47 protein-coding genes and 1 riboswitch (1 of these 48 running past the window's edge) are annotated in these 51,629 nt (G+C 64.1%); of the genes, 32 read left to right on the top strand and 15 right to left on the bottom strand.

Going from position 1 to position 51,629, the window contains the following annotated elements; translation table 11 throughout:
* A partial coding sequence (locus tag AC2FL1_RS08650; protein WP_496876644.1) for a YeeE/YedE thiosulfate transporter family protein occupies nucleotides 1–327 on the top strand: 327 nt, incomplete at its 5' end.
* Here AC2FL1_RS08650 and AC2FL1_RS08645 read toward each other — a convergent pair.
* From AC2FL1_RS08645 to AC2FL1_RS08625, 5 genes are all read right to left on the bottom strand, one after another.
* Nucleotides 263–1,543 (bottom strand): DUF3422 family protein, encoded by a 1,281-nt coding sequence (locus AC2FL1_RS08645; RefSeq protein ID WP_496876643.1) that lies wholly within the window; start codon nucleotides 1,541–1,543, stop codon nucleotides 263–265. The two genes, AC2FL1_RS08650 and AC2FL1_RS08645, sit on opposite strands and share 65 nt — an antisense overlap.
* A 189-nt stretch (nucleotides 1,544–1,732) precedes the next feature.
* Nucleotides 1,733–3,166: an NAD(P)(+) transhydrogenase (Re/Si-specific) subunit beta gene (locus AC2FL1_RS08640; RefSeq protein WP_234138934.1), complete on the bottom strand. Its 1,434-nt coding sequence runs from the start codon at nucleotides 3,164–3,166 to the stop codon at nucleotides 1,733–1,735.
* 281 nt (nucleotides 3,167–3,447) lie between these two features.
* The gene (locus AC2FL1_RS08635; protein WP_496876642.1) at nucleotides 3,448–5,019 is read right to left on the bottom strand and encodes a Re/Si-specific NAD(P)(+) transhydrogenase subunit alpha; all 1,572 of its coding nucleotides are present in this window, start codon (nucleotides 5,017–5,019) and stop codon (nucleotides 3,448–3,450) included.
* 130 nt (nucleotides 5,020–5,149) lie between these two features.
* Nucleotides 5,150–5,599, bottom strand: coding sequence for a methyltransferase family protein (locus AC2FL1_RS08630; protein ID WP_496876641.1), 450 nt, complete (start codon nucleotides 5,597–5,599; stop codon nucleotides 5,150–5,152).
* Between the two features lie 188 nt (nucleotides 5,600–5,787).
* Nucleotides 5,788–6,735, bottom strand: coding sequence for an MBL fold metallo-hydrolase (locus tag AC2FL1_RS08625; RefSeq protein WP_496876640.1), 948 nt, complete (start codon nucleotides 6,733–6,735; stop codon nucleotides 5,788–5,790).
* Nucleotides 6,736–6,855: 120 nt separating this feature from the next.
* On the opposite strand from AC2FL1_RS08625, the gene AC2FL1_RS08620 reads away from it, so the two are divergent.
* On the top strand, nucleotides 6,856–7,608 hold the full coding sequence (locus AC2FL1_RS08620) for an SDR family NAD(P)-dependent oxidoreductase (protein ID WP_496876639.1): 753 nt from the start codon (nucleotides 6,856–6,858) through the stop codon (nucleotides 7,606–7,608).
* Nucleotides 7,609–7,835: 227 nt separating this feature from the next.
* Nucleotides 7,836–9,029, top strand: a complete 1,194-nt coding sequence (kynU, locus tag AC2FL1_RS08615; protein WP_496876638.1) for a kynureninase — start codon at nucleotides 7,836–7,838, stop codon at nucleotides 9,027–9,029.
* Nucleotides 9,030–9,036: 7 nt separating this feature from the next.
* On the opposite strand, the gene AC2FL1_RS08610 is transcribed toward kynU, so the two are convergent.
* Nucleotides 9,037–9,615, bottom strand: a complete 579-nt coding sequence (locus tag AC2FL1_RS08610) for a TetR/AcrR family transcriptional regulator (RefSeq protein WP_496876637.1) — start codon at nucleotides 9,613–9,615, stop codon at nucleotides 9,037–9,039.
* Between the two features lie 112 nt (nucleotides 9,616–9,727).
* Here AC2FL1_RS08610 and AC2FL1_RS08605 point away from each other — a divergent pair, with 112 nt between their 5' ends.
* The 3 genes from AC2FL1_RS08605 to AC2FL1_RS08595 all read left to right on the top strand — a co-directional run bounded on the left by AC2FL1_RS08605 (nucleotide 9,728) and on the right by AC2FL1_RS08595 (nucleotide 14,714).
* Complete coding sequence (locus AC2FL1_RS08605; RefSeq protein ID WP_496876636.1) at nucleotides 9,728–10,192, top strand: (2Fe-2S)-binding protein; 465 nt, start codon at nucleotides 9,728–9,730, stop codon at nucleotides 10,190–10,192.
* Nucleotides 10,193–10,195: 3 nt separating this feature from the next.
* Complete coding sequence (locus tag AC2FL1_RS08600) at nucleotides 10,196–12,436, top strand: xanthine dehydrogenase family protein molybdopterin-binding subunit (protein WP_496876635.1); 2,241 nt, start codon at nucleotides 10,196–10,198, stop codon at nucleotides 12,434–12,436.
* A 199-nt stretch (nucleotides 12,437–12,635) separates the two neighbouring features.
* Nucleotides 12,636–14,714 carry a Hint domain-containing protein gene (locus tag AC2FL1_RS08595; RefSeq protein ID WP_496876634.1) on the top strand — a complete coding sequence of 693 codons (2,079 nt, stop codon included), beginning with the start codon at nucleotides 12,636–12,638 and terminating at the stop codon, nucleotides 14,712–14,714.
* A gap of 305 nt (nucleotides 14,715–15,019) precedes the next feature.
* Here the strand turns inward: AC2FL1_RS08595 and AC2FL1_RS08590 are convergent, their stop codons facing one another.
* Nucleotides 15,020–15,661, bottom strand: a complete 642-nt coding sequence (locus AC2FL1_RS08590; protein ID WP_496824599.1) for a TetR/AcrR family transcriptional regulator — start codon at nucleotides 15,659–15,661, stop codon at nucleotides 15,020–15,022.
* Nucleotides 15,662–15,798: 137 nt separating this feature from the next.
* On the opposite strand from AC2FL1_RS08590, the gene dctP reads away from it, so the two are divergent.
* From dctP to AC2FL1_RS08560, 6 genes are all read left to right on the top strand, one after another.
* A complete protein-coding gene (gene dctP / locus AC2FL1_RS08585) occupies nucleotides 15,799–16,785 on the top strand; it encodes a TRAP transporter substrate-binding protein DctP (RefSeq protein ID WP_496824600.1) in 987 nt (328 codons plus the stop codon).
* A gap of 75 nt (nucleotides 16,786–16,860) precedes the next feature.
* A complete protein-coding gene (locus AC2FL1_RS08580; RefSeq protein WP_496824602.1) occupies nucleotides 16,861–17,379 on the top strand; it encodes a TRAP transporter small permease in 519 nt (172 codons plus the stop codon).
* 3 nt (nucleotides 17,380–17,382) lie between these two features.
* On the top strand, nucleotides 17,383–18,687 hold the full coding sequence (locus AC2FL1_RS08575) for a TRAP transporter large permease (RefSeq protein WP_496876633.1): 1,305 nt from the start codon (nucleotides 17,383–17,385) through the stop codon (nucleotides 18,685–18,687).
* A gap of 15 nt (nucleotides 18,688–18,702) precedes the next feature.
* On the top strand, nucleotides 18,703–19,512 hold the full coding sequence (locus AC2FL1_RS08570) for a nitrilase-related carbon-nitrogen hydrolase (RefSeq protein WP_496876632.1): 810 nt from the start codon (nucleotides 18,703–18,705) through the stop codon (nucleotides 19,510–19,512).
* Nucleotides 19,513–19,763: 251 nt separating this feature from the next.
* The gene (locus AC2FL1_RS08565) at nucleotides 19,764–20,051 is read left to right on the top strand and encodes an FAD-dependent oxidoreductase (protein WP_496824608.1); all 288 of its coding nucleotides are present in this window, start codon (nucleotides 19,764–19,766) and stop codon (nucleotides 20,049–20,051) included.
* A gap of 12 nt (nucleotides 20,052–20,063) precedes the next feature.
* Nucleotides 20,064–20,249, top strand: coding sequence for a hypothetical protein (locus AC2FL1_RS08560; RefSeq protein ID WP_496824610.1), 186 nt, complete (start codon nucleotides 20,064–20,066; stop codon nucleotides 20,247–20,249).
* 201 nt (nucleotides 20,250–20,450) lie between these two features.
* Here AC2FL1_RS08560 and AC2FL1_RS08555 read toward each other — a convergent pair whose 3' ends face one another.
* Together AC2FL1_RS08555 and AC2FL1_RS08550 are read right to left on the bottom strand one after the other, a co-directional pair.
* Nucleotides 20,451–21,230 (bottom strand): gamma-glutamyl-gamma-aminobutyrate hydrolase family protein, encoded by a 780-nt coding sequence (locus tag AC2FL1_RS08555; RefSeq protein WP_496824612.1) that lies wholly within the window; start codon nucleotides 21,228–21,230, stop codon nucleotides 20,451–20,453.
* Nucleotides 21,231–21,364: 134 nt separating this feature from the next.
* Complete coding sequence (locus tag AC2FL1_RS08550) at nucleotides 21,365–23,512, bottom strand: malate synthase G (RefSeq protein ID WP_496876631.1); 2,148 nt, start codon at nucleotides 23,510–23,512, stop codon at nucleotides 21,365–21,367.
* Between the two features lie 220 nt (nucleotides 23,513–23,732).
* On the opposite strand from AC2FL1_RS08550, the gene pepN reads away from it, so the two are divergent.
* The 4 genes from pepN to AC2FL1_RS08530 all read left to right on the top strand — a co-directional run bounded on the left by pepN (nucleotide 23,733) and on the right by AC2FL1_RS08530 (nucleotide 28,877).
* A complete protein-coding gene (gene pepN / locus AC2FL1_RS08545) occupies nucleotides 23,733–26,285 on the top strand; it encodes an aminopeptidase N (RefSeq protein ID WP_496876630.1) in 2,553 nt (850 codons plus the stop codon).
* A 3-nt stretch (nucleotides 26,286–26,288) separates the two neighbouring features.
* Complete coding sequence (locus AC2FL1_RS08540) at nucleotides 26,289–27,029, top strand: SDR family oxidoreductase (RefSeq protein WP_496876629.1); 741 nt, start codon at nucleotides 26,289–26,291, stop codon at nucleotides 27,027–27,029.
* On the top strand, nucleotides 27,029–27,469 hold the full coding sequence (locus AC2FL1_RS08535; protein WP_496824619.1) for a hypothetical protein: 441 nt from the start codon (nucleotides 27,029–27,031) through the stop codon (nucleotides 27,467–27,469). Before AC2FL1_RS08540 ends, AC2FL1_RS08535 begins: the two co-directional genes overlap by 1 nt.
* A 175-nt stretch (nucleotides 27,470–27,644) precedes the next feature.
* Nucleotides 27,645–28,877 carry a hypothetical protein gene (locus AC2FL1_RS08530; RefSeq protein ID WP_496876628.1) on the top strand — a complete coding sequence of 411 codons (1,233 nt, stop codon included), beginning with the start codon at nucleotides 27,645–27,647 and terminating at the stop codon, nucleotides 28,875–28,877.
* Here the strand turns inward: AC2FL1_RS08530 and AC2FL1_RS08525 are convergent.
* Complete coding sequence (locus AC2FL1_RS08525; protein ID WP_496876627.1) at nucleotides 28,859–29,722, bottom strand: NAD-dependent epimerase/dehydratase family protein; 864 nt, start codon at nucleotides 29,720–29,722, stop codon at nucleotides 28,859–28,861. The two genes, AC2FL1_RS08530 and AC2FL1_RS08525, sit on opposite strands and share 19 nt — an antisense overlap.
* A gap of 141 nt (nucleotides 29,723–29,863) precedes the next feature.
* Between AC2FL1_RS08525 and gatB the strand changes: the two genes are divergently transcribed.
* Complete coding sequence (gatB, locus tag AC2FL1_RS08520; RefSeq protein WP_496876626.1) at nucleotides 29,864–31,375, top strand: Asp-tRNA(Asn)/Glu-tRNA(Gln) amidotransferase subunit GatB; 1,512 nt, start codon at nucleotides 29,864–29,866, stop codon at nucleotides 31,373–31,375.
* Nucleotides 31,376–31,596: 221 nt separating this feature from the next.
* Nucleotides 31,597–32,064 (top strand): DUF4177 domain-containing protein, encoded by a 468-nt coding sequence (locus AC2FL1_RS08515; RefSeq protein ID WP_496876625.1) that lies wholly within the window; start codon nucleotides 31,597–31,599, stop codon nucleotides 32,062–32,064.
* Here AC2FL1_RS08515 and AC2FL1_RS08510 read toward each other — a convergent pair.
* Entirely contained in the window at nucleotides 32,061–32,315 is a 255-nt protein-coding gene (locus AC2FL1_RS08510) for a BolA family protein (protein ID WP_496824628.1), read from the bottom strand. The genes AC2FL1_RS08515 and AC2FL1_RS08510 overlap by 4 nt on opposite strands.
* Nucleotides 32,316–32,458: 143 nt before the next feature.
* On the opposite strand from AC2FL1_RS08510, the gene AC2FL1_RS08505 reads away from it, so the two are divergent.
* The 3 genes from AC2FL1_RS08505 (at nucleotide 32,459) to cobT (ending at nucleotide 36,265) form a co-directional block, all read left to right on the top strand.
* Nucleotides 32,459–33,079, top strand: coding sequence for a J domain-containing protein (locus AC2FL1_RS08505; protein ID WP_496824630.1), 621 nt, complete (start codon nucleotides 32,459–32,461; stop codon nucleotides 33,077–33,079).
* A 249-nt stretch (nucleotides 33,080–33,328) separates the two neighbouring features.
* Complete coding sequence (gene cobS, locus AC2FL1_RS08500; RefSeq protein ID WP_496876624.1) at nucleotides 33,329–34,315, top strand: cobaltochelatase subunit CobS; 987 nt, start codon at nucleotides 33,329–33,331, stop codon at nucleotides 34,313–34,315.
* 72 nt (nucleotides 34,316–34,387) lie between these two features.
* Nucleotides 34,388–36,265, top strand: coding sequence for a cobaltochelatase subunit CobT (gene cobT / locus AC2FL1_RS08495; RefSeq protein WP_496876623.1), 1,878 nt, complete (start codon nucleotides 34,388–34,390; stop codon nucleotides 36,263–36,265).
* Between the two features lie 95 nt (nucleotides 36,266–36,360).
* On the opposite strand, the gene AC2FL1_RS08490 is transcribed toward cobT, so the two are convergent.
* Nucleotides 36,361–36,537 carry a hypothetical protein gene (locus AC2FL1_RS08490; RefSeq protein ID WP_496824634.1) on the bottom strand — a complete coding sequence of 59 codons (177 nt, stop codon included), beginning with the start codon at nucleotides 36,535–36,537 and terminating at the stop codon, nucleotides 36,361–36,363.
* A gap of 139 nt (nucleotides 36,538–36,676) precedes the next feature.
* On the opposite strand from AC2FL1_RS08490, the gene AC2FL1_RS08485 reads away from it, so the two are divergent.
* Both AC2FL1_RS08485 and AC2FL1_RS08480 read left to right on the top strand, forming a co-directional pair.
* On the top strand, nucleotides 36,677–37,867 hold the full coding sequence (locus tag AC2FL1_RS08485; RefSeq protein WP_496876622.1) for an alpha/beta hydrolase: 1,191 nt from the start codon (nucleotides 36,677–36,679) through the stop codon (nucleotides 37,865–37,867).
* Nucleotides 37,868–37,873: 6 nt separating this feature from the next.
* Nucleotides 37,874–39,088, top strand: coding sequence for an alpha/beta hydrolase (locus AC2FL1_RS08480; RefSeq protein ID WP_496876621.1), 1,215 nt, complete (start codon nucleotides 37,874–37,876; stop codon nucleotides 39,086–39,088).
* Here the strand turns inward: AC2FL1_RS08480 and AC2FL1_RS08475 are convergent.
* Nucleotides 39,066–39,434: a hypothetical protein gene (locus AC2FL1_RS08475; RefSeq protein ID WP_496876620.1), complete on the bottom strand. Its 369-nt coding sequence runs from the start codon at nucleotides 39,432–39,434 to the stop codon at nucleotides 39,066–39,068. The genes AC2FL1_RS08480 and AC2FL1_RS08475 overlap by 23 nt on opposite strands.
* 109 nt (nucleotides 39,435–39,543) lie before the next feature.
* Between AC2FL1_RS08475 and AC2FL1_RS08470 the strand changes: the two genes are divergently transcribed.
* The gene (locus AC2FL1_RS08470; protein ID WP_496876619.1) at nucleotides 39,544–41,334 is read left to right on the top strand and encodes an aminopeptidase P family protein; all 1,791 of its coding nucleotides are present in this window, start codon (nucleotides 39,544–39,546) and stop codon (nucleotides 41,332–41,334) included.
* A gap of 83 nt (nucleotides 41,335–41,417) precedes the next feature.
* A complete protein-coding gene (locus AC2FL1_RS08465; protein ID WP_496824643.1) occupies nucleotides 41,418–41,762 on the top strand; it encodes a DUF427 domain-containing protein in 345 nt (114 codons plus the stop codon).
* A gap of 36 nt (nucleotides 41,763–41,798) precedes the next feature.
* Here AC2FL1_RS08465 and AC2FL1_RS08460 read toward each other — a convergent pair whose 3' ends face one another.
* The gene (locus tag AC2FL1_RS08460) at nucleotides 41,799–42,551 is read right to left on the bottom strand and encodes a class I SAM-dependent methyltransferase (protein ID WP_496876618.1); all 753 of its coding nucleotides are present in this window, start codon (nucleotides 42,549–42,551) and stop codon (nucleotides 41,799–41,801) included.
* A 65-nt stretch (nucleotides 42,552–42,616) separates the two neighbouring features.
* A complete protein-coding gene (locus AC2FL1_RS08455; protein ID WP_496876617.1) occupies nucleotides 42,617–43,579 on the bottom strand; it encodes an NAD(P)-dependent oxidoreductase in 963 nt (320 codons plus the stop codon).
* 219 nt (nucleotides 43,580–43,798) lie between these two features.
* On the opposite strand from AC2FL1_RS08455, the gene AC2FL1_RS08450 reads away from it, so the two are divergent.
* The 7 genes from AC2FL1_RS08450 to AC2FL1_RS08420 all read left to right on the top strand — a co-directional run.
* The gene (locus AC2FL1_RS08450) at nucleotides 43,799–44,683 is read left to right on the top strand and encodes a LysR substrate-binding domain-containing protein (protein WP_496876616.1); all 885 of its coding nucleotides are present in this window, start codon (nucleotides 43,799–43,801) and stop codon (nucleotides 44,681–44,683) included.
* Nucleotides 44,684–44,755: 72 nt separating this feature from the next.
* Nucleotides 44,756–44,978, top strand: a riboswitch (cobalamin riboswitch).
* 94 nt (nucleotides 44,979–45,072) lie between these two features.
* Nucleotides 45,073–45,447 (top strand): DUF1636 family protein, encoded by a 375-nt coding sequence (locus tag AC2FL1_RS08445; RefSeq protein WP_496824650.1) that lies wholly within the window; start codon nucleotides 45,073–45,075, stop codon nucleotides 45,445–45,447.
* Between the two features lie 3 nt (nucleotides 45,448–45,450).
* Complete coding sequence (cobW, locus tag AC2FL1_RS08440) at nucleotides 45,451–46,506, top strand: cobalamin biosynthesis protein CobW (RefSeq protein WP_496876615.1); 1,056 nt, start codon at nucleotides 45,451–45,453, stop codon at nucleotides 46,504–46,506.
* A 9-nt stretch (nucleotides 46,507–46,515) separates the two neighbouring features.
* The gene (gene cobN / locus AC2FL1_RS08435) at nucleotides 46,516–49,809 is read left to right on the top strand and encodes a cobaltochelatase subunit CobN (protein ID WP_496876614.1); all 3,294 of its coding nucleotides are present in this window, start codon (nucleotides 46,516–46,518) and stop codon (nucleotides 49,807–49,809) included.
* Entirely contained in the window at nucleotides 49,806–50,933 is a 1,128-nt protein-coding gene (locus AC2FL1_RS08430; RefSeq protein ID WP_496876613.1) for a ferredoxin-like domain-containing protein, read from the top strand. The genes cobN and AC2FL1_RS08430 overlap by 4 nt, the downstream gene beginning before the upstream one ends.
* The gene (locus AC2FL1_RS08425; RefSeq protein ID WP_496824658.1) at nucleotides 50,933–51,562 is read left to right on the top strand and encodes a precorrin-8X methylmutase; all 630 of its coding nucleotides are present in this window, start codon (nucleotides 50,933–50,935) and stop codon (nucleotides 51,560–51,562) included. The genes AC2FL1_RS08430 and AC2FL1_RS08425 overlap by 1 nt, the downstream gene beginning before the upstream one ends.
* Nucleotides 51,559–51,629: the beginning of a precorrin-2 C(20)-methyltransferase gene (locus AC2FL1_RS08420; RefSeq protein WP_496876612.1), read on the top strand. Its footprint extends 658 nt past the window's final position; 71 of the gene's 729 nt are visible here — the first part of the coding sequence; the start codon lies at nucleotides 51,559–51,561; its stop codon lies off the right edge, out of view. The genes AC2FL1_RS08425 and AC2FL1_RS08420 overlap by 4 nt, the downstream gene beginning before the upstream one ends.

Raw genomic sequence — 51,629 nt, 5'->3', positions numbered from 1 at the left:
TTCGGCACCGGGCTGGTGGGCGGCGTGCTGCTGGGTTCGCTGGCGGCGGCGCTGCTCTTTGGCAGCTTCCGCTGGCAGAGCTTTGATAGCCCGCGGCAGACCGGCCGCTATCTGGCCGGGGCCGCGCTGATGGGCATGGGCGGCGTGCTGGCGGGTGGCTGCACCCTGGGTGCCGGTCTGGCAGGAGTCCCCACGCTCAGCCTTGCCGCGCTGCTGGCGCTGGCCGCTATCGCGCTGGGTGCAAAACTGACCGATGCGGTGCTTAATGCAGCTTCTTCCGGATCCTCTGGATACCCAGCCACACCAAGCCAACAACCGGCAGAGTGACCAGCGCGATCAACGTCTTCTTGTCGATCCCGTACCACTCTGACAGCGGCAACAGGAAGGCCGAGACCAAAGAGACAGCATAATAGCTGACCGCGACCACAGACAGCCCCTCGACCGTGTGTTGCAGGCGCAAGGCAAGGTCGGCGCGGCGGTCCATGCTCTCCAGCAGCGCCTGGTTCTGGGCGCTGCGTTCCACATCCACGCGGGTGCGCAGCAGGTCACCGGCGCGGATCGCCCGGTCTGACAAACGCTTCAACCGTTGTTCGGTGGATTTCACCGTCCGCATCGCCGGTTCATAGCGACGCAGCATGAAATCGGCAAAGGTCTGGCGCCCGCCGAACCGCTCCTCTCGCAAAGAGGTGATGCGCTGCCCCACGATGGCCTCATAAGCTCCGGTGGCGCCCAGACGGAATTCGGCCCGCGCGGCCATGGTCTCCAGTTCGGCAGATGTGGACAGCAATTGCGGCAGCAATTCCTCGGCCGGGTGGTCGCCATCGGTCATCTTGACCATCAGCGCGGTCAGCGCGGCATCCAGTTCACCCAGCTTCGGCCCCAGCGCCTTGACCCGGGCAAAGCCAAGCATCGACATCGCCTTGTAGGTCTCGATCTCGCACAGGCGCTGGATGATGCGACCGATCCTGCGCTCGCCGGTGTCTGGTGCGACAAAGACGGCAAAGCGCATGTGGCCCGCCGGGTCGATGCGGAAATCGCCCGCAGCCACCGCGGCCCGGTCCAGCACATGCGCGGCGGCCAGGCTTTCAGGCACGAACCAGTCGGCCAACGCAGCGATGATGTCCGCCTCGGGCGGCTGTTCCTCGACCCTGAGAAGGGCCGAGGTCACCCGTTGGCCCGGCGCGGCGGCCAGCCAGTCAGGCGGGAAAACTTCAAAGTCGACCGGGTCGAAGGGACGCGCGCTGACACCCACCGCAAAGGCCGTATAGGTCACGAACTCGGTATGGCTTTCCCATTTCAGCCAGTGGCGCCCGATCTGGCCCGCATAGTGGGTCGCCCCCGGCTGTGGATGCGCCGCGCCATGCCGGTCGAGCAGGTCGATCAGATGCGCCCGGTCCGCCTCGCGGTCGCGCCCCACCGCCGCATCCGGCTGTTTCACTGCCAGATAGGCCACCGTGCAGGGCGCACGCGAAATGGGAAAGGGGCGCGCGTGCAACTCGTTGGCCAGCGCAAAGCGCAAGGGGTGGTCCTGAATGGGCGTCATTGGGGGGCTCCGGTTTCCGCGCACTATATCCGCTTACCAGCCAGCGGCAAATATTTATTTATTTCAGTTGGTTATGGGATACATTCGCATACATCCCACCGCTTGAGTGCAAAACCCGCCGCGCGACGAGGCCCGGAAACGAAAAGGGGCGCCGCATGGACGCCCCTTTCCCCAACTGTTTCAGCCGGATCAGTCGATCATCGGCAGCAGCTTGTCCAGCGACTGCTTGGCGTCGCCATAGAACATGCGCGTGTTCTCCTTGTAGAACAGCGGGTTCTCGATGCCGGAATAGCCGGTGCCCTGCCCACGCTTGGAGACAAACACCTGTTTCGCCTTCCAGCATTCCAGCACCGGCATGCCGGCGATGGGGCTGTTGGGGTCTTCCTGCGCGGCCGGGTTCACGATGTCGTTCGAACCGATCACGATGGCCACATCGGTATCGGGGAAGTCCTCGTTGATCTCGTCCATCTCCAGCACGATGTCATAGGGCACCTTGGCCTCGGCCAAGAGCACGTTCATGTGCCCGGGCAGACGGCCTGCCACCGGGTGGATGGCGAAACGCACGTTCTTGCCCTTGGCGCGCAGCTTGCGGGTCAGTTCGCTGACCGATTGCTGCGCCTGCGCCACCGCCATGCCGTAGCCGGGGATGATGATGACCGAGTCGGCATCGTTCAGCGCCGCCGCCACGCCCTCGGCGTCGATGGCGATCTGTTCGCCCTCGACCTCCATCGCCGGGCCCGAGGTGCCGCCAAAGCCGCCCAGGATCACCGAAATGAACGACCGGTTCATCGCCTTGCACATGATGTAGGACAGGATCGCACCGGACGAACCGACCAGCGCGCCGACGACGATCAACAGGTCATTGCCGAGGCTGAAACCGATGGCCGCCGCCGCCCAGCCCGAATAGCTGTTCAGCATCGACACCACCACCGGCATATCGGCGCCGCCGATACCCATGATCAGGTGATAGCCGATGAAAAGCGCCGCGATTGTCAGGATCAGAAGCGGGAAGAACCCACCCGAGTTCAGATACCAGATCAGGCAGATCAGTGACAGGATTGCCGCGCCAGCGTTCAGCGCATGACCACCCGGCAGTTTGGTCGCCGCCGAGGTCACCTTGCCCGAGAGCTTGCCATAGGCGATCACCGACCCGGTAAAGGTCACAGCCCCGATCCAGATGCCCAGCGCCGCCTCGACCCGCAGGATGTTGATTTCGACGGCGTCCTTTTTGGCAAGAAGCGCCGCAAAACCTTCCAGTGCCTTCTTTGCACTGTCATCCATGAGCAGAACGCGGCCCAGCTCGAAATGCGCATTGAAGCCCACGAACACGGCCGCCAGACCGACCAGGGCGTGCATGCCGGCCACAAGTTCCGGCATTTGGGTCATCTCGACCTTTGACGCCAGCTGAAAGCCGATCATGCCACCAAGCGCAACGAGGATGATCGACAACCACCACAGGCCCGCGCCAGGCCCGATCAGGGTGGCGAACACCGCCAGTCCCATGCCGACAATGCCGTACCAGACAGCGCGTTTGGCGCTTTCCTGGCCCGACAGGCCACCCAGCGAAAGGATGAAGAGAACAGCCGCGACGACATAGGCGGCAGTGGTGAATCCAAAGTCCATTACGCGCTCCTTACCAGTCCGAAGGCTTGTTAAACATGCTGTTTTCGATCTTTGCGGCGGTCCCGCAACCTCTACAGCTCGCTGATTTAACTTCCGGCCCACTACCAGTTTCGATTTGGTCAATATCGGCATCGAATTTTTGGGGGGTAGGAAGACTACTCCACCCAGATGACCCCCAATTCGATCCACTTTCGCGCGCAGAAATCACTTCATTTGCTCCGCAATCAGGACAGCTAAGCCTAAAATAGGTCCTATCTATTGTTCCCATGTGCCCAGCTCCTTTATGATTTCTGGAACATGGCGAGCATGCGCCGCGTCACGAGGAAGCCGCCGAAGATGTTGATCCCGGCCATGAAGACCGACAGACCGGCCAGCAGGATCACCAGGAACGACCCCGACCCGATCTGCATCAGCGCGCCCAGGATGATGATCGACGAAATGGCGTTGGTCACGGCCATCAGCGGCGTGTGCAGCGAATGCGAGACGTTCCAGATCACCTGGAAGCCCACGAACACCGCCAGCACGAAGACGATGAAATGCTGCATGAAGCTGGCCGGGGCCACCAGACCCACCAGCAGCAGCAACAGACCGCCCACGGTCAGCAGCGTCACCTGGTTCTTGGTCTGCGCCTTGAAGGCCGCAACCTCTTGCGCGCGCTTTTCCTCGGGGGTCAGCTCTTTCGGCTTTTCCTTGGACTTGGCCGCAATCGCCTGAACCTTGGGCGGCGGCGGCGGGAAGGTGATGTCCCCCTGATACGTCACCGTGGCGCCCCGTATCACGTCATCTTCCATGTTGTGGTTGATCTGGCCGTCCTTTTCGGGCGTCAGATCGGTCATCATGTGACGGATGTTGGTGGCATATAGCGTCGAAGCCTGCGCCGCCATGCGGCTGGGGAAATCGGTGTAACCGATGATGGTGACGCCGTTTTCGGTGACGATCTTCTCGTCCTTGACGGTCAGCTTGCAGTTGCCGCCCTTTTCCGCAGCCAGGTCCACGATGACCGAGCCGGGCTTCATCGCCGCGACCATATCCTCGGTCCACAGCTCCGGTGCCTCGCGGTTGGGGATCAGCGCGGTGGTGATGACGATGTCCATCTCGGGCGCCAGCTCGCGGAACTTGGCCAGCTGCGCGGCTGCGAATTCCGGGGACGAGACCGAGGCATAACCGCCGGTGGCGGCGCCATCCTGCTGCTCTTCCTCGAAATCGAGATAGACGAACTCGGCGCCCATCGATTCGACCTGTTCGGCCACTTCGGGCCGCACGTCGAACGCATAGGTGATCGCACCCAGCGAGGTCGAGGTGCCGATGGCGGCAAGACCGGCCACACCGGCACCCACGATCAGCACCTTGGCAGGGGGCACCTTGCCCGCCGCCGTCACCTGACCGGTGAAGAAGCGGCCAAAGTTGTTGCCCGCCTCGATCACCGCGCGGTAGCCCGCGATATTGGCCATCGACGACAGCGCGTCCATCTTCTGGGCGCGCGAAATACGCGGCACCATTTCCATGGCGATCACATTGGCGCCCTTTGACTTGGCCGCCGCCATCCCGTCTTCGTTCCCGGCCGGGTTGAAGAACGAGATCAGCGTCTTGCCCTTGCTCAGCCGCTTCAGCTCGGTGGCATCTGGCTGGCGCACCTTGGCGACGATATCGACCTCTTTCCACAGCGCCGCTGCGGTCTTGATGATCTCTACCCCGGCCGCCTCGTACAGCGCATCCGAGAAGCCCGCGGCCGCACCGGCCCCGCTCTCGATCGCGCAGTCATAGCCGAGCTTCTGCAACTGCACAGCAGAATCCGGCGTCATCGCGACGCGGTTCTCGCCCTCGAAAACTTCCTTTGGTGTGCCTATTTTCACCAGTCAGGTCCCCCTATTCGGCCCGGAAATCGGACGCGCCACAGTTAGGTTTGCAAAGCAAAGATGTATCTTGCGCAATTTTATTTCGCAAGCGCAGCATACGCGACGTTGGGTCCGAACCTGTCATGTCCTAAATCCAGCGCCGCGTTTTTTGTGTGTATCGGGCGAAATCCGCCCGGAATTGCCGTCGGAGGCGGTTCTCCTCAGGCACGATGAAGCGTTTTTCCAGCAGCCAGACAAAGACCGGCACCAGAACCAGCGACAGAACCGCGTCGAGATGCAGAATCACGCCGGCCAGAAGCAGCACATCGCCCAGGTAGATCGGGTTGCGGCTGCGCTTGTAGATGCCGCTCTGAACCATGGTCGAAGGGGCGCGATGCGGGATGATGGTGGTCCGGTGGCGGCGAAACTCGACCGCCGCCATCAGCATCAACAGCACCCCGCCCCCGATCAACAGACCGGCGATCAAGTCGCTCAGCCCACTGTCCAGCGACAGGCCGAAAGAGAAATAGCGCTGCTGGGCCCAGGCCACGGCAATGAATGCCGCCAGCCATATCGGCGGCAGGTCAATGCGATGCATGGCCGTTCCTTTCCGGGCACCCGCCCGAATATCCCCAAGCGCTCATGGCGCACCTCTACCCGGTTGCGACGGGATTTGCAAAAAAACCGACCCGCCTGCGACAATTAGGGAGGCAGCGGCGGCAGCCGTGCCACAACCAGGGCAGATATTCCCGAATTTAGGTCGGATCGGAACGATTGTTCCGCCTCTTACTCCCATTCCATCTCGGCAAAGACACGGCCCGCGTTCTTGGTGGCCAGTTCCTCGAACGTGTCCAGGTTGCGCCAGCGCTCCTGATCCACGTAATAGGCGCCCGCCAGGTCACCGCCCTCTTCGATATGGGCGCCGATCTTGGCCCGAAGGTCGGTCAGATAGTCGTAGGTATAGCGCCGCACCTGATCCAGATTGGTCGGATGCCCATGGCCGGGGATCACATAGGTGGGGGCCAGCGGCTCCATCCGGGTTTCCCAGGTCTCCAGCCAGCAACTGGTGCAGGTATGTTCAAAGATCGGCAGCATCCGCTCGTGAAAGGCGATGTCGCCCGCGATCAGGATCTTCCATTCAGGGATCCAGACCTGGATATCGCCCGGATCATGCGCCGGACCCATATGCATGACTTCAATCGCCACATCGCCCAGCGTCAGGTCATAGCGGTCCTCGAAGGTCAGGTTGGCGTGCTCCACCCGTGTACCCTCGGCCCGGTCGCGGTTGTAGTTCTCCATCCCCATCAGGATGAAATCGCCGTTCTGGGTGGTTTCCTCGACCGCATCCACATGGGCGAGAACATCGACCCCCAGATCGCGCCAATAGCTGTTGCCCAGCATGGCATGGCCCTGCCCGTTCTCGTTGATGACCAGAACCACGGGCTGATCGGTGACTTGCTTGATCTCTTCATGCAGCGCAGCGGCCAGCCGGGCCGAGGCCCCGGCATTGATCACCACCACCCCCTCATCCGTCACGATAAAGGAGAGGTTGTTGTTGTGGCCCGCATTCTCATAGGTCGGCGGCGCGGTGGCGCCGATGGCCGAGAAGACATGCGGGATGACCTCGACCGGTTTGGAGTAAAGCTCGGACTGCGGATACTGGTCGGCGATATCTTCGCTGGCCGCCGCCGCAGTGGCGGTGAGTATCAGCGTCGTGGCCAGAAATCGTGTCATGTCACTCTCCTCCCAATGAATCATTCATATGTTTGCATAGGACGGAACGGAACGATACGGAACCCCTTGTCACAGGGTGGCGCGCCGATAGGCTGATCCGGCGAACAGGGAGGACCCGCAATGCATCTGAACGGCAAACATGCGCTGGTGACCGGCGGCGGCACCGGCATCGGTCTGGCGATTGCGCGGGCGCTGGCCGCCGAGGGCGCCGAGGTCACCATCACCGGACGGCGGGCCGAGGTGCTGGAGCAGGTGGCGACCGAAGGGCTGCATCCGCTGGCGATGGACGTGCGCCACGAAGAGGAGGTTGTCACCGGCATCGCGCGCGCGGTCGCGGCGCGCGGCCCTGTGCAGATCTGCGTCGCAAATGCCGGGATCGCCGTCGGCAAGACCCTGCAAAAGACCGATATGGCATTCTGGCGCGATATCATGGCGACCAATCTCGATGGCGCCTTCCTGACCATCCGCGAAAGCCTGCGCTCGATGCTGGAAACCGACTGGGGCCGGGTGATCACCGTCGCCTCGATTGCCGGGCTGCGTGGCGCCCCCGGCGCGGGGGCCTACGCGGCCTCCAAACACGGCATGATCGGGCTGACCCGGACCTACTCGGAAGAGTTCATGGGAACCCCCTATACGTTCAACGCGCTCTGCCCCGGATATGTCGACACGCCGATCGTCGAACGCAATACCGCCTCGATCTCGCAACGCACCGGGATGGCGGCCGATGACGCCCTGCAACTGATGGTGAACCAGAACCGGCACAAGCGGCTGATCGCCCCCGAAGAGGTGGCCGCCGCCGCCCTGTGGCTGGTGCGCCCCGGTTCGCAGAGCATCAACGGCCAGTGCATCGAGATCGCCGGCGGTCAGACCTGAGCCGATATCGCATTTTGGCGCGGGCGGTTACGAAATCGGAATACCGCCCGCGCAGATCATTCTAACCGCTTGTTTTCAAAAACACCCCTTCGACGCAGGGCGGAACCGCCCCGCGCGCGCGCCCCCTTGCGCATGGGCTCATTCCCCAACAAAAGCTGGACAGACCGGGTGGCGATGCGTATCCCTGCCCTAGATGCTTTATGCTTAAAATATCCATGCGAGGACTCATGACCGACTTTGCCGCCACCAAGGCCATGTTCGACCTGCCCCAGGGGGTGCTCTATCTTGATGGCAACTCGCTGGGGCCGCTGCCGCGCGCCGCGGCGGCACGGGTCCAGCAGGCGGTGACCGACGAATGGGGCCAGATGCTGATCACCGGTTGGAACAAGGCCGGATGGATGGCGCAGCCCAGCGAGCTGGGCGACCGCATCGGCCGCTTGATTGGCGCCGAGCCGGGCCATGTGGTCACTGGCGATACCCTGTCGATCAAGGTCTATCAGGCGGTCGCCTCGGCGCTGGAGCTGAACCCGGGCCGCAAGGTGGTGCTGTCGGACAACGGCAACTTCCCCACCGACCTCTACATGGTCGAGGGGCTGCTGCGCTCGATGGGACCGGAATACGAGCTGCGCGTGGTCGCCCCCGAAGCGGTCGAAGACGCCATCACCGACGAAATCGCGGTGCTGATGCTGACCGAGGTCGATTACCGCACCGGGCGCAAGCATGACATGGCCGCGCTGACCGTGCGCGCCCATGCGGCGGGAGTATTGACGGTCTGGGATCTGGCCCATTCCGCCGGGGCGCTGCCGGTCGATCTGGCCGGATGCGGCGCCGATTTCGCGGTGGGCTGCACTTATAAATATCTTAACGGCGGCCCCGGCGCGCCCGCCTTCATCTATGTCGCTCCCCGCCATGCGGAGCAGGTGCGCCCGGCGCTGTCGGGCTGGCTGGGTCATCAGGCGCCGTTTGCCTTTGACCTCGACTATCGCCCCGGCGCCGGAATCGAGCGGATGCGGGTCGGCACCCCGCCGGTGATCCAGATGGCGGCACTGTCGGCGGCGCTGGATGTCTGGGACATGGCCGATATGGCCGACGTGCGCGCCAAATCCATTGAACTGACCGAGATGTTCATCGCCGGGGTCGAGGCTTCCTGCCCCGATCTGGAACTGGCCAGCCCGCGCGACCCCGCCCAGCGCGGCAGCCAGGTCTCGTTCCGCTTTGTCGATGGCTATGCCGCCATGCAGGCGCTGATCGCGCGTGGTGTGATCGGCGATTTCCGGGCGCCCGACATCATGCGGTTTGGCTTTACCCCGCTGTTCATCGACGAAGGCGATGTCGAGGCCGCCGTGGCGATCATCGCCGATGTGATGCAGAACCGGTTGTGGGACAAACCGGAATACAAGACCCGCGCCCGTGTGACCTGAGCGCGGATTACCCGCGCATCAGCCCGGCGCCGAGGATCTGCGCCAGTTGCGCGATGCGGGTCTGATAGGTCGCAAAATCGGGGGTCGTCATCTTGACCCCTTTCAGCGCGGCGGCGATGGTCGCCGCCACCTCGGGCGCCGGCCCCGACAGCATGACCCGCCCGGCGGTCGCCTCGCGCGAAAGCCAGTCGGCATAAAGCGCGCAAAGCCCGGCCTCGCCCGCCTCGACGATATCGGGCGCGGTCGAGCTGCCGGCATCCAGCAACTCCACCCCATGCGGGGAGTCGAGCAAGGCCATCACCGTTTGCCCATGGGCGGCAAAGGCACGTTCCAGCACTTCGGGCACAGCGCCGCCTGCGCCCAGCGCGGCGGCCACCGCCCCGGCGGTCAGGTCATAGCAATACTGGACCACGGCGCGAAAAATCGCCTCTTTGTTCTTGTAATACAGATAGACCGCTGGCCGCGACATGCGGGCACCACGGGCTATGTCGTCCATCGATGTCTTGCGGAACCCATAGGCGGCAAAGACCTGCCAGGCAGAGTCGAGGATCGCTTGTTGCTTGGGGTCGATAACGTCGTCTTTCATGTCCGACCTCTGACAGTTTTTCGCGATTTTGTCAATTGACACTCTGACAAATGGCACTAATTTTGTCAGAAGCTCATCTGACAGCCATCAGCACAGCAAAGCGAGGACCGACATGGCCACTTCCCTGACCGTCAACGGAGAAACGCATCGGGTCGACTTGCCCGATGACGTACCGCTCTTGTGGGTGCTGCGCGACGAGATCGGACTGACCGGTACCAAGTTCGGCTGTGGTGTCGCCGCCTGTGGCGCCTGTACCGTGCATATCGACGGCGAGGCGGTGCGCAGTTGCCAGGTATCGCTGGGCGATGTCTGGGGCGAGGTCACCACGATCGAAGGCACCGGCACGCCCGAGGCACTCTCGATCCTGCAACAATCCTGGGTCGAGCATCAGGTGGCGCAATGCGGCTATTGCCAGTCGGGCCAGATCATGCAGGCCGCCGCGCTGCTGGCAGAGACCCCCACCCCCAGCGACGCCGAGATCGACGAAGCGATGCAGGGCAACCTGTGCCGCTGCGGCACCTATCCCCGCATTCGCGCCGCCATCCACGGCGCCGCCGCCAAGCTGCAGGAGGTCTGATCCATGGCCCGCATTGGCAAGATTGTTCGCCGTACCTTTCTGATCGGCTCCGCCGCCATCGTCGGCGGCGTGGCCTTTGGTGTCTACAAGGTCCGACAGCCCGCTCCCAACCCGCTGAAGCCCGGCCCGGGCGAGGCCGCGCTCAACCCCTTTGTGCTGATCGACCAGCAGGGCGTGACCCTGTTTGCGCCGCGCGCCGAGATGGGTCAGGGCGTGATGACAACCTGGGCCGCGCTGATCGCCGAGGAACTGGACGTGATCCCCGATCAGGTGCGCGTGCTGCATGGCCCGGCGGCGGCGGCCTATTACAACAGCGCCCTGATGGGCGATGCCCTGCCCGGCAAGGGTTACGATACCTCAAACTTCCAGCACAGCCTGGGCGAGGCGCTGGGGGTGATCGGCAAGGTGCTGAGCCTTCAGGTCACCGGCGGTTCGACTTCGATGAAAGACGGGTTCGTGCGGATGCGCGAGGCCGGCGCCAGCGCCCGCGAGACCTTGAAACAGGCCGCTGCCAACCGGCTGGGCGTGGCGCGCGATGCTCTGCGGACCGAGGCGGGCGCGGTGATCGCCCCCGATGGCCGCCGCATCCCCTACCCTGACCTTGCCGAAGAGGCCGCTAAGCTCGACCCGGTCGAGGCGCCGCTGCGCGACCCATCGGAATGGCGCTATCTGGGCCGCACCCTGCCCCGGCTCGACATGGTGGCCAAATCCACAGGCACCGCCGAATTCGGGGTCGATGTGCGACTGCCGGGGATGAAATTCGCCAGCGTGCGGATGAACCCCAATCTGGGCGGCGGCATGAAAGGTTTTGACGACAGCGCCGCCCGCGCAATGCCCGGCGTGGAAAAGGTGGTCGATCTGGGCAGCGGTGTGGCGGTCATCGCCTCTAACACCTGGCTGGCGATGCAGGCGGTCGAGGCGATCGCGGTCGAGTGGGAGGCCGCGCCCTATCCGCCCGAAACCGACGCCATCTTTGCGCAGATTGCACGCGCATTTGACGACAGCCGAAACTCGACCATGCGCGACGACGGCGATGTCACCACCCTGCCCGAGGGCGCCACGGTGATCGAGGCAGAATACAGCGTCCCCTATCTGGCCCATGCCACGATGGAGCCGATGAACGGCACCGCGCTTTACACCGGCGAGCGGCTGGAATTCTGGGGCGGTAACCAGGCGCCGACGATCATGCAGAGCAAGATCGCCGAGACTGCGGGCCTTGAGACCGAGGCGGTCGAGGTGCACACCACCTATCTGGGCGGCGGTTTTGGCCGCAGGGCCGAGTTCGATTTCGGCCTGATCGCCACCCGTGTGGCGATGGCACTGCCCGGCGTACCCGTGCAGACCACCTGGAGCCGTGAAGAGGACATGCGCCACGATTTCTACCGCCCCGGCGCGCTGGCCCGGATGCGCGGCGCGGTCAAGGACGGCAAGGCGGTGATGATCGACGGGCGGCTGGCCACGCAATCCCCCTCGCGCCAGGCGATGGAGCGGATCACCGGTCTGCCCGGCGCCGGCCCCGACAAGGTGCTGGTCGAGGGGTTCTTCAACCAGCCCTATGCGGTACCCAATTACCGTATCAGCGGTCACATCGCCGATCTGACAGTTCCTGTCGGCTTCTGGCGCTCGGTCGGGAACAGTCATAACGGTTTTTTCCACGAGACCTTTGTCGACGAGATGGCCCATGCGGCCGGGCGCGACCCGCTGGAGTTCCGGCTGGAGCTGATGCGCGCCGAACACGCGCCCTCGGCCGGGTGTCTTGAGGCGGTGCGCGAAATGTCGGGCTGGACCGGCAAGACGCCCGAGGGCGTCGGGCGCGGCGTGGCCTTTACCTATAGTTTCGGAACATCGGTGGCGCAGGTCATCGAAGTGGTGGACGAAGGCGGCACCATCCGCATCGCGCGCGCCTGGATCGCCTGCGATATCGGTCTAGCGCTCGACCCTGAAACGGTGAAAGCGCAGATGTTCGGCGGCATGGTCTATGGCCTTTCGGCGGCGGCCCATGGCAAGATCACCTTTGCCGGCGGCGCGGTGGAACAGGGCAATTTCCCCGATTACGACGCCCTTCGCATGCACAACACGCCGCAGGTCGAGGTTCGCGTTCTGGAAACAAACCGCCATATGGGGGGCGCGGGCGAACCCGGCACGCCCCCCGCGATGCCCGCCCTGGGCAATGCCTTGTTCGATCTGACCGGCAAACGTGTGCGCAGCATGCCCTTTGCCGAGCATTTCAACCTGCTGGTCTGATCCGGCGGGCGGCCCGCATCCAGACGGATGTGGGCCGAACCCAACACAATTTTACCCAAATTTGTTTCCAGATCCGACAAAATCCGACCCCGGATTTGCCATGCCCCCTCTCTATTCCAGACGTTGGCGGCAAAGGTTTCGACCCAGCCGCAGCATGAACAAGGAACAGGCGGCCCCAGGCCGCGATTGAGGTGAACCCATGCCCAGCGGCTATCTCGTCACGCTCGGAGCCGATCAGGACCTGTCGCTTGCCGCCAGCATCGGCGGTGCGCTGGTCAACTTCACCACCGCCCAACTGATCGGCACCGGCGAATGGGCCTGGACGGGGTCAGTCGGTAGCACCTCGTACAACAACGAACTGGAAACCGGCCAGTATTACCTGGCCACGGACGGGAACCTGTATTTCGTGCCCGACCTGGGACCGGTCGGCACATTGTCCGGCGCCGAGGCAGTGGCAGCCCCCTATTTCTCGCCATTCAACAAGGTTCAGGGCACGACCAACGACGACCTGATCGACGATACTTATGTCGACAACAACGGTAACTCGGTCGACAGCGGCGAGGGAACCGGCCCCGACGGCAATGGCGATCAGGTCTTTGCCTCCAAGGGTAACGACACCGTCGATGCGGGCCTCGGGAACGATATCGTCTATGGGGGCAGCGGCGATGATGACATCCAGGGCGGCGACGGCGATGACCTGCTTTATGGTGACGGTCAGGCTGGCAGCACCGAATCCCTGAACTGGTTCGCCGAAGGCACCGACGGCAGCGACCTTTCGGCCGGTTTCACGCAGGCGACCGGGCGTATGAACGTGTCGGTCAGCTTTACCGATGATGGTAACAACAGCCCGGTTTTCGAGGTCGATACCGGTGAGGAAAGCTATGTCCGCAGCGGCGAGACGCAGTCCGAGTTCTCTTCTCTCTATCTTGCGGGACAAGGCCGCGGAGCAACCGCGACGGCCCGGATAGAGTTTGCGGCCCGTACCGATTTCGATGTCGAAAACGAAGTCGAGAACGTGATGTTCCGCATCAACGACATTGACTGGGCCAACCGCAATCACCGCGACATTCTCGAGGTCAATGCATATGACGCCAACGGCAATCCGGTTGCCGTCACCCTTACCCCTACCGGCGCGGGCACCAGCCCCGACACTGTCTCGGGCAATACGATTACTGCCGGAAGCCAGTCCGACAGCGCCCTGGACGAATCCGGGTCCGTCCTCGTCGAGATTGCCGGACCGGTTCAAGCGATCGAGATCGTCTACTCAAACACACTCAACGGAACTCAGGCCGTTTGGGTCAGTGACGTCTACTTCGACACGCGCGTCCCACAGGACGGCAACGACACGATCGACGGCGGCAGCGGCGATGACACGCTTTCGGGCCAGGGTGGTGACGATCTTCTGCTTGGCAATACCGGTTCCGATCAGGTGTTCGGCGGCGATGGCAACGATACCATCGAAGCCGCACAGGGAGACGCAGCCGAAGGCGGTGCGGGCGATGACCTTTTCATCCTCACCGAGCTTGGCGAAGCGGGCAGCGGCACCATCTCGATCATCGGGAACGAGGAGGACGAGATCAATGGCGACACGCTTGACCTTGGAGGCGTCGCCGACCGTAACACCCTGAACCTGACCACCAACCTGCCCGGCGAACTGGCCGGCACGGTTGAACTGACCGACGGCACGCTGGTCACCTTCTCGAACATCGAGAATATCATCTGCTTTACTCCCGGAACGCTGATCGCCACCGCCCACGGCCCGCGTGCGATCGAAACGCTGCGTCCGGGTGACCTGATCGTCACCCGCGACAACGGCCTGCAACCGCTGCGCTGGACCGGGAGCCGCACCGTGGCCGCCAAGGGCAAACACGCCCCGATCCAACTGGACCCGACCCTGTTGCAGGGTGCCAGCGCCCCGCTGCTGGTGTCGCCCCAGCACCGGATGCTGTGGACGGGATCGCGGGCCCAGATGTATTTCGGCGAGAGCGAGGTTCTGGTGGCCGCAACCCACCTGCTGAGCAGCCCGGCAGCACGCCGGATCGAAGGCGGCAACGTCACCTATATGCATCTGATGCTGGACCGGCACGAGGTGATCTATGCCAACGATGCCGCGACCGAGAGCTTCTTTCCCGGCGACGAGGGTCTGGGCGCGCTCAGCGACCGGTCCCGGCAGGAAGTGTTCGACCTGTTCCCCGAACTCCGCAGCCACGCCGGTGCTTTTGGCGATACCGCGCGGCTCTGCCTCAAGGCGCATGAGGCGCGCATTCTGGCGGCGTGAGCGGCGATGCGCTGCGCAATCCGGCAAACAAAGTTCAGAGCAGCAGCCAACCGCAGGGCGTGCACTCTATCAGCTTCGCAAACGGGCTGAGGCTGCCGTCCGGCGGTGGTTGTTCTTGCTGCGGGTGACGCCATAACCGAACGACAGTGCCGACAACCTGACAATACCAGCCGAGCTACAGGCATTGGCACCTACGGACCTCTCGGTGCCTTTGGCGGGTGGATTGCTCGGGTGCTGTCGCTAGCCACACCCACACGGCGGGCCCATTACGTCCTTTTGCGCTGCGAAACCGAAATGCCTGGCGCTCAGGTTTCGCTGTCCCTGGCTGCAAAATGTTTTGAAACGGCCTCAGCTGTCTGCAAGCCAAGAAGGTCGGCCCTGTCGGCCAGGACCTCGGCATAGTAGGGAATGTTCAATAGCCGTTCTTCCCTTGGCTCAGACACCTGCATCGCATTGTAGCCGGTCTGATGGAAATAGGTGACATAGGCTCGAACCTGCGCGGCCCGACCAGTGAATCCCATTGCCAGAAATACCTGATGCAGTTGCTGGATCCTGAGCGTCTCGATTTCTTTCAGCACTTCGGCCGTCCGCTTTGAGCTATGTGCCCAGTCCCGGATCGCGTTGTCATACTGGGGTATGTATTCCTCCTCTTTCAGCAACACGCCGACATAAGCGAGGTACTGCTCCCAACCGTCATCGCCCGCGGCCTCGATCGCTCTTGTGAACGGTGCAGTATTGCGTTGTGCCCAGTCCTGCCGAACGTCTTCCAGAAGCTCTTCGAGGTTGGCGAATTGCCAATAGAAGGCCCCGGTTGTTGCGCCCAACTCTTCTGCAAGTTGGCGCAGACTGATACCGGCGATGCCCTTTTCTATCAGCATCTTGCGCGCAGCCGCGATCCAGCTTGCCTTGTCTAGGTTCCTGTCTTTCCTGGGTTTTCGCTCCGCCATGCCAGCTCCTGTTGCCGGACCTGGGGGCGCCCGGAGAAATTCATTGACTCAACTACAGGACATAACGCATGTTATGCAACATACGTAACACTTGTTATGTAGAAGCGCAGTAGAACAACCCAACAAGGAGGATTGAGATGTTTCGAAGCTTTTTTTCGGCTGTCGTGTTCGGAACGGCGCTGGCCGCAACGGCCGCCTCGGCGGAAATCGAACTGAAATTTGCTACCGATTCCGGAGACCGCGGATCTCCCTCGGGCGTCGCTCTTGCCGCCTGGGCGAATGCCGTCAAGGAAGGTTCCAACGGTGAGATCGACGTCAAGATCTTCTACCAGAATGAACTCGGCGGCCAGCTTGAGGTGTTCGATCTGTTCGTCGCCGGCGAAGTCAATGCCATGATTTCATGGCCCTCGACCTCATATGACAAGCGGATCGGTATCCTGAACACCCCTTACATGGTCACCTCTTGGGAAGAGGCGCTGGACGCCTACAAGCCCGGCGGTTGGGCCAATGGCGTGCTGAACACGGTGTTCAACGACATCGGGCTGAAGTATTTCGGCGCCTGGCCCGAAGGTTTCAGCGGTGTCGCAACCCGCGGCGCCTATGCCACCGATGTCGCCGGTGCGGCGAACATCAAGGTGCGGACGCCGCCGCTGTTCCCCTTCCCGCAGATTCTGGAATCGATGGGCTACCAGACCGCCGCGATCGACTGGGGCGAAGTATACACCTCGATCCAGACCGGTGTGGTCGACGGTGACGCAGGCAACGTGATCTACTGGGACTACGAATATTTCCGCGACGTGCTGGACTACTATGTCCGCACGAAACACACCTTTGTCACCGGAAACCTGCTGGTCAATCTCGAGACCTACGAGGGCCTCTCGGACGAACACAAGAAGCTGATCGAAGACGCCGCTGTCGCCGTTATGGAGGCGCGTTTCAAGGCCGCCCGTGACGAAGACCAGCACTATGTCGATCTGGCCGTCCAGTCGGGCATGGAATACTTCGAACTCACGGACGAGCAGATTGCGCCGCTCGCCGAGAAGGTTCGTGCCGAAGTCTGGCCGCAAATGGAACCCGATGTCGGCAAGGATATCATGGACCTGATCCGCGCCCAGGTGAACTGACCTGCACCGTGGCCGGGATCTGACGGTTCCGGCCCCCCTCCTATCAAACATGCTGCGAACCGGGAGTAACGCGACATGGTCGACCTTCTCAGAAAGCTCGATGCCGGGCTGATCGGCATTCTCAATCTCATCGTGATTGTGACAAGTCTCGCGATCACCGGGCTGATCCTGTTTCTTGTTCTCGCCCGTTTCGTGCTTGGCTGGTCGGTCGTGGGCGTGCTGGAGCTCGCCACCCTGTCGGCAATGTGGCTTTACATGTGCGGGGCCGTCGTCGCGGCCCGCAATCACGAACATCTGGTGGTCGATTTCCTTGCCCTGTCTTTGAAAACTCCAAAGCACAAGGCCCTGCACACCTTTGCCGTATCCGTGATCATGGTCGTGTTGAGCCTGTTCTTTCTCAGCCTGGCCAATGATATGGTCGCCTGGTCGATCAAGCGGCCGCAAACCACCGCCGCTCTCAGCATTCCTCTCATCGTTCCACAGTCTGCGGTCGTCCTCGCTGCCGTACTCTGTGCTGTCTATGCCGTCCGGGACGCCATCGTCGCCGCTGCTGCCGTTTTTGGCAAAACCGATCAAGAAACAGGAGAGGTCTGAACCATGGAAGCTCTTTTTGGTATCTTGCTTCTGATGGCCCTGATGATCTTCGGGGTACCGGTTGCCTGGTCTTTCGCGGGTGTCCTGATGTTTCTGGTCTGGGCCTATGACGTCAGCACGTCGACATTGCTTTTGCAGGGGTTCCGGTCGCTCGACTCGGTCATCCTGCTGGCTCTCCCTCTATTTGTTCTGGCTGGCTATCTGATGCAAAGCGGCGGGGTTGCCGCACGGTTGATCAGCTTCATGGCCATGGCGATGCGGGGCCGCAAGGGGGGCCTGGGTGCAGCCCTGATCGGATCCTCCGGAGTATTCGGTGCGATTTCAGGAACGGCGACCGCCGCCGTTGCCTCGATCGGCACCATCATGGGAGATCCGCTGGCAGCTCGCGGCTATCCCCGTGGTTACACCAGCGCCCTGCTTGGCGTGTCCTCGCTTCTGGGCATCCTGATCCCGCCGTCGATCACCCTCATCCTTTTCGGCGTTGTCACCCGACAGTCCATCACCGCCCTCTTTGCGGCGACGATTGTGCCAGGTCTGCTGCTGATGTTCGGCCTGATGCTCTTCAACAAGATCCTGACCGCACGAATGCTGGTCGACACGCCGGAACGCATGGCAGCGATTTCGGCTCAGAAGTCACCCCATGGCCCGCTGCGCGCCACACTTCAGGCTCTTCCTGCCTTGATGATGCCGGTGGTCATTCTGGGCGGCATCTATGGCGGCGTGTTCACCCCGACCGAAGCCGCAGCGGTTGCCTTGTTCATGGCGATCCTGATCGGCTTCTTCATCTACCGCGATCTTACCTTGTCGCGCTTCCGTCAAAGCCTGGTCGAAGCCGGCGAAACGACGGGCACGATCATTCTTATCCTGCTGTTTTCCTTCATGATCGGACGCATCATGGTGGCCGAAAGCGTGCCGCAGGAACTGACCGAAGCCGTCACACACCTGACAGAGAACAAGATCCTGATCCTCTTGCTGGTCAACGCATTCCTGATCTTCGTCGGCATGATCATGGACGACCTGTCAGTGACCGTGGTGATCGCGCCGCTGATGATGCCCCTGATGGTGCATCATGGTGTCGACCCGGTCCACTATGCCTCTATCGTGGCCTGTTCGGTGGTGATCGGTGCCAACAGCCCGCCGGTCGCCCCGATCCTTTACATGGCCTGCCGCATCGGCAAGGTTTCGATTCATGAAGCGGTCAAGCCAGCCTTGCAAATCATCTTCTACGTGGCACTTCCCGTGATGCTTCTGGTTACGTTTTTTCCAGAGTTGTCGCTTTTTGTCCCGCGACTGTTGGGCTTGCACTGAGAACAGAGAACCAAAATGCCACTGCTCAATCTTGCCCTTTTTCAAGCTCGCCCAGCTTTTCGTTCCGCTGACGATGCTCTCACCGATCTAGATCTGGCAATGTCGCGTGCCGCAGCAGCAGGCGCCGACATGCTGATCACACCAGAGTTGTACCTTTCAGGCTATGGCTCTGCTGGCGCCGTGCGAGCAGCGGCCCAGGTTCAGGGATCGCCGTTTCTACGCGCTGCCGGACAGCTTGCAGCACGGCATCGCGTCGGGCTGGTTCTCGGATACCCGGAACAAAGCGGCTGCGCGCTCTATAACAGCGCCGCCGTCTTTGACCGGACCGGGCACCTGATCAGCAACTATCGCAAGGTCGCGTTGCCGAACGACTTTGAAAGGGACTGTTTCACGCCGGGGGCCGGACCGGAAGCGTTCGACTTTCAAGGCATCCGCTGTTCGGTCCTGATCTGCTATGACATCGAATTCCCTGAACTGGCGCGGCGGGCTGCGCTGTTGGGAACTGAACTCTTGCTCGTGCCGACAGCGCTTCGGGCCAAGTGGCGCTTTGTCTCGGATGCCATCGTGCCGTCGCGGGCGTATGAAAACGCCATGTTCATCGGCTATTGCGATTTCGCGGCCGACGAAGCCAATTCACAATTCAGTGGAACCAGTTCGATCTGCGCCCCGGATGGCCAGCACCTTTGTCGTGCGTCCGGTCGGGAGGACATGGTGTTGGCGACAATCGACACCTCCGCCGTTCATCTGCGCAAGTCCGACTTCGATTTCTTGCAGGAACTAGAGCGGTTTGACCTGGCAACACCGCTGATCCCGAAGATCGCTTGAACACCCGGCTAGATAGAAAGCATCGCGTTGGCCTATGCAAGCCACACTCCGGTAATTCCGCCACTTGACCGACCGAGTGGCTGGCGCCCGGCAGATGAAATCGTCCCGATCGACGAGGCTTCCGAAGTCGGCGAACTATGACTGGCTCATCGTTGGCACCGGTATCACCGGGCTGTCCGCGGCGCATCGGTTGGACGAGCTTGTGCCGCAGGACACTGACATCCGCTGAACGCAAGCGCTACACCGGCAAGATGAACTGGGGACTGACTCCGGCTGATGCGGGCGGAACCACGCTCAGGATGACATCGGACGGACGGCTCCTGATCCGGAACCATTTTGGCTTTGCGCCAAATTACAAGGCGTCTTCTCGCGACCTCGGCAAGGTGGCCGAAGCGCACCGGGAGGGGCTCGACAATCGGTTCCCGGCCTTGGCCGACGCCCCCATCACCTCGACATGGGGCGGGGTCGTCAGCCTGTCGCGGAACCATGCGACATTTTTTGGCGAAATGGTTCCAGGCGTTTATTCGGCGAACTGTTAAAATGGTGTCGGCATGACGCGCGGCACCAGTTCCGGTCGCCTTCTGGTCGAACTCGCGCTCGGGAAATCCTCTCAGGCGCTCGAAGACATCATCGCCGTCAGTGGCCAGCCTTCCACGATTCCGCCGGATCCATTCCGTTCGCTTGGAGTCAGCAGTCGCATGAAACTGGCCGAGTGGGAAAGCCGCTCCGAGATCTGATATTTGGCAAATTTGAAAGAAAACGAAATGAATGCAGTCCGTCACAAGATTGGTCCGCGTATGAGTCAGGCCGTGCGCGGGCGACATGGTATTCTTTGCCGGACGGATTCCCGACGATCGTACGGCCGACATCATGGGCCAAACGGCCCATGTGCCCGCCAGGTGGCTTCCAATTGGGCGGGTTGCACCAAGTGAAGGACTCTAGCCCGTTTTCTGCAAAACGGGCCCCGTTCCGCGCGCGGCCCAGGCGCGCACCGCGTCGCCAAAGGCGGTGAACAGCGGCCGCGAGACCGGATCGCTGGCCGCGTCCCATTCCGGATGCCATTGCACCGACAGGGTAAAGCCCGGCGCGTCGCGCACATAGATCGCCTCGGGGGTGCCGTCAGGGGCATGGCCGTCGATCTCGATGCGGGCGCCCGCGGTCTTGATCCCCTGCCCGTGCAGCGTGTTGGTCATTACCTCGCGGGCGCCAAAAACACGGTGAAACACGCCGCCTTCGGTCACGCTGACGATATGGCGCAGCGCGAACTTCTCTTCCAGCGTGCCATCCGGCGGCATCCGGTGGTTCATCCGGCCCGGCAGGTCGCGAATCTCGGGGTAGAGCGTGCCGCCCATCGCCACGTTCACCTCTTGAAAGCCGCGGCAGATGCCCAGAAAGGGCTGGCCCCGCTCGACACAGGCGCGCACCAGCGGCAGGGTGATGGCATCGCGAGCACGGTCGAAATCGCCGTGCGCGGCGGTCTCGCTCTCGCCATATTCCTCGGGATGGACATTGGGGCGACCGCCGGTCAGCAGGAACCCATCGCAGACATCAAGCAGCTCGGCCACCGAGACATAGCGCGGGTCGGCCGGGATCAGCAGCGGCAGGCAACCCGAGACATTGGCCACCGCGTCCGAATTCATCGTCCCGCCCGCATGGGTCGGATACTGATCGTTCAGCAGATACGAGTTGCCGATGATCCCTACGACTGGCCGCGTCATCCCGTCCCCTTGCACTTGCCTCTTTCGACGCAGCCTAGCCGCGCCTCACAAGCGCTGCAACAGCGGCCGCATCGCAGCAAGCGCGCAGGCGCGTGTTCACCTGCGCACACAGGGGCGTGACCGGCTCCGCGGGATCAGGCGCCAAGGCTCGCCTTCAGTTCCAACCGCCGGGCATGCAGAACTGGCTCGGTATAGCCCGAAGGCTGCACCCGTCCCTTGAACACCAGATCGCAGGCGGCCTGAAACGCGATCCCGTCAAAACCGGGCGCCATCGGGCGATAGGCCGGATCGTCGGCGTTCTGGCCATCCACGACCGCCGCCATCTTGCGCATGGCCGCCATCACCTCCTGCGCGTCCACGACACCATGGTGCAGCCAGTTGGCGATATGCTGTGCCGAGATGCGGCAGGTGGCGCGATCCTCCATCAGGCCCACGTTGTTGATGTCGGGCACCTTGGAGCAACCAACGCCCTGATCGACCCAGCGCACGACATAGCCGAGAATGCCCTGGGCATTGTTCTCGACCTCGCGGCGGATCTGATCGGACGACCACTTGCGAAAGCTGGCCAGCGGGATTTCCAGGATCCCGTCCACATGCGCCCGCCGCCCGCCCGCGCGCAGCGCCGCCTGCACCGCAAACACGTCGACCTTGTGATAATGCAGCGCATGCAGGGTGGCCGCCGTCGGGCTGGGCACCCAGGCGCAATTGGCGCCCGCCTTGGGATGCTCGATCTTGGTCTCGATCATGGCCGCCATCCGGTCCGGCATCGCCCACATGCCCTTGCCGATCTGCGCCTTGCCCGACAGCCCGCATTCGAGCCCGATATCGACGTTCAGATTCTCGTAGGCCGTGATCCAGGATTTGCGCTTGATGAAATCCTTGCGGCTGAACGGCCCCGCCTCCATCGAGGTATGGATCTCGTCGCCGGTCCGGTCGAGAAAGCCTGTGTTGATGAAACAGACCCGCGATTTGGCGGCGCGGATGCATTCCTTGAGATTGACGCTGGTGCGGCGCTCCTCGTCCATGATGCCGATCTTGACCGTGTTGCGCGGCAGGCCGAGGATATCCTCGACCATGTCAAAGGTCTGGACGGCAAAAGCCACCTCTTCCGGCCCGTGCATCTTGGGCTTGACCACATAGACCGACCCGGCAAGCGAGTTGCCGCCCGCGCGGTTCAGGTCATGCATCGCGATGGCGACGGTGACCAGCGCGTCCATCAACCCTTCGAAGATTTCCGCCCCATCCGCATCCAGAACCGCCGGGTTCGTCATCAGGTGGCCGACATTGCGCACCAGCATAAGCGCCCGGCCTTTGACCGCCATCGGGCTGCCATCGGGGGCCAGGTAGTCCAGATCACCGGCCAGCGTCCGGGTAAAGGTGGCACCGCCCTTGGTCACCTCCTCGCTCAGATCGCCGCGCATCAGGCCCAGCCAGTTGGAATAGGCCAACACCTTGTCCTCGGCATCGACACAGGCGACCGAATCCTCGCAATCCATGATCGCCGATATCGCGCTTTCCAGCCGCACATCGGCCAGCCCCGCCTGATCGTGGCAGCCCACCGGATGGGTACGGTCGAACACCAGCTCCACATGCAGGCCGTTGTTGCGCAACAACACCGCGTCGGGCGCCTTGGGATGGCCGCGATAGCCTGCGAATTTCGCCGGGTCGATCAGTGGCTGACCATCGACCAGCAGCGCGCCGTCGCGGATGTGATAGCGGCGAGCATCGGCATGGCTGACGCCCTGCACTGGAAATGCCTCGTCCAGGAACACCCGCGCACGCGCCACCACCCGGGCGCCGCGGCCCCGGTCGTAGCCACCCGCCGGTATCGGCCCGGCCATGGCATCGGTGCCGTAAAGCGCATCATACAGGCTGCCCCAACGGGCATTGGCGGCGTTGAGCGCATAGCGGGCATTGGTGATCGGCACCACCAGCTGCGGCCCCGGCACCGATACGATCTCGGGGTCGGTCCCTTCGGTCTCGATCTCGAACGCCGCACCTTCGGGCAGCAGATAACCGATCTCGGCCAGAAAAGCCTTGTACGCTTCGTGATCATGCGGCCGGTCGCGATGGGCGACATGCCAGGCGTCGATCTGTTCCTGAAGCGCCGCGCGCTGCGCCAGCAATGCGCGATTTACCGGCCCCAGTTCGGCCGCCATCCGCGCCATCCCGGCCCAGAAATCGGCGGGTTCCACCCCGGTACCGGGCAAGGCGCGCGTCTCGATGAAATCTGCCAGCTCTCTGGCGACTTTCAGCCCGTTCCGTTCCACTCTGCCGCTCATCATCGCGCCTCCGCCTTGCCACCTGTGTACAATCGCATACTCCAGTTATCGTGAATGCAGCGGTCAAACAACAAAATGGCACGCCGGATTTACCAATGAAGCCGAAGGCAGTTTCCACCATTCCCGAACAGCGCAGACCATGAACGGCAAAGGAGCGCCGCTTGCACCCCCGGCGTGTTCTACCTAACGTCTCGCCAAACCGACAGCAGCCGAGGTTCCCATGCGCGACGCCACCCCCAAAACCATCCACCTCAAGGATTACACCCCGTTCGGATACCTGGTGGACGAGGTGCGCCTGACCTTTGACCTGGCGCCCGACGCAACCCGCGTCACCTCGCGCATCTCCTTTCGCCCCAATCCCGAGACGACCGACCGCCGGTTCTTTCTGCATGGCGAGGAACTGCGCCTGATCCGCGCCGCCATCGACGGTGCCGAGATCGCCCCCGAGATCACCGACGAAGGTCTGACCTGCCCTGTGCCCGATGCGCCCTTTGTCTGGGAAGCCGAGGTCGAGATCGCACCGGCCGCCAATACCGCGCTCGAAGGACTTTATCTCTCGAACGGGATGTACTGTACCCAGTGCGAGGCCGAAGGCTTTCGCAAGATCACCTACTACCCCGACCGCCCCGATGTCATGAGCACCTTTACCGTGCGTATCAACGGCACGCATCCGGTGCTCTTATCCAATGGCAACCCGGTGGATAGCGGCGAAGGCTTTGCAGAATGGCATGACCCATGGCCAAAACCGGCCTATCTCTTTGCACTGGTGGCGGGGGACCTTGTGGCTCATTCCGATACGTTCACCACCGTTTCGGGCCGCGAAGTGGAGCTGAACCTCTGGGTCCGTCCGGGAGACGAGGGCAAATGCGCCTTTGGCATGGAGGCGCTGAAAAAGTCGATGCGCTGGGACGAAGAGGTCTATGGCCGCGAATACGATCTGGACGTGTTCAACATCGTCGCGGTCGACGATTTCAACATGGGCGCGATGGAGAACAAGGGGCTCAACATCTTCAACTCGGCCGCCGTGCTGGCCAGCCCCGAGACCTCGACCGATGACAATTTCGAACGGATCGAGGCGATCATCGCGCATGAGTATTTCCACAACTGGACCGGCAACCGCATCACCTGCCGCGACTGGTTCCAGCTCTGCCTCAAGGAAGGGCTGACCGTGTTCCGCGACGCCCAGTTCACCTCGGACCTGCGCAGCGCCCCCGTCAAACGCATCCGCGACGTGATCGACCTGCGCGCCCGCCAGTTCCCCGAGGATCAGGGCCCGCTCAGCCACCCGGTGCGGCCGGAGAGCTTTCAGGAGATCAACAATTTCTACACCGCCACCGTCTATGAAAAGGGCGCCGAGGTGATCGGCATGCTCAAACGGCTGGTGGGCGATGCCGCCTACGCCGAGGCGCTGGACCTCTATTTCGCGCGCCATGACGGGCAGGCCTGCACGATCGAGGACTGGCTCAAGGTTTTCGAGGATGTCACGGGGCGTGACCTGTCGCAGTTCAAGCGCTGGTACAGCCAGGCCGGCACCCCGCGCCTGACGGTAGAGGAGGCGTGGCAGGACGGCACCTTTACCCTGACCCTGACGCAAGAGACCCCCGCCACGCCCGGCCAGCCCGACAAGCTGCCACAGGTGATCCCGGTTGCCGTCGGACTGCTCAACCCCAATGGCGACGAGGTGCGCGCCACCGAGATGCTGGAACTGACGCAAGCACGCCAGAGTTTCTCCTTTGACGGGCTGGCAGCGCGCCCCGTTGCCTCGGTGCTGCGCGATTTCTCGGCGCCGGTGGTTCTGGATCATGACCTCTCGCCCGAGCAGCGCGCCTTTCTGCTGGCCCATGACACCGATCCCTTCAACCGTTGGGAGGCAGGCCGCGCGCTGGCCGGGCAATGCCTGCTCGACATGATCACCGAGGACGCCGCCCCCGATACCGCCTATCTGGACGGGTTGACGGCAGTGCTGCGCGACGATGGGCTGGACCCGGCCTATCGCGCGCTGATGCTGGGGCTGCCCAGCCAGTCTGAACTGGCCGCCAGCCTGCATCAGCGCGGCCTGATCCCCGATCCGCAGGCGATCTGGGAGGCGACCGAGACCCTGCGCCAGGCCACCGCCCAGCATATGCAGGATCTACTGCCCCGGCTCAGGGCCGAGGCACAGATCGAGGCACCGTTCCGACCCGATGCCGAACAGGCCGGCAAGCGCGCATTGGGCAGCGCCGCGCTGGCACTGCTGTCGCGGCTCGATAGCGGTGCGCAGGCGGCGGCGGATTATGCCTGTGCCGACAACATGACACTGCAACTTTCGGCGCTTTCCTGCCTGCTCAAGGCGGGCAAGGGCGAGGTCGAACTGGCCGCCTTTTATGACCAGTGGCGCGGCGACCGGCTGGTGATCGACAAATGGTTTGGTCTTCAGGTGGCATTGGCCGGGCCCGAGCAGGCCGCGGAAACCGCCCGGCGCCTGAGCGAGCATGCCGAGTTCAACTGGCGCAATCCGAACCGTTTCCGTGCCGTCTTCGGCGCGCTGGCCATGCATCACGCGGGGTTCCATCATGCCTCGAGCGCGGCATACCAACTGTTGGCGGACTGGCTGATCCGGCTGGATCCGGTAAACCCGCAGACCACCGCGCGGATGTGCTCGGCCTATCAGACCTGGCGGCGCTATGACGACGACCGGCAGGCGCTGATCGGCGCCCAGCTTGACCGCATTCTGGCCGAGCCGAACCTCAGCCGGGACACCAGCGAGATGCTGACCCGCATCCGGGGCCGCTGAGCCATGCGCCGGACCCTGCTCATCACCGGGGCCAGCACCGGGATCGGCGCCGCCATCGCCCGCCTCGCCGCCATGCGCGGCTATGATCTTGCGCTCAACTACCGGCAGGACCGGGCCGGGGCCGAGGCGGTGGCCGAAGCCGCCCGCGATGCGGGGGCAACTGTGATCCTGTGCCCCGGCGACGTGGCCGACCCCGAAGACATCCGGCGCATCTATGCGCGGGTGGATGAGGGTTTTGCCCGGCTCGACGGACTGGTCAACAATGCCGGCATCGTCGACCGCGCGGCCCGTGTCACCGACCTCACTCATGACCGCCTGCGGCGCATGTTCGATGTCAACGTGATCGGCGCCATTCTGGTCGCCAAAGAGGCGGTGCTCCGCATGCAGGCCCATGGCCATGGCGGCGGCATCGTCAACATCTCCTCAGCCGCCGCCCGGCTCGGCTCGGCCAATCAATATGTGGACTATGCCGCCAGCAAGGCCGCGATCGACACCTTTACCAAGGGGCTGGCTGACGAGGTCGCGGCAGAGGGGATCCGCGTGAACGCGCTCCGCCCCGGTCTGATCGAGACCGGGATCCACGCCAAGGGTGGCGAACCGGATCGGGCGCAACGGTTGGCGCCGGGTGTCCCGATGCAGCGGACCGGCACCGTGACCGAGGTGGCCGAAGTGGCGCTTTTCCTGCTCTCGGACGCGGCGTCTTACATCACCGGCACCACGCTTGACGTCAGCGGCGGGCGGTAATGCCAGAGGGTTCGGGACCGCTCCGCTATGTCCGCCATGCCCGCAGCCCGCGCAACATCGTGCTGCTGATGGCAGTCTGGACAGGGCTGGCGACGGTGATGGTGCTGTTTCAAGCGGCCTGGTGGCTGATCGCGCTTTGCGCGCTGCCGACCCTGCCGCTCCTGTTCGAGATCATCACCGACCGCCGCGCGGGTCTCGATCTGGGCAACACCCGGCTCAGCTGGTTCTCGGGGCGCCTCGACGGGTCTGTCGCGCTGAACGAGATCGCTCAGGTGCGACTGGATACACGATGGGATTTCAGCGTCCGCGCCACGCTGTGCCTGCATTCAGGTAAAGAGATACGGCTGCCACAAGAGTCTCTGCCCCCGCATCGTGAGTTCGAAGAGATCCTGACCGCGCGCGGACTGACCGTGGTTCGGCATCATTTCGCCGGTCGTTAGCGGATTGATGCCAGTCCGGGCTCAATCCCCCGAGCCCGCCGCAAAACCTGTCCTGAAACACCCTGCTCCGGCCTTTTTTGTGCCGCAAATCAGCGTCAGCCTGAAGCCAATACGACACCACACAGGCCAAGCGTTAATCAGTATGCTGAAAAGATCCCGCACCGTTCTGAGTTCTTTGCCTGATCTGACCGCGCGGCTTTTCGGTCGCGCGGTCAACTTCTCGGCTCAGACAGAACCGGGCCCTCCGATCCGGCTCGAAGATTTCCTGTCGATCCCGATAGCCGAGCATGGGCAGGACGAAGCCATCCGCGCCAGGCTGCGCAGCCATGGTCAGTTTCTGGCCCGGCAAGAGCGCTGGCAGGACCTGTCGGATGAAATCCGCGCCGCAGATGCCACTCGCGAAACCACCCCAGGCGGGACCCCGATTGCCGACCTGCTGGCCTTTGGTGCCCGGTCAGACGTGGTGTTGGCCGTCGAAGAGGCCCTGCTGGACAGTCATCGTACCAATCAGGCACCGTTGATCGACGGGATCCGGGCGCTGGAATTCATGCGCCGGGAGCATGCCGATGATCCCTATATCGCGCTGATCGTGGCGCTGACCCATATCGACTTGGCCTGGGCCTGGCGCGGGACCGGCTGGGACACAATCGTGCCCCGGCTCCACCGCGAGAAATGCGCCGCCCATTTCGACCGCGCCATCGAAATCCTGTCTCCCTGGTGCGGCGTCAGGATGGACAGCCCGGTTCTGCAATCGGCCTGCTGCGCCCTGCTGGCCGGTCGCCGGACGCCACAGCGCCGTGTCGCGGATTGCTACGAGGCGCTGATCGACCTCGACCCGCACAATCCCCGCCACATGCGCGCGCTGGGCAACCACCTGTTGCCGCGCTGGTTCGGCTCATACGCAGAACTGGAACTGGAGGCCCGCCGGAGCGCCGCGCGGACGCAGGATATCTGGGGCGCCGGTGGCTATACCTGGGTCTGTTTCGACGCCATAGCCCAGGATGAAGAGGCTTGTGCGCGCGTCGATGTCGATTTCTTTATAGACGGGCTGCGCGATATCGTGGGCGCCCGCCCCGAGCAAGAGACGATCAACCTGCTGGCGTCTTATTGCGCGGTGACCCTGCGCAGCAATCTCGGACTGCATGAAGAGGCGGATCTGAACCGCATGCGCATCTGCGATGCCGCCGATTGGCTGATCCGCGACCACCTGACCGAAGTGCATCCGATGATCTGGGCGCATGCCGCCGATGGCTTCGATAACAACATGCGCGTCAGTTCACCCAGCCGGTTCGCCGCGCGCGGTCGGGCGGATGCCCTTCAGGTCATAGCCAACCTGTTTCGTGACGAGATCCGCGACGGCAACCGGGTCGTTTTCACTCCCGAGGGGCCTCAGTTGCATGGCGCCTGAAGTTCCCCGCTTCGGGTGACATCGTCGAACCGGGGACGCCAGCCCAGCGCGGTCAGGCGCGGGGCGGCCAGTCTTTGATCCAGCATCGGCCCCAAGGCGCTGTCGCCGTAGCGCGCCAAGGCCTCGGCCCGGTCCAGCACCCTGATGGACGCATCGGGCCCGGCGACGGCGCGCGCGATCTCGCCCACCGGGCGGCCCGGTTCGGCGGTGGCGAGGAAATCTCCGCCCTGCCCCGGCAGCCCCGCCAGCAGCAGATAGGCCTGTGCCAGATCCGCGGCATGGACCAGTGGCCAGCGGATCGCCGGATCGCCCAATATCTCGACCTCGGGTGCGAGGAACCGCGCCAGCATGCCACCCGCGTTGCTATCATAGACCGCGCCGGGATGCAGCACCGCCAGATCGACGGCATTGCTGGCCTTGAGCATCGCCACGGTATCAAGCATCCAGCCCCAGGGCGTGGCAGGGTCAAAGGGCGCGGTTTCATCCCTGACCTGCCCGCCGGTATCGCCGTAAAGCCATATGCCGCCCGTATAAATCAGGCGCGGATGGTCCCCGGCCCGGCGCGCTGCCGTCACCAGTGCCTCCATCGCGGCGCGGTCGACGTCGCCCATATCCGGGCCGAATGTGGCCGCGGCATGGATGATGGCATCCGCCGCCGCCGCCTCTGCCGCCCAGACCTCGGGTTGACGCAGATCGCCGCGACAGACCTGCCCTCCGTCACCCTCGACCTGCGCGGCCGCTTGGTCGGACCGGGCCAGCCCGGTCACCTGGTGCCTCGCCGCCACGCCCGCGCGCAGCACCGCGCCCCCGACCAATCCGCTGGCCCCTGTCACAAACAGCCTCATTTCCGTGCCTCCCATCTGGATTCGCTCCAACCTGCCGCCTCAACCATGGTTGAGATCAAGCCCCTTTCCCTGTGCCCCCTTGCCCAACGCCGCCTGCGGGCCTAGAAGGCGGTTTGAACCAAGCGGACAAGAGGCACACCCATGCTGGACCTGACCTTCGAGACCCCCAAACCCAAGACCATCGCCGGTGCCAAGCACGACTGGGAACTGGTGATCGGCATGGAGGTGCACGCTCAGGTCGCGTCGCAGGCGAAACTGTTCTCGGGCGCCTCGACCGCCTTTGGCGCCGAGCCCAATTCCAACGTCTCTTTCGTGGATGCGGCGATGCCGGGCATGCTGCCTGTCATCAACGAATTCTGCGTCGAACAGGCAGTGCGCACCGGTCTGGGGCTGAAGGCCGAGATCAACCTGAAATCGGCCTTTGACCGCAAGAACTATTTCTATCCCGATCTGCCGCAGGGATACCAGATTTCCCAGCTTTATCATCCCATTGTGGGCGAAGGCGAAGTGCTGGTCGAAATGGGCGACGGCACCGCGCGCCGGGTCCGGATCGAACGGATCCACATGGAGCAGGATGCCGGCAAGTCGATCCATGACATGGATCCGAACATGTCCTTTGTCGACCTGAACCGGACCGGTGTCTGCCTGATGGAGATCGTCAGCCGCCCCGATATCCGTGGCCCCGAAGAGGCCGCCGCCTATATCGCCAAGCTGCGCCAGATCCTGCGCTATCTGGGCACCTGCGACGGCAACATGCAGAACGGCAACCTGCGGGCCGATGTGAACGTGTCGATCTGCCGCCCGGGCGCCTATGAGAAGTATCAGGAAACACAGGACTTTTCGCACCTGGGCACGCGCTGCGAGATCAAGAACATGAACTCGATGCGCTTCATTCAGGCGGCCATCGAATACGAGGCGCGCCGCCAGATCGCCATTGTCGAGGCGGGCGGCAAGGTGGATCAGGAAACCCGGCTCTATGACCCGGACAAGAACGAGACCCGTTCCATGCGGTCCAAGGAAGAGGCGCATGATTACCGCTACTTCCCCGATCCCGACCTGTTGCCGCTGGAGATCGAGCAGGCCTGGGTCGATGATATCGCGGCCAGCCTGCCGGAGCTTCCGGACGATAAAAAGGCACGTTTTATCAACGACTTCGGCCTGACCGACTATGACGCTTCGGTGCTGACGGCCGAGGTGGAATCGGCCGCCTATTTCGAGGAGGTGGCGCAGGGGCGCAACGGCAAGCTGGCGGCCAACTGGGTCATCAACGAGCTGTTCGGGCGACTGAAGAAGGAAGACCACGACATCACCGACAGCCCGGTCAGCCCGGGCCAGCTGGGCGGCATCATCGACCTGATCGCATCGGATGCAATCTCGGGCAAGATCGCCAAGGACCTGTTCGAGATCATCTATACCGAAGGCGGCGATCCTGCTGAAATCGTTGAGAAACGTGGCATGAAACAGGTCACCGACACCGGTGCCATCGAGGCCGCGCTGGACGAGATCATCGCCGCCAACCCGGCGCAGGTGGAAAAGGCCAAGGTGAACCCGAAACTGGCTGGCTGGTTCGTCGGTCAGGTGATGAAGGCCACCGGCGGCAAGGCCAATCCCAAGGCGGTCAACGATTTGGTCAGCAAGAAACTGTCTGACTGACAGATCAGAAAGAGGAAGCTGACGGCGCGTGCAGCGAACCGCGTTCCGGCACCATCGGCAATGGAGCGCTCACGCTCGGGAACACGGATCAAAGCGCGTCCAATGTCGCCTTTGAGCCGTCCCAGGTGGGGGCCGGCGGGACATCGCTCTGCCTGTCCCCGCCTCTGGCCTTTTTGCATCTGCCTGGAGTAGTCTGCGCGCGATCCAAAGAGGCTCTGAGCATGATCCGCTACGAATACAAGGTTGTCCCCGCCCCGGAGAAGGGCATCAAGGCCAAGGGCGTCAAAACCGCGCCGGCGCGGTTCGCGCTGTCGGTGGAGCAGGCGCTGAACCAGCTGGCCGCCGAGGGCTGGGAATATCAGCGCGCCGAACTGCTGCCCAGCGAGGAACGCTCGGGCCTGACCGGCTCGACCACCAACTGGCGCAACCTGCTGGTGTTCCGCCGCCCCCTGCCCGCAGGTCCCGAAGTATTGCCCGAGGCCGAGGCCGCGGCAGAGCCCGTGGCCGAGGCGACCGCGCCCCTGAGTGCCGACAGCCTGCCGCTGGCCCGGCCCGTACCCGGCCCGTCCGAGGCGGATCGCCGCGCGCCCGCGCCCATCGCAGCCCCGGTCAACGATCCACCGATGCATGGCGCCAAGACCACGGACGCCGGCAGCACAGAGCCCGAGGCCAAGGCCGAGAAGGACTAGGTGCCGATATCCAGTGCCAGCGCATGGATGCGCGGCACGATATCGCCCAGCGCCTGATGCACCGCGCGGTGCCGCGCCACCCGGCTTTGCCCGGCAAAGGCAGCAGCACGGATGCGGATATTGAAATGGCTCTGCCCGCCCTCGCGAAACCCGGCGTGACCGCGGTGGCTCTCGCTGTCGTCGACCACCTCCAACTCGGTCGGCGCAAATGCCGCCTGCAACCTCATGCGCATTTCCTCTGCGATCGTCATGCCCGTCTGCCCTCACGTTCCCGCGCAATCTGCGCTCTTTTCCGCGCGGCCGCGATTTTCTTGCCGCCGCCCTCTTCTATCTGGCGTCACTTAGACTAAACTCCTGCCTCCGAGTCGAGAAGCCGCAACCGAAAGGGCCCGTCATGAGCAAATCAGATCCGTTCGGATTCGATATGTCCGTCTCTTCCGCCAAGAAAAAGAACCCGCGCGGGCGGCGGGGCATGTCGGGCGCGTCCGAAACCTCGGTCCGGGTCTGCGAGCACGAGGGCTGCACCGAGGCGGGCAAGTTCCGCGCGCCCAAGGCCCCCGATGTGCTGGACGACTATTTCTGGTTCTGCCAACAGCATGTGCGCGAATATAACCAGAAATGGAACTTCTTCGACGGCACCACCGAGGCCGAGATGAACGCGCAAATGTCCAAGGACAAGGTCTGGGAGCGCAAGACGCGGCCGATGACCGACCCCGAGGCCCGTGCCTGGGCACGGCTGGGCATCGAAGACCCGCATCAGGTTCTGGGGACCAACGCCACCCAGAATCCGGGCCGCGTCAATACCGGCCGCCGCCTGCCGCCGACCGAGCGCCGCGCCATCGAGATTCTCGAAGCCAAGGACAGCTGGACCAAGGCCGAGGTGCGCGCGGCCTACAAGAAGCTCATCAAGGTTCTGCACCCTGATATGAATGGCGGCGACCGCAGCCAGGAGGAGCAGTTGCAAGAGGTGGTCTGGGCCTGGGACCAGATCAAGGACAGTCGGAACTTCAAATAGGCTCCGGCGCCGACCGGCCGCATCCGCGCCTGTCCGCGCGTTGGGGGCGTGATACGGCCGTGACAATCCGTCGATAGGGCTCATTCGGATGCGCACGGCACTGCACGACTGACGCCCCCGAGATCGTGACGGCAAAAAGCGCCCACCCGGCGCTTTTCGCCTTTTCCTTGCGGCTGGGGGCGATATGGTGCACCCCGACAAGATTGGCCCGCCCCGACGAGGCGCGGCAAGGCGATAAGGACGATTGGTATGGCTGACGGAACGATCCTGATGAACGCAAAACCCACCGAGGAGATTTCCGTCCGCGAAGTCTTTGGCATTGACACGCCGATGGTGGTCAAGGGCTTTGCCGAGCGCAGCGACCGGGTACCCGAGGTCGACCCGACCTATAAATTCGACCCCGATACCACGCTGGCAATCCTGGCAGGGTTCTCGCATAACCGCCGGGTGATGATCCAAGGCTATCATGGCACCGGCAAATCGACCCATATCGAACAGGTCGCGGCGCGGCTGAACTGGCCCTGCGTGCGCGTCAACCTCGACAGCCATATCAGCCGGATCGACCTGATCGGCAAGGACGCGATCAAGCTGCGCGACGGCAAGCAGGTGACCGAGTTCCACGAGGGCATCCTGCCCTGGGCGCTGCGTAACCCCGTTGCCATCGTGTTCGACGAATACGACGCGGGCCGCGCCGACGTGATGTTCGTGATCCAGCGGGTGCTGGAACATGACGGCAAGCTGACGCTCTTGGATCAGAACGAGATCATCACGCCGAACAAGTATTTCCGCCTGTTTGCCACCTCGAACACGGTGGGTCTGGGCGACACGACCGGGCTTTATCACGGCACACAACAGATCAACCAGGCGCAGATGGACCGCTGGTCGCTGGTGGCGACGCTGAACTATCTCAGCCATGACGCGGAAACCGCGATCGTGCTGTCGAAGGCGCCGCATTACAACACCGAGAAGGGCCGCAAGACCATCGCCCAGATGGTGACCGTGGCCGATCTGACCCGGACCGCCTTCATGAATGGCGACCTGTCGACCGTGATGTCGCCCCGGACGGTAATCAACTGGGCGCAGAATGCCGAGATATTCCGGAATGTGGGCTATGCCTTCCGCCTGTCCTTCCTGAACAAATGCGACGAGCTGGAGCGCCAGACGGTGGCCGAGTTCTATCAGCGCTGTTTTGACGAGGAACTGCCCGAAAGCGCGGCGAGCGCCAGCCTGGGGTGATCCGGGCGGCCGCTATATCCGCCTTGCGGCCCGCGACGGGCCGCGACCGCCTGACACCAGGACCGAAGTGACATGAGCAAACCGACCGACAACCCCGCCGATCCGTTCAAGAAGGCGCTGGCCGAGGCAACCAAGGTGATGGCCGACGACCCGGATCTGTCGGTCAGCTATTCGGTCGATCCCTCAGGCGTCAGCGGAGACGCGATGCGCCTGCCGCAGGTCAGCCGCCGGATGACCCGCGACGAGGTGCTGCTGGCGCGCGGCACGGCGGATGCGCTGGCGCTCTATCGCCGCTATCACGACGACGCAACCCACAGCCGCTATGCCCCTCCGGGCGACATGGCGCGCGACCTCTACGAGGCGATGGAAACCGCCCGTTGCGAGGCGATGGGCGCCCGCGACATGCCCGGCACCGCGTCCAATATCGACGTGAAGATCACGCATGAGGCGCTGCGGCGCGGCTATGACCAGTGCAAGCAGCCCTCGGAAGCGCCGCTGCCAGTGGCGGCGGGCTATCTGGTGCGGCATCTGGCCACCGGGCGCGACCTGCCCGCGGCGGCCGCCAATGTGATGAACCTGTGGCGCGGCTTTATCGAGGAACAGGCCGGCGGCACGCTCGAGAACCTGAACGATATCCTGTCCAATCAGGCCGAATTCGCCAAGTTCACCCGCCAGGTGATCAAGGACCTCGGCTATGGTGACCAGTTGGGCGATGACCCGGATGAGATGGACGAGGATCAGGAGGATCAGGCCGAGGACGACGCCGACGAGCAGCCCGATCCCGACAGCACCGGCCAGGATGATCAGGACGATCAGGACGCAGACGCCGATCCCGAGCAGAGCCAGGAACAGCAGCAGGACGAAAGCCAGGCCCAGGTCTCGATGGACGAACTGGCCGACGAGGAACTGGCCGAAGAAACCGAGATGCCAGATGGCGAGGCGCCGCTGGAGCCGCCGCCGCCACCGCCCGCCTCCGAGGCCGATCCGAACTACAAGGTCTATCTGGATACCCATGACGAGGAGATCGCCGCCGAGGAGCTGGCTGAACCCGCAGAGCTGGAGCGGCTGCGCGCCTATCTCGATCAGCAGCTCGAGCCGCTGAAAGGCGCGGTGAGCCGCCTTGCCAACAAGCTGCAACGCCGCCTTCAGGCGCAGCAGAACCGCAGCTGGGAGTTCGACCGCGAAGAAGGCATTCTGGACGCCGGCCGTCTGGCGCGGGTTGTGGCCAACCCGACCACGCCGCTCAGCTTCAAGGTTGAGAAGGATACCGAGTTCCGCGACACGGTGGTGACGCTGCTGCTGGATAACTCCGGCTCGATGCGCGGACGTCCGATCTCGATCGCGGCGATCTGCGCCGACGTTCTGGCGCGCACGCTGGAGCGCTGCAACGTCAAGGTCGAGATCCTGGGCTTTACCACCCGCGCCTGGAAGGGCGGGCTGGCGCGCGAGGCCTGGTTGAACGAGGGGCGCCCGCAGCAGCCCGGCCGCCTCAATGACCTGCGCCACATCATCTACAAGGCCGCCGATGCGCCGATGCGGCGCACAAGGCAGAATCTGGGCCTGATGATGAAAGAGGGGCTGCTCAAGGAAAACATCGACGGCGAGGCGCTGGAATGGGCGCATCGCCGGATGCTGGCGCGGCGGGAGCAGCGCAAGATCCTGATGGTGATCTCGGACGGGGCGCCGGTGGACGATTCCACCCTGAGTGTGAACCCGGCGAATTACCTGGAAAAACACCTGCGCGACGTGATCGCCATGGTGGAAAAGCGCAAGCAGGTCGAGCTGCTGGCCATCGGCATCGGCCATGACGTGACCCGCTATTACCAGCGCGCGGTGACGATCACAGATGTCGAGCAGCTGGCGGGTGCCATGACCGAGCAGCTGGCGGCGCTCTTTGACAGCGACCCGCGCGCCCGCGCACGGGTGATGGGCATGAAACGCGCCAGCTGACCGCGATCGTCGGCGCCTACCGCTCTTGCAGGCGCCTCCGGCGGGAGTATTTGCGACCAGAAAGAAGCACAGGGTCCGTCTCCCCGCTCAGCCCGTCAAGACAGGCTGACAAGTCGCCGAAAGGCGAACAGTCGGGCGATCCGCCCTGCCAGCCAAGCTCTCGCAGTCCGGCGCGGTGTCACATATCGGGCGGCCATCCTTTCTTCCTCACTCGGCAGTTGCAGGTGGACGGGGCGATGGGTGAGAAGCGCGGTATCGGTATGCAGGATCATGTCAGGTCTCCTTGTTGTGTTCCCAGCATGGCAGCGTCGGGCACGCAGCGCTTTCAGACAGCCTTGGGAAACCCCTGCCTGAATCCTTATTTTTTGCTTGGGGCTTGCCGAAACACCTAAAGCGGGGTGTTAATTCATCATGCGCTATGTGTTTTGCGATTGCGTTCTGGATACCGGGCGGCATGTCTTGATGCGGGGCGATGCGCCGGTTGCCGTCGAGCCGCAGGTATTCGACCTGCTGCACCTGCTGGCACGCAATGCCGGGCAGCTGGTAACCCGTGACGAAATCCTGGCCGAGGTCTGGAACGGGCGCATCGTCTCGGAGAGCGCCATCAGCGCCCGCATCGCGGCCGCGCGCAAGGCCGTGGGCGACGACGGCAAGGCACAGCGGGTCATCCGTACAATCGCCCGGCGCGGGTTGCAGATGGTGACCGAGGTCACGGAACAAACCAGTGACACCGCCCCCGTGGCGACTGGGGACAGAACAGACGAGCCACGCATTCGTTACATCATCCTGCCCACCGGACATTCCATGGCCTATTCGGTTTCGGGTGCCGGCCCTCCTGTGATCCTGCTCGGCCAAACACGTTCGGATATTGCAGCTGAGTGGCGGCTGCCTTTCGAACGTCACCGCTTCGAAGCCTTGTCACGCCAGAACGCGCTGATCCGGTTCGACGCCATTGGTTCGGGGCAATCCGACCCCCGGTCCGATCGTTCCACGATTGATGAGCAGGCCGAAGATGTCCTGTGCCTGGCCGACGCGCTGGGGCTCGACCGGTTCGCGCTCTATTCCCAATCCGGTGGTTGTTCTCAGGGCCTTTACATTGCAGCGCATCACCCTGAACGCGTAACTCGTCTGGCCATGATGGGCGCCTATGCCGAAGGGCGCGCGGTGCGCGACAATGCGGATGGCAAGGAGGCCGAACCCTTGCAAGCCATGTTGCAAACCGCGCGGTCGCGGTCGGATAGCACCTTTTTCGAAGCCTTCCTGCTGGCATATCAGCCCGAAGGGCCACTGGACTCCGTCCGGGCCTATGCCCGGATGATGCTGGACGCGGCGACCAAGGACCATGACTTGCGCCACCGCGACGTGATCAACCATCATTCAAGTCTGGAGTTCCTGCCACGGATCACTTGCCCGACGCTGATCCTGCATTCCCGCCACGATGCGGTTCATCCGCTGTCCGAGGCCCGCAAGCTGGCCGCTGGCATCGCGGATGCGGAAATCGTGGTGCTCGAGTGCGCCAATCACATTCCCTGGCAGGGCAATGCGGCCTATGACACCTACCTGGAAACGCTGACCCGGTTCCTTGCGGCGGGGGTGGGCTAGACCGCCATGCGCTATGCTTTCGCCAACTGCCTGCTGGATACCGACGAGTTGACGCTTGTTAGGGACGCCGAAGAAATTGCCGTTGAACCGCAGGTCTTTGACCTCTTGCACCTGTTGGCGAGCAATCCCGGTCGTGTGGTGACCCGAGACGAGATCTTGGCCGAGGTCTGGGACGGGCGGATCGTGTCAGAGAGCGCGATCAGCGCCCGTATCGCGGCCGCGCGCAAGGCGGTGGGTGATGACGGCAAGGCGCAGCGCATCATTCAGACGGTCACCCGTCGGGGGTTGAAATTCGTGGCCAAGGTGGCGGCGGACACCCCCTCAGCTGTCTCGCCCCGGCCTGCCCCCACGGTCCAGCGCATCCGTTATACGCGCACGGCGGAGGGGAAATCGCTGGCCTATACGGTCACCGGGGCTGGCCCGCCGGTGGTGCGCGGCGGCTACAACACGACCGATCTGGAGGCTGAGTGGAACACGCCCTCGGAACGGGCGATGTTCGATGCGATCTCGGAGCGCCACAGCCTGCTGCGCTTCGATCCGATCGGGTTCGGGCGGTCGGACCGGGCTCTGGAGGAATTCTCGTTCGATAGCCTGGCCGAGAACCTGAAGCTGGCAGCGGATGCGGCGGGGTTCGAGCGGTTCGCGCTGTACAGCGAATCCGGCGGTGTTCTGTCGGTGCTGCGCTTTGCGGTCAAGTACCCCGAGCGGGTCAGCAGGCTGGCCATTGTCGGAGGCTATGCCGAGGGGCGCGGGCGGCGGAACCCTGAGCTGAAATCCGACGTGATGCAATCGCTGGTTACCGAGGGCTGGACCGCGCAGGAGATCAGTTTCGTCTCGGCGATGATGCTGAGCTATTTTCCCGAAGGTCCGCTGGAGGCGATCCACGACATGGCGCGCAACATGATCAATGCTTCGTCGCGCGAGACCATGCTGAAGGTTCGGGCGGCGATCCACGATGTCTCGCTGTTGCCGCTGTTGCCCCAGGTGCGATGCCCGACCCTGATCATCCATGCCCGGCATGACAATGTGCATCCGCTGTCCGAGGCACAGAAACTGGCGGCCGGCATTCCAGGGGCCGAACTGATGGTGCTGGAAACCGCCAACCACATCCCGATACCGGGCAATGCGGTCTGGGACGAGTATCAATCGACCTTGTTGGGTTTCCTTGGGGAACGGGAACGGTCGCCCGCCCAAGGGGTCACTCGCCCAGCATTTCCCTGAAGGGTTTGTAATCGGCCCCATAACAGTGGGACAACAGGCCGGTAACGTTCCGGGTCCTCAATACGGTCTCGCCATCCGCGCTGAGCGTGACCTCCCAATAGTCGCGACCGATATAGGTACCTCGGGCATTGCGGGCATCCGACGTGGCGCAAAGCTTGATCGTATCGCCTTGCTTGACAAGCCGCGAGACCCGCGCTTGTCCGGGATTTGCCGGATCTGCAAGCTTCTTGCCGATCGCGTCGGCCGCATTGCGGCGGGCGATCTCGGGTGTTGGCCGCTTTTCCTCCTGCGCGGCAAGCGGCAGGGCAAGGCTGGCAAGGACAATCAGGGCAGGCAAACGGATCATGCCGGCATGATAGGCCAAGTCGCGCGCATCACAAGAGCGTCGCGGAGGTGCTGGACATTTCCGGTTCCACGCCGCACCTTTCGCGGCAACAACGACACGGAGGCGCAGCATGTACCAGAGCTTCGAGGTGACCGCCCGCCCGGAACAGGGGCCACCGCGGCTGGAGCGCCTGCGCGCCGAGATCGAGGCCGAAGGTCTGAGCGGGTTCCTGGTGCCGCGCGCGGATGCGCATCAGGGCGAATATGTCGCCGCCCATGACGAGCGTCTGGCCTGGCTCACCGGCTTTACCGGCTCGGCCGGGTTCTGCGCCGCGCTCAAGGATGCGGCGGGCGTGTTCATCGACGGGCGCTATCGCACTCAGGTCAAGGCGCAGGTGGCTGATGTCTTCACACCCGTTCCCTGGCCCGATGTGAGCCTGACCGACTGGCTCAAGAAGCAGTTGCCGCAGGGCGGGCGTGTGGGCTTCGATCCCTGGCTGCATGCAGCCGGTCAGATCCGCACCGCGGTGAGCGAGTTGAAGGGCAGCGGGATCGAACTGGTGCGCTGCGACAACCTGGTGGATCGGATCTGGCCGGATCAGCCCTGCCCTCCGATGGAACCGGTCAAGGTGCATCCGCTGGAATTCGCGGGTGAAACCGCCGCCGACAAGGCGACGCGACTGGCCGAGGACCTGCGCAACGCCGGCCAAAAGGCGGCGGTGATCACCCTGCCGGATTCGATCATGTGGCTCTTGAACATTCGCGGCGCGGATATTCCGCGCAACCCGGTGGCACATGGTTTTGCCATCCTGCATGATGACGGGCGGGTCGACTTGTTCATGGCAGCAGTCAAGCTGACCGGTCTGGAGGAGCATCTGGGGCCGTTGGTGACGCAGCACGAACCGGATGCGTTCCTCGATGAGGTAGAGGCACTGGCAGGTCCGGTGCGGGTGGACCTGACCACGGTACCGCAGATTGTCGCAGATCGGCTAGGACACCGGCTGACCAAGGGGGGTGACCCCTGCGCCCTGCCCAAGGCCCGCAAGAACGCCGCCGAGATCGCGGGTGCTGCCGAGGCACATCTGCGCGACGGCGCCGCGATGGTGGAGCTGCTGGCCTGGCTGGATGGGCAAGAGCCCGGCAGCCTGACCGAAACGCAGGTGGTTCGCCAGTTGGAGACCTGTCGCCGCCGCGATAACGGCTTACAGGATATCAGCTTTGAGACCATCGCGGGCACCGGGCCCAATGGTGCGATCATGCATTACCGAGTGACCGAGGAGACCAACAGCCGTCTGGAGGACGGGCATCTTCTGGTGCTGGACAGCGGCGGCCAGTATCTGGACGGGACCACCGACATCACCCGCACCATCGCCATCGGCACCGTGGGGGACGAGGAGAAAGCCTGTTTCACGCGGGTCCTGAAAGGCATGATCGCCATGTCCATGCTGCGCTGGCCGGTGGGGCTGGCGGGGCGCGATATCGAATGCGTGGCGCGCCTGCCGCTGTGGCTGGCGGGGCAGGATTTCAACCACGGGGTCGGGCACGGCGTCGGTGCGTATCTGAGCGTGCATGAGGGGCCGCAGCGGCTGGCGCGGGTCAGCCACGTGCCGCTGGAACCGGGCATGATCCTGTCGAACGAGCCGGGATACTATCGCGAGGGCGCATTCGGCATCCGCATCGAGAACCTGGTGGTGGTGCAAGAGGCCGCCCCCCTGCCCGGTGGCGACGCAGAGCGCGCCATGTTGGATTGGCGCACTCTGACCTATGTCCCGATTGATCGGCGGCTGATCGTCGCGGAGATGCTGACGGTTGAGGAACGCGATTGGCTGAACACCTATCATGCCGACGTCGCGGCAAAGATCGGTCCACGTCTGGGCGCCGAGACGCGGATGTGGTTGGATGCCGCAACCGCGCCGCTTTGACACGCGGCTGTTACACCGGCGGGGCAACACTCGCCGCCGGACCGAAGAATACGAGATACGAGATACGGGGAAGGAAACGGAACATGAGCGATCACATCACCATCCGCAAGGCGCCGGGCAAATGGAGCGTCCGGTCGGGCGGTGCCATCCTGGGCGAAAGCAGCAACGCGCTGGAACTGAGCGAGGGCGAACTGCCTCCGGTGATCTATTTCCCGCGCGCCGATATCGCCATGGCCTTCCTGGACCGCAGCGACAAGACCACCCATTGCCCGCACAAGGGCGACGCCAGCTATTACTCCATCGTCAACCGCTCGTCTGTGACCAAGGACGCGGTCTGGACCTATGAGGACCCGCTGCCAGCGATGGAGCGGATCAAGGGCTATCTGGCCTTTGTGCTAAGCGACAGCGTCAAGGTGGAACAGATCTGATCGGGACAGGGGGCGGCGCGACGCGCCGCCTGCCGCTCAGGGCAGTTTCTGCGCGATATAGAAACCATAGCTGACATGCGCCGAATGCGCGCGATAGAGCGCGATCTCTGCGCGTTCGGCTGCAACGATCTCCTTTGCTTCGGCCGAGTCTGCGTGCCGCTTCAGAAAACCGGCAAACCGCGCCTCCATAGGCTCGTAATAGGCCGCGAGCCAACAGGCGGGCGGAAGCGGAAAATAGCCTCGCAACCCGTATCCCGCTGCCTCGATCTGCGCTATTTTCTCGCCAGCGGTGGCAACCTGCGGATATTCCCGCGCCCAATGCGCACTCAGATCGGCGGGACGGTCGTTGGTCAGCCAGGTCAGTTCCGACACCGCCAGAATGCCGCCCGGGCGCAAGAAGCGCCGCCAGGCAAGCAACCCAGCCTCGAACCCGACGTTGTAGATCGCCCCCTCGGACCAGATCACATCCAACGACGCATTGGCAAAGGGCAGCTCCTCCATCGACGCGGCAAGCGTGTCGATGCGGTCCATCAGGCCTGCGCGAGCAGCGCGCCGATCTAGCTCGGCCAGAAAGGCAGGCAGCAGATCCACCGCAGTGATCCGCGCATCCAGTTCTTCGGCCAACACCAAGCTGGCAGCACCTGTGCCACAACCAATATCGGCGATGTCCAGACCCGTGCGCCCGGCCAGCCCGGCCAAGCGCAGGGCCAGACGAGTATGGTCGACATCACCTGGCCCCTGCCGCTCTGCCTCCAGATGCAGGTCGGTCAGCAATTGCAACATGTCCATGCATCACCTCCTGCCGCGCAGGATAGCCAAACCAAAAGCGGCCACTGCGCGGCGGGGTGTCGCGCCTAGCCTGACGCGCGCGCGAGCCCCTGCGGAACCACCTCGTAACCGGGCTCTTCGGGTTCGTCATCCACCATCTCGGGCGGAAAGCCCGGCGCGGTGATGTCGAGACCGGTCGCTTCCTCCAGACGGCGGATGATGTCGTCGGACTGGGCCCGCATGCCATAGCGGGCGATCCCGTCCTCGAAGATGCTGATCATCAGCGGCGAGATCTCCAGCGGCACGCCGGTGCGGTCGGCTATCGACTGGAACAGGCCGATATCCTTTTTCACCAAGTCCATTGTGAAGTTGATGTCGCGGCTGCCATTCAGGATCACCTGGCTTTCGGTCTCGTGCACAAAAGAGGTGCCCGAACTGATCTTGATTGCCTCGTAGGTGGTGTTCAGATCCATGCCGGCGGCCTTCATCGTCACCAGCGCCTCGCAGCAGGTCAGCAGGTTTGCGGTGGCCAGATAGTTGGTCATCACCTTCAGAACCGAGGCGCTGCCCAGCGGGCCAGTATGCAGGATACGCCGCCCCATCACGGTCAGGAAGGGCAGGATGCGCTCGAACGTGGCCCGGTCGCAGCCCGCGAAAATCGAGATATTGCCGGTATCGGCCCGGTGACAGCCACCCGAAACCGGGCAGTCGACAGCGGCACCGCCGCGCGCGATCACCTGTTCGCCCAGTCGTTTGACCTCGGCCTCGTCGGTGGTGGACATTTCCATCCAGATCTTGCCGGGTCCGACCTCGGGCAGCATCTCCGCCATCACCGCGGCGCTGGCGGCGGGCGAAGGCAGACAGGTGATCACCGCGTCGCAATCACGCATCATCTGCGCCGGCCCTTCGGCCGCCTTGGCGCCGCGCGAGACGAAACCCGCCACCAGATCGGGGTTGAGATCATGCACCGTCAAATCGATGCCATTGCGCAGCAGCGAGCCCGAGAGCTTGCCACCCACATTGCCCAGTCCGATAAAGCCTACTTTCATTGCGTCCTCCCTTGCCGGTCCTGCCGGGGCCATGGTTCGCGCGCAGTATGAAAGCTGGATTTAACCAAGAGAAACGAATAAAGAATGTCAAAATGCCATGATTTTTTTTGTGATACATGTCGAACCCGCGCAACCGACAAAATTTCCACGGAAATTTTGTCCCAGAAAATTTGAATTTTCTGGGCCCCGCCCCGGTCCTCGGCCCGGATCTTTTCTGAGATGGCCCGCCTGCCCAACCCGGTCTGGCTGCGGACGTTCGAGGCCGCCGCCCGTCATCTGAACTTCACCGAGGCCGCGCGCGAACTGGGGCTGACCCAGACCGCCGTATCCCTGCATATCCGCTCGCTAGAAGCCGAGTTGGGAGAGCCCCTTTTTACCCGTGCGGCCCGGCGGCTGGGGTTGACCGAGTTGGGGCGCAGCTATGCGCTGGCGGTGCGGCAGGCGCTGGCGGATGTGGCGCTGTCGACCTCTAGCCTATTCGGTCCGGCCCGGCGCGGCATCCTGCGGCTGCGTGCGCCGATTTCCTCGGCCGCCTACTGGCTCGCCGCCACCCTGCCGGATTTTGCCGCCGACCATCCCGGTATTGCCGTGCGACTGGTCTCGAACATCTGGGATGACGGCCCGGCGGTGGGCAGCGTGGATGTGGACATCAGGCTGGGGCGTGGCGACTGGGCAGGGTTGGTGACCGAAAAGCTCTGCGATGAGACCATCGTGCCGGTTGTGCGGGCCGGAGAACCGGTGCAGCCACCGTCGGCGCTGCAGGCGCATCAGCTGATCCACATCCTGGGATACGAGGACAACTGGCCACGCTGGTTCGCGGCGCAGGACCTGTCCGCTCCAACCGGCGGCAGCCTTTATTCGGTCGATACCACCGTCGCGGCGCTGCAACTGGTGATGGCGGGGGCCGGGCTGGCGATCGTGCTGACGCGCTTTGCCCAGGGCGCCATCGCCCAGGGCGCACCGCTGCGGCTGGCGGGACCTCCGATTCCCTTTTCGCAGGCGCATTATCTGGTCCGCCCCGAACGTGCCGCCCCGCCCGGTGCCCCGGCGCAGCTCTACCTCGACTGGCTGCGTGCGCGGCTGGCGGCGGATGCCGCTGGCTGAACGTCAGAGGTCGCTTTTCCCCTGCCCCCTCAGACGCACCGCCAAGCGCGCTTGACAAGGCCCCTGCCCATGCCGCATGTCCGCCCTGTTGGTGTCCGGGAAACCGGATGAAAAGGGAATGCGCCAGCGGTTCCGGGAACTGGTCCCGGGCAGCCGTCAAGCGCAGCCGCCCCCGCGACCGTGACCGGAGAGGGTGCCCAAGCCACTGGCCAATTGGCCGGGAAGGCGGGACGCCCGACAGGGCAAGACCCTGACATCCGCAAGCCGGGAGACCTGCCAGCACACGAACTGCAACCGGACGGGGTGTTTCCGGTGACGGGTCTGGGGCCAGAAGGGCCGACCCGTGCATGCCCCGTCCCCCATGACTGGACCCTGGGGGGATGAGAGAGATGAGCGAACACGCTCCGGTCGAGCTGTTGGTCTGTACCACCTGCCGCCGTGGATTACCGGTCGAAGACGATGCCCAGCGCCCCGGCGCGCTGCTCCACCGCGCGCTGAGCGCCGCCGCGCTGCCCGAAGGGGTCATCGTGAGGCCGGTCGAATGCCTGTCCAATTGCGATCAGGGTTGCTCGATCGTGTTGCGCGGCGGCCCGACGCGCTGGACCTTTGTTTATGAGAACCTCAACGAGGCCGATGACGTGGCCACCATCGTCGAGGGCGTCACCAAATATCACGCCACCGCTGACGGGCTTGTCCCCTGGCGCGAGCGTCCCGTCCATTTCCGCAAGAACTGCGCCGCGCGCATCCCCCCGATCGGAGCCTGAGCCATGAGCACCCTTGAAAAACTCCCCGTTACCGTGATCACCGGCTTTCTCGGTTCGGGCAAGACCACGCTGATCCGCCACCTGATGCAGAACCCGCAAGGCAAGCGGCTGGCCGTGGTCGTCAACGAATTCGGCGATGTGGGGGTCGATGGCGAGATCCTGAAAAGCTGCGCCATCCCGGAATGCCCGGCGGAAAACATCATGGAACTGGCCAATGGCTGCATCTGCTGCACCGTGGCCGATGATTTCATCCCCACCATCGAGGCGCTGATGGCGCTGGAGCCGCGCCCCGATCACATCCTGATCGAAACCTCGGGCCTGGCGCTACCGAAGCCGCTCTTGAAGGCGTTCGACTGGCCCGATATCCGGTCCAAGATCACCGTGGATGGCGTCATCGCGCTGGCCGATGCCGAGGCGGTTGCAGCGGGCCGGTTCGCGCCCAATGTGGCGGCGGTGGATGCCCAGCGGCTGGCCGACGACTCAATCGACCATGAAACGCCCCTGTCCGAGGTGTTCGAGGATCAGATCAGCTGTGCCGATATCATCCTGCTGACCAAGCCCGATCTGGCCGGGCCCGACGGCGTGACCCGCGCGCGCGAGGTGATCGCGGCCGAGGCCCCCCGCCCGCTGCCGGTGGTCGAAGTGGCCGAGGGCGCCGTGGATGTGCGCGTCATCCTGGGCCTTGGCGCCGCCGCCGAGGACGACATGGACGCTCGTCCCAGCCATCATGACGGCCATGACGACCACGAGCACGACGATTTCGAAAGCATCGTGGTGGAACTGCCCGAACAATCCGACCCGGCCGAACTGGTCGCGCGGATCGAGCGGCTGGCCAACGAGTTGAACATCCTGCGCGTCAAGGGCTATGCCGCCGTTTCGGGCAAGCCCATGCGCCTCTTGGTGCAGGCGGTGGGTGCGCGGGTGCGTCACCAATATGACCGCCCGTGGCAGCCGGGCGAGGAGCGCCGCTCGCGCATGGTGGTGATCGCCGAGCATCACGACATCGACGAGGCCGCGATCCGTGCCATCCTGACCGGCGTTTCCGAGCCTGCGGAGTAAGCGCGCGCCATGCATGTCGTTTTCCGCGAAAGCCACGGGCTGGAAGAGACCGAGACCCCGACCGACCTGGGCCAGAGCCCGGCGGATCTGGTGGTGCTGTCGTTCTCGGACAGTGACCTGGGTGCTTTTGCGGCGGGCTGGCATCGCGGCGGCGGGGCGATGGGCAGAATGCCCACCCTACGCCTGGCCAACCTGACGGCGCTGAAACATCCCCTATCCGTCGATACCTATGTCGAGAATACCCTGTCAGGGGCCAAGGGCATCCTGATCCGGCTGATCGGCGGCGTGCCTTATTGGGCCTATGGGCTGCAACAGGTGCTGGCGCTGGCGCAGGAGAAGGGGCTCGCGCTGGCGGTTCTGCCGGCGGACGGGCGCGAGGATACGCGCCTTGACGCCTATTCCACCCTGCCCGTCTCGACCCTGCGGCGGTTGCAACATCTCTGCGACACCGGCGGCGAGGTGGCGGCGCAGGCCGCGCTGGCGCAAATGGCGCTGGCGACCGGGCTTTATGCCGGGCCGGTGATCGGGTCAAAGGTGCTGCCCGAATGCGGGTTCTGGTGCCCCGAGCGCGGCGTGATCGCGCCCGAGACTGCGTTCGAGGGCGACGCCCCGCGCATACTGGTCACCTTTTACCGAGCCTATCTGACTTCGGCCGACACGGCCTCGGTCGCGGCGCTGATCCAGGCCTTTCGCGCGCGCGGATTTCAGGCGATGGGCATGTTCGCGCCTTCGCTGAAGGTGCCCGCCGCTGCCGATTGGATCGCCGGACAGATGCCGGGGCTGGCCCCGGCGGCCATCGTCAATGCCACCTCGTTTTCCGGCAAGGGCGCCAATGGCGCCTCGCCGCTCGACGCCGCCGGCGTACCGGTATTCCAGGTGGCGCTGGCCACCTCTCGCCGCAAGGCCTGGGCCGAGGCCGAGCGCGGGCTGTCGCCCGCCGATCTGGCCATGCATGTGGTGCTGCCCGAGGTCGACGGGCGCATCGACGCCGGGCTTATCTCGTTCAAGGAGCCGGGCAAGCGCGACCCGGCGCTGGAATATTCCCGTTTCGCGCACCGCCCAGAACCCGACCGGATCGAGGCGGTGGTAAACCGGGTGTCGGGCTGGCTGCGGCTGGCGGCCAAACCCGCTGCCGAGCGCTCGGTTGCATTGGTTCTGTCCACCTATCCCGGCAAGGACTGGCAGATGGCCCATGCGGTTGGTTTGGACGCGCTGGCCTCGGTCGAGGCGATACTGTGCGATTTGCAGGATGAGGGGTATGACATCGCATCCGGGCAGCCGATTGCGGAAGAGCTGCAAACTGTGTCGATTTCGTGGCCAATCGCTGATTACCGCAAATCTTTGGCCAGCATTCCGCCACAATTGCGCCAGGATTTGCAAAGCGCTTGGGGTGACCCTGAGAGTGATCCGGCATTTTCGCAAGGCAATTTGCAGTTTCGCGCGATCCGGCGCGGCAAGGCGCTGGTGGCCCTGCAACCGGAACGGGGCACGCCCGAGGCGCGCGATGACGACTATCACGACCTCTCCCGCACTCCGCGCCACGGCTATGTGGCCTTCTATCTCTGGCTGCGGCAGGCGCTGGGAGCCGACGCCCTGATCCATATCGGCGCCCATGGCACGCTGGAATGGCTGCCGGGCAAGGCGGTGGCGCTGTCGGGGCAATGCTGGCCCGAGGTTCTGATCGGCGATCTGCCGGTGATTTACCCCTTTATCGTCAACGATCCGGGCGAGGCCGCGCAGGCCAAGCGCCGCATCGGCGCGGTGACGCTGGGCCATATCCCCCCGGCCCTGCGCGTCAGCGGCACGCCGGACCGGATGGTACAACTCGAGGCACTGCTTGACGAGTTTTCCAATGCCGACGGGCTGGACCCCAAACGCCGCGACCGCTTGCAGGGCGATATCCGGGCCGAGGCGCAGGCGCTGGGGCTGGAGGATGATCTGGGCCTTGATCGCGCCACCTCGACCGCCGAGGCGATCACCCGCATCGACCGCTTTGTCTGCGACGTGAAGGAAAGCCAGTATGGCGACGGGCTGCATGTCTATGGGCGTGTGCCCGAGGTGACCGGCCCGTTCGATCCCACCCCTTCGGCACAGGGCGAGGCGCGCGCGCTGATTGATGCGTTGGCGGGCAAGCGGATCGCGGCGGGGCCGTCGGGCTCGCCCTACCGTGGGCGGACCGATGTGCTGCCCACCGGGCGCAACCTTTATACCACCGACCCCCGCTCGGTCCCGACGCGCGCGGCCTATACCCAGGGCGTGAAACTGGCCGAAGAACTGGTGCGCCGGCATTTGCAGGAAGAGGGCGATTACCCCAAGGGGCTGATTGTCGATCTCTGGGGCTCGGCCACCATGCGCACGGCGGGCGAGGAATTCGCCATGGCGCTGCATCTGTTGGGGGTCAAACCGGTCTGGGATCAGGGGTCCGAGAGGGTTTCGGGGATCGAGGTTCTGCCGATCACCGATCTGGACCGGCCCCGGCTGGACGTCACGCTGCGTGTCTCGGGGCTGTTCCGCGACGTGTTTCCGACGCTTTCGGCGCTGTTCGGGCAAGCCGTGCGTGCGCTTTGCGCGCGTGACGAGACGCCCGATTGGAACCCCTATGCCGGACATGCGCCCGCAGCGCGGGTCTATGGCCCGGCGCCGGGCAGCTATGGGCTGGGCATGGGTCACCTGCCCGAGACCTATACCGACGAGGCCCGCCAGCAGGCGGGCGAGGCCTGGCTGGCCGCCAGTTCCTTTGCGCTGGAGGGCGAGAACATCGCCCGCGACGCCGAAGGCATCCGCGACCGCGTCGCCAATGCCGACGGGTTCGTGCATTTGCAGGATCTGGCCGAGACCGATCTGCTGCTGGCCGCCGATTATGCCACGCATGAGGCAGGCTTTGCCGCCGCCAAGCGCGTGACAGGTGGCAAGGCGCAGCTCTATCACCTCGACAACACCAATCCCGATACCCCGCGCGCCCGCACCCTGCCCGAGGAAATCGCCCGCGTGGTGCGCGCCCGCGCCGCCCATCCCGGCTGGATCGCGGGCATGATGCGGCACGGGTTGCGGGGCGCGGCCGAGATCGCGGCAACGCTCGACCACATGGCCTCGTTCGCGCATCTGGCCGACAGCGTGGCGCCGCATCTGTTTGATCTCTACCACGATGCCACTTTGGGAGACGCGCAGGTTGCGGCCTTCCTGCAAGAGGCCAACCCGCAAGCCTATCAGGCCATGCTGGACCGGTTCCGCGCGCTTTACGAGGCGGGGCTGTGGCAGACCCGGCGCAACTCGATCCGGGCCGATCTGGAGGGGCTGGCATGAGCGCGCCCATCGTCCAGGGCTGGTGCCCCGGCGCGCATCGCCCGATGATGTCGGGCGACGGGCTGGTGGTGCGGGTGCGCCCGCGCCTCGCCCGGCTGAGCGCGTCGCAGGCGCTGGGTCTTTGCGCGCTGGCCGACCGGGTCGGCAATGGCACCATCGACCTGACCAACCGTGCCAATCTGCAACTGCGTGGGGTGGCCGAGAAGGATCATCAACCGCTCTTGCCCGAACTGGCTGCGCTTGACCTGTTGGACCGCGAACCGGGCCTCGAGGTGCGGCGCAATATCCTGTTCTCACCGCTTTACCGCGACGGCGACTTGACCGAGCGGCTGGGGCGAGAGTTGACGGAGCGACTGGGCGAACTGCCTGTGCTGCCGGCGAAATTCGGCTTTGCCATCGACACCGGGGCGGGTCGTCTGCTGAGCGCGGATTCGGCGGATATCCGGCTGGAACGGAGCGCAAACGGCCTGATCCTGCGCGCCGACGGCATGGCCACGGGGCGCGAAGTGACCGAGGGCGAGGCGATCGACCACCTGATCGAGCTGGCGCGCTGGTTTGCCGACCGATATGCCCCGGATACCCGCCGCATGGCGCGGCTGGTGCGAGCGGAATCCCTGCCCCCGATCTGGCAGGGCACGGAACCGGTGCCGGTTGGTGAACCGTTGACCCCCGGTGAGACAGCCCTTGGCCCGCTTTACGGTGCGGCCTTTGGCCAGCTGCCCGCGCAGGCGCTGGCTGCGCTCTTGCGTGACAGCGGCGCAGTCGCTTTGCGGGTCACCCCCTGGCGGCTGATCCTTCTGGAAGGGGCGCAGGCCATCCCCGCCCCCGATTTCGTCACCCGCACAGGCGATCCCATTCTAACTACCGATGCCTGCCCCGGTGCGCCCTATTGCCCGCAGGCGCAGGCCGAAACGCGGGATCTGGCCCACGCGCTGGCCGAGCGCGTGAATGGCAGCCTGCATGTCTCGGGCTGTGCCAAGGGCTGCGCCCGGATGCGCCCCGCCGATATAACGCTGGTCGGTCGCGATGGGCGGTTTGACCTTGTAAAACGGGGCCGCGCGGGGGATGAGCCCTGCCAGCGCGACCTGACACCCGAAACACTGAAGACGATGGACCTGACCTGATGCCCTATGAATACGAAACCGATGGCGCGGCGATCTACAAACAGTCCTTTGCCACCATCCGGGCCGAGGCCGATCTGGCTCGCTTCGACGCGGACGAGGAGCAGGTCGCGGTCCGCATGATCCATGCCGCCGGCATGGTCGGGCTGGAGGAGTTCGTTCATTTCTCGCCCGACTTCGTCACCGCCGCGCGCGGCGCTCTGGAGGCGGGCGCGCCTATCCTCTGCGATGCGCGCATGGTCAGCGAGGGCGTGACCCGGTTCCGCCTGCCGGCCGATAACGAGGTGATCTGCACCCTGCATGACGAGCGTGTGCGCCCGCTGGCCGCCGAAATGGGCAATACCCGCTCGGCCGCCGCGCTGGAACTGTGGCGCCCACACTTGGCGGGCGCAGTGGTGGCGATCGGCAATGCGCCCACCGCCCTGTTTCACCTGCTGAACATGCTCGAAGATCCCGATTGCCCGCGCCCCGCCGCGATCATCGGCTGCCCGGTGGGCTTTGTCGGCGCGGTCGAGTCGAAAGACGCCCTGTGGGAGGCACAGCCGGTGCCCTGCTGCATCGTCAAGGGCCGCCTGGGCGGCAGCGCCATCACCGTTGCGGCGATCAACGCTATCGCGAGCCGCGCCGAATGAGCGCGGGCACAATATACGGTCTGGGCCTTGGCCCCGGCGATCCCGACCTGATGAGCGTCAAGGCCGA

This window comes from Ruegeria sp. YKSF070, from assembly GCF_059612725.1.
This window is presented reverse-complemented; position numbering and strand designations above follow the sequence as displayed.

Coding starts and splice junctions, on each gene's coding strand:
- AC2FL1_RS08595 (WP_496876634.1), top strand. CDS start 12,636: ATGCCCAGCGGCTATCTCGTCACGCTCGGAGCCGATCAGGACCTGTCG.
- AC2FL1_RS08430 (WP_496876613.1), top strand. CDS start 49,806: ATGAGCGCGCCCATCGTCCAGGGCTGGTGCCCCGGCGCGCATCGCCCG.
- AC2FL1_RS08640 (WP_234138934.1), bottom strand. CDS start 3,166: ATGGACTTTGGATTCACCACTGCCGCCTATGTCGTCGCGGCTGTTCTC.
- pepN (WP_496876630.1), top strand. CDS start 23,733: ATGCGCGACGCCACCCCCAAAACCATCCACCTCAAGGATTACACCCCG.
- AC2FL1_RS08625 (WP_496876640.1), bottom strand. CDS start 6,735: ATGACACGATTTCTGGCCACGACGCTGATACTCACCGCCACTGCGGCG.
- AC2FL1_RS08475 (WP_496876620.1), bottom strand. CDS start 39,434: ATGATCCGTTTGCCTGCCCTGATTGTCCTTGCCAGCCTTGCCCTGCCG.
- AC2FL1_RS08605 (WP_496876636.1), top strand. CDS start 9,728: ATGGCCACTTCCCTGACCGTCAACGGAGAAACGCATCGGGTCGACTTG.
- AC2FL1_RS08470 (WP_496876619.1), top strand. CDS start 39,544: ATGTACCAGAGCTTCGAGGTGACCGCCCGCCCGGAACAGGGGCCACCG.
- AC2FL1_RS08480 (WP_496876621.1), top strand. CDS start 37,874: ATGCGCTATGCTTTCGCCAACTGCCTGCTGGATACCGACGAGTTGACG.
- AC2FL1_RS08525 (WP_496876627.1), bottom strand. CDS start 29,722: ATGAGGCTGTTTGTGACAGGGGCCAGCGGATTGGTCGGGGGCGCGGTG.
- AC2FL1_RS08425 (WP_496824658.1), top strand. CDS start 50,933: ATGCCCTATGAATACGAAACCGATGGCGCGGCGATCTACAAACAGTCC.
- cobW (WP_496876615.1), top strand. CDS start 45,451: ATGAGCACCCTTGAAAAACTCCCCGTTACCGTGATCACCGGCTTTCTC.
- AC2FL1_RS08645 (WP_496876643.1), bottom strand. CDS start 1,543: ATGACGCCCATTCAGGACCACCCCTTGCGCTTTGCGCTGGCCAACGAG.
- AC2FL1_RS08490 (WP_496824634.1), bottom strand. CDS start 36,537: ATGATCCTGCATACCGATACCGCGCTTCTCACCCATCGCCCCGTCCAC.
- AC2FL1_RS08620 (WP_496876639.1), top strand. CDS start 6,856: ATGCATCTGAACGGCAAACATGCGCTGGTGACCGGCGGCGGCACCGGC.
- AC2FL1_RS08485 (WP_496876622.1), top strand. CDS start 36,677: ATGCGCTATGTGTTTTGCGATTGCGTTCTGGATACCGGGCGGCATGTC.
- AC2FL1_RS08600 (WP_496876635.1), top strand. CDS start 10,196: ATGGCCCGCATTGGCAAGATTGTTCGCCGTACCTTTCTGATCGGCTCC.
- cobN (WP_496876614.1), top strand. CDS start 46,516: ATGCATGTCGTTTTCCGCGAAAGCCACGGGCTGGAAGAGACCGAGACC.
- gatB (WP_496876626.1), top strand. CDS start 29,864: ATGCTGGACCTGACCTTCGAGACCCCCAAACCCAAGACCATCGCCGGT.
- AC2FL1_RS08565 (WP_496824608.1), top strand. CDS start 19,764: ATGAACTGGGGACTGACTCCGGCTGATGCGGGCGGAACCACGCTCAGG.
- AC2FL1_RS08455 (WP_496876617.1), bottom strand. CDS start 43,579: ATGAAAGTAGGCTTTATCGGACTGGGCAATGTGGGTGGCAAGCTCTCG.
- AC2FL1_RS08590 (WP_496824599.1), bottom strand. CDS start 15,661: ATGGCGGAGCGAAAACCCAGGAAAGACAGGAACCTAGACAAGGCAAGC.
- AC2FL1_RS08550 (WP_496876631.1), bottom strand. CDS start 23,512: ATGAGCGGCAGAGTGGAACGGAACGGGCTGAAAGTCGCCAGAGAGCTG.
- cobS (WP_496876624.1), top strand. CDS start 33,329: ATGGCTGACGGAACGATCCTGATGAACGCAAAACCCACCGAGGAGATT.
- AC2FL1_RS08515 (WP_496876625.1), top strand. CDS start 31,597: ATGATCCGCTACGAATACAAGGTTGTCCCCGCCCCGGAGAAGGGCATC.
- AC2FL1_RS08450 (WP_496876616.1), top strand. CDS start 43,799: ATGGCCCGCCTGCCCAACCCGGTCTGGCTGCGGACGTTCGAGGCCGCC.
- AC2FL1_RS08460 (WP_496876618.1), bottom strand. CDS start 42,551: ATGGACATGTTGCAATTGCTGACCGACCTGCATCTGGAGGCAGAGCGG.
- AC2FL1_RS08570 (WP_496876632.1), top strand. CDS start 18,703: ATGCCACTGCTCAATCTTGCCCTTTTTCAAGCTCGCCCAGCTTTTCGT.
- AC2FL1_RS08610 (WP_496876637.1), bottom strand. CDS start 9,615: ATGAAAGACGACGTTATCGACCCCAAGCAACAAGCGATCCTCGACTCT.
- AC2FL1_RS08540 (WP_496876629.1), top strand. CDS start 26,289: ATGCGCCGGACCCTGCTCATCACCGGGGCCAGCACCGGGATCGGCGCC.
- AC2FL1_RS08560 (WP_496824610.1), top strand. CDS start 20,064: ATGACGCGCGGCACCAGTTCCGGTCGCCTTCTGGTCGAACTCGCGCTC.
- dctP (WP_496824600.1), top strand. CDS start 15,799: ATGTTTCGAAGCTTTTTTTCGGCTGTCGTGTTCGGAACGGCGCTGGCC.
- AC2FL1_RS08580 (WP_496824602.1), top strand. CDS start 16,861: ATGGTCGACCTTCTCAGAAAGCTCGATGCCGGGCTGATCGGCATTCTC.
- AC2FL1_RS08630 (WP_496876641.1), bottom strand. CDS start 5,599: ATGCATCGCATTGACCTGCCGCCGATATGGCTGGCGGCATTCATTGCC.
- AC2FL1_RS08575 (WP_496876633.1), top strand. CDS start 17,383: ATGGAAGCTCTTTTTGGTATCTTGCTTCTGATGGCCCTGATGATCTTC.
- AC2FL1_RS08505 (WP_496824630.1), top strand. CDS start 32,459: ATGAGCAAATCAGATCCGTTCGGATTCGATATGTCCGTCTCTTCCGCC.
- AC2FL1_RS08510 (WP_496824628.1), bottom strand. CDS start 32,315: ATGACGATCGCAGAGGAAATGCGCATGAGGTTGCAGGCGGCATTTGCG.
- kynU (WP_496876638.1), top strand. CDS start 7,836: ATGACCGACTTTGCCGCCACCAAGGCCATGTTCGACCTGCCCCAGGGG.
- AC2FL1_RS08445 (WP_496824650.1), top strand. CDS start 45,073: ATGAGCGAACACGCTCCGGTCGAGCTGTTGGTCTGTACCACCTGCCGC.
- cobT (WP_496876623.1), top strand. CDS start 34,388: ATGAGCAAACCGACCGACAACCCCGCCGATCCGTTCAAGAAGGCGCTG.
- AC2FL1_RS08465 (WP_496824643.1), top strand. CDS start 41,418: ATGAGCGATCACATCACCATCCGCAAGGCGCCGGGCAAATGGAGCGTC.
- AC2FL1_RS08535 (WP_496824619.1), top strand. CDS start 27,029: ATGCCAGAGGGTTCGGGACCGCTCCGCTATGTCCGCCATGCCCGCAGC.
- AC2FL1_RS08555 (WP_496824612.1), bottom strand. CDS start 21,230: ATGACGCGGCCAGTCGTAGGGATCATCGGCAACTCGTATCTGCTGAAC.